Origin of the sequence: Acinetobacter rongchengensis (genome assembly GCF_003611475.1) — a bacterium.
Lineage (GTDB): Bacteria > Pseudomonadota > Gammaproteobacteria > Pseudomonadales > Moraxellaceae > Acinetobacter > Acinetobacter rongchengensis.
Map to the genome: position 1 here is coordinate 1 of NZ_RAXT01000011.1, position 57671 is coordinate 57671.

General features: G+C 37.8%; 58 protein-coding genes and 4 tRNA genes (1 of these 62 running past the window's edge). 24 read left to right on the plus strand and 38 right to left on the minus strand.

Annotated elements, in window-relative coordinates:
* The first annotated feature begins 266 nt into the window (after positions 1-266).
* From D7V20_RS07535 to D7V20_RS07545, 3 genes are read left to right on the plus strand one after another with little or no spacing between them, the layout of a single operon-like run.
* Entirely contained in the window at positions 267-677 is a 411-nt protein-coding gene (locus D7V20_RS07535) for a YfiR family protein (RefSeq protein WP_235831607.1), read from the plus strand.
* Between the two features lie 4 nt (positions 678-681).
* Positions 682-1899 carry a sensor domain-containing diguanylate cyclase gene (locus D7V20_RS07540; protein ID WP_120383701.1) on the plus strand — a complete coding sequence of 406 codons (1218 nt, stop codon included), beginning with the start codon at positions 682-684 and terminating at the stop codon, positions 1897-1899.
* A gap of 26 nt (positions 1900-1925) precedes the next feature.
* Entirely contained in the window at positions 1926-2405 is a 480-nt protein-coding gene (locus D7V20_RS07545) for an OmpA family protein (RefSeq protein ID WP_120383702.1), read from the plus strand.
* A 170-nt stretch (positions 2406-2575) separates the two neighbouring features.
* On the opposite strand, the gene D7V20_RS07550 is transcribed toward D7V20_RS07545, so the two are convergent.
* The 8 genes from D7V20_RS07550 to secA form a co-directional block, all read right to left on the minus strand.
* Positions 2576-2652: transfer RNA gene (locus D7V20_RS07550), tRNA-Pro, on the minus strand.
* 16 nt (positions 2653-2668) lie between these two features.
* Positions 2669-2744 (minus strand) — tRNA-His (locus D7V20_RS07555).
* Positions 2745-2787: 43 nt separating this feature from the next.
* Positions 2788-2864: transfer RNA gene (locus D7V20_RS07560), tRNA-Arg, on the minus strand.
* Between the two features lie 48 nt (positions 2865-2912).
* A tRNA-Pro gene (locus tag D7V20_RS07565) sits at positions 2913-2989 on the minus strand.
* Positions 2990-3140: 151 nt separating this feature from the next.
* On the minus strand, positions 3141-4208 hold the full coding sequence (gene nadA, locus D7V20_RS07570) for a quinolinate synthase NadA (RefSeq protein WP_120383703.1): 1068 nt from the start codon (positions 4206-4208) through the stop codon (positions 3141-3143).
* Positions 4209-4357: 149 nt separating this feature from the next.
* On the minus strand, positions 4358-5578 hold the full coding sequence (gene argJ, locus D7V20_RS07575; protein ID WP_120383704.1) for a bifunctional glutamate N-acetyltransferase/amino-acid acetyltransferase ArgJ: 1221 nt from the start codon (positions 5576-5578) through the stop codon (positions 4358-4360).
* Positions 5579-5795: 217 nt separating this feature from the next.
* Complete coding sequence (locus D7V20_RS07580; protein ID WP_120383705.1) at positions 5796-6170, minus strand: hypothetical protein; 375 nt, start codon at positions 6168-6170, stop codon at positions 5796-5798.
* Between the two features lie 145 nt (positions 6171-6315).
* On the minus strand, positions 6316-9033 hold the full coding sequence (gene secA, locus D7V20_RS07585; protein ID WP_120383706.1) for a preprotein translocase subunit SecA: 2718 nt from the start codon (positions 9031-9033) through the stop codon (positions 6316-6318).
* A gap of 333 nt (positions 9034-9366) precedes the next feature.
* On the opposite strand from secA, the gene D7V20_RS07590 reads away from it, so the two are divergent.
* Both D7V20_RS07590 and D7V20_RS07595 read left to right on the plus strand, forming a co-directional pair.
* Positions 9367-10008 carry a peroxiredoxin gene (locus tag D7V20_RS07590; protein ID WP_120383707.1) on the plus strand — a complete coding sequence of 214 codons (642 nt, stop codon included), beginning with the start codon at positions 9367-9369 and terminating at the stop codon, positions 10006-10008.
* Between the two features lie 262 nt (positions 10009-10270).
* Positions 10271-10876, plus strand: a complete 606-nt coding sequence (locus tag D7V20_RS07595) for a DUF805 domain-containing protein (protein ID WP_120383708.1) — start codon at positions 10271-10273, stop codon at positions 10874-10876.
* A gap of 66 nt (positions 10877-10942) precedes the next feature.
* Here D7V20_RS07595 and D7V20_RS07600 read toward each other — a convergent pair whose 3' ends face one another.
* From D7V20_RS07600 to D7V20_RS07630, 7 genes are all read right to left on the minus strand, one after another.
* Entirely contained in the window at positions 10943-11356 is a 414-nt protein-coding gene (locus D7V20_RS07600) for a TM2 domain-containing protein (RefSeq protein ID WP_120383709.1), read from the minus strand.
* Positions 11357-11504: 148 nt separating this feature from the next.
* On the minus strand, positions 11505-11978 hold the full coding sequence (gene lysM / locus D7V20_RS07605) for a peptidoglycan-binding protein LysM (RefSeq protein WP_120383710.1): 474 nt from the start codon (positions 11976-11978) through the stop codon (positions 11505-11507).
* A gap of 236 nt (positions 11979-12214) precedes the next feature.
* The gene (gene acpP / locus D7V20_RS07610) at positions 12215-12451 is read right to left on the minus strand and encodes an acyl carrier protein (RefSeq protein ID WP_004723957.1); all 237 of its coding nucleotides are present in this window, start codon (positions 12449-12451) and stop codon (positions 12215-12217) included.
* A gap of 87 nt (positions 12452-12538) precedes the next feature.
* Positions 12539-13273 carry a 3-oxoacyl-ACP reductase FabG gene (gene fabG / locus D7V20_RS07615; protein ID WP_120383711.1) on the minus strand — a complete coding sequence of 245 codons (735 nt, stop codon included), beginning with the start codon at positions 13271-13273 and terminating at the stop codon, positions 12539-12541.
* Positions 13270-14256, minus strand: a complete 987-nt coding sequence (fabD, locus tag D7V20_RS07620; protein WP_120383712.1) for an ACP S-malonyltransferase — start codon at positions 14254-14256, stop codon at positions 13270-13272. The genes fabG and fabD overlap by 4 nt, the downstream gene beginning before the upstream one ends.
* 164 nt (positions 14257-14420) lie before the next feature.
* Entirely contained in the window at positions 14421-14606 is a 186-nt protein-coding gene (rpmF, locus tag D7V20_RS07625) for a 50S ribosomal protein L32 (protein ID WP_004922151.1), read from the minus strand.
* A gap of 74 nt (positions 14607-14680) precedes the next feature.
* Positions 14681-15244: a YceD family protein gene (locus tag D7V20_RS07630; protein WP_120383713.1), complete on the minus strand. Its 564-nt coding sequence runs from the start codon at positions 15242-15244 to the stop codon at positions 14681-14683.
* A 97-nt stretch (positions 15245-15341) separates the two neighbouring features.
* Here D7V20_RS07630 and D7V20_RS07635 point away from each other — a divergent pair, with 97 nt between their 5' ends.
* From D7V20_RS07635 to D7V20_RS07645, 3 genes are all read left to right on the plus strand, one after another.
* Positions 15342-16004, plus strand: a complete 663-nt coding sequence (locus D7V20_RS07635) for an elongation factor P hydroxylase (protein WP_120383714.1) — start codon at positions 15342-15344, stop codon at positions 16002-16004.
* 262 nt (positions 16005-16266) lie between these two features.
* Entirely contained in the window at positions 16267-16884 is a 618-nt protein-coding gene (locus D7V20_RS07640) for an L-threonylcarbamoyladenylate synthase (RefSeq protein WP_120383715.1), read from the plus strand.
* Between the two features lie 99 nt (positions 16885-16983).
* Positions 16984-17250 (plus strand): hypothetical protein, encoded by a 267-nt coding sequence (locus tag D7V20_RS07645; RefSeq protein WP_120383716.1) that lies wholly within the window; start codon positions 16984-16986, stop codon positions 17248-17250.
* Positions 17251-17381: 131 nt separating this feature from the next.
* Here the strand turns inward: D7V20_RS07645 and D7V20_RS07650 are convergent, their stop codons facing one another.
* Entirely contained in the window at positions 17382-18191 is an 810-nt protein-coding gene (locus tag D7V20_RS07650; RefSeq protein WP_120383717.1) for a DUF695 domain-containing protein, read from the minus strand.
* Between the two features lie 200 nt (positions 18192-18391).
* Between D7V20_RS07650 and D7V20_RS07655 the strand changes: the two genes are divergently transcribed.
* Positions 18392-19201, plus strand: coding sequence for an MBL fold metallo-hydrolase (locus D7V20_RS07655; protein WP_120383718.1), 810 nt, complete (start codon positions 18392-18394; stop codon positions 19199-19201).
* A gap of 2 nt (positions 19202-19203) precedes the next feature.
* Positions 19204-19794 carry a dual specificity protein phosphatase family protein gene (locus D7V20_RS07660; protein ID WP_120383719.1) on the plus strand — a complete coding sequence of 197 codons (591 nt, stop codon included), beginning with the start codon at positions 19204-19206 and terminating at the stop codon, positions 19792-19794.
* Between the two features lie 23 nt (positions 19795-19817).
* Here the strand turns inward: D7V20_RS07660 and D7V20_RS07665 are convergent, their stop codons facing one another.
* Genes D7V20_RS07665 through trpA form a run of 4 tightly spaced genes read right to left on the minus strand, consistent with a single transcriptional unit; the run spans position 19818 to position 23828 of the window.
* Positions 19818-20855, minus strand: coding sequence for an SPOR domain-containing protein (locus D7V20_RS07665; RefSeq protein ID WP_120383720.1), 1038 nt, complete (start codon positions 20853-20855; stop codon positions 19818-19820).
* Positions 20846-22135, minus strand: a complete 1290-nt coding sequence (gene folC, locus D7V20_RS07670; protein WP_120383721.1) for a bifunctional tetrahydrofolate synthase/dihydrofolate synthase — start codon at positions 22133-22135, stop codon at positions 20846-20848. The genes D7V20_RS07665 and folC overlap by 10 nt, the downstream gene beginning before the upstream one ends.
* Positions 22132-23028: an acetyl-CoA carboxylase, carboxyltransferase subunit beta gene (gene accD / locus D7V20_RS07675; protein WP_120383722.1), complete on the minus strand. Its 897-nt coding sequence runs from the start codon at positions 23026-23028 to the stop codon at positions 22132-22134. The genes folC and accD overlap by 4 nt, the downstream gene beginning before the upstream one ends.
* Entirely contained in the window at positions 23025-23828 is an 804-nt protein-coding gene (gene trpA / locus D7V20_RS07680; protein ID WP_120383723.1) for a tryptophan synthase subunit alpha, read from the minus strand. The genes accD and trpA overlap by 4 nt, the downstream gene beginning before the upstream one ends.
* Positions 23829-24188: 360 nt before the next feature.
* Between trpA and D7V20_RS07685 the strand changes: the two genes are divergently transcribed.
* Positions 24189-25532, plus strand: a complete 1344-nt coding sequence (locus tag D7V20_RS07685) for a Na+/H+ antiporter NhaC family protein (RefSeq protein ID WP_120383724.1) — start codon at positions 24189-24191, stop codon at positions 25530-25532.
* Positions 25533-25628: 96 nt separating this feature from the next.
* On the opposite strand, the gene D7V20_RS07690 is transcribed toward D7V20_RS07685, so the two are convergent.
* Positions 25629-26663: an AraC family transcriptional regulator gene (locus tag D7V20_RS07690; RefSeq protein ID WP_120383725.1), complete on the minus strand. Its 1035-nt coding sequence runs from the start codon at positions 26661-26663 to the stop codon at positions 25629-25631.
* Between the two features lie 159 nt (positions 26664-26822).
* Between D7V20_RS07690 and D7V20_RS07695 the strand changes: the two genes are divergently transcribed.
* The 3 genes from D7V20_RS07695 (at position 26823) to D7V20_RS07705 (ending at position 29733) form a co-directional block, all read left to right on the plus strand.
* On the plus strand, positions 26823-27698 hold the full coding sequence (locus D7V20_RS07695; RefSeq protein WP_120383726.1) for a metal-dependent hydrolase: 876 nt from the start codon (positions 26823-26825) through the stop codon (positions 27696-27698).
* Between the two features lie 78 nt (positions 27699-27776).
* Positions 27777-28652: a metal-dependent hydrolase gene (locus D7V20_RS07700; RefSeq protein ID WP_120383727.1), complete on the plus strand. Its 876-nt coding sequence runs from the start codon at positions 27777-27779 to the stop codon at positions 28650-28652.
* A gap of 205 nt (positions 28653-28857) precedes the next feature.
* Positions 28858-29733, plus strand: coding sequence for a metal-dependent hydrolase (locus tag D7V20_RS07705; protein ID WP_120383728.1), 876 nt, complete (start codon positions 28858-28860; stop codon positions 29731-29733).
* Between the two features lie 77 nt (positions 29734-29810).
* Here D7V20_RS07705 and D7V20_RS07710 read toward each other — a convergent pair whose 3' ends face one another.
* The 6 genes from D7V20_RS07710 to D7V20_RS07735 form a co-directional block, all read right to left on the minus strand.
* Positions 29811-30806 (minus strand): DUF2804 domain-containing protein, encoded by a 996-nt coding sequence (locus D7V20_RS07710; protein ID WP_120383729.1) that lies wholly within the window; start codon positions 30804-30806, stop codon positions 29811-29813.
* Between the two features lie 512 nt (positions 30807-31318).
* A complete protein-coding gene (locus tag D7V20_RS07715; protein WP_120383730.1) occupies positions 31319-33451 on the minus strand; it encodes a 3-hydroxyacyl-CoA dehydrogenase NAD-binding domain-containing protein in 2133 nt (710 codons plus the stop codon).
* Positions 33452-33462: 11 nt separating this feature from the next.
* Positions 33463-34668 (minus strand): acetyl-CoA C-acetyltransferase, encoded by a 1206-nt coding sequence (locus D7V20_RS07720; protein WP_120383731.1) that lies wholly within the window; start codon positions 34666-34668, stop codon positions 33463-33465.
* Positions 34669-34985: 317 nt separating this feature from the next.
* Entirely contained in the window at positions 34986-35504 is a 519-nt protein-coding gene (locus D7V20_RS07725; protein WP_120383732.1) for a GNAT family N-acetyltransferase, read from the minus strand.
* A 21-nt stretch (positions 35505-35525) separates the two neighbouring features.
* On the minus strand, positions 35526-35990 hold the full coding sequence (locus D7V20_RS07730) for a GNAT family N-acetyltransferase (RefSeq protein WP_120383733.1): 465 nt from the start codon (positions 35988-35990) through the stop codon (positions 35526-35528).
* A 173-nt stretch (positions 35991-36163) separates the two neighbouring features.
* The gene (locus tag D7V20_RS07735) at positions 36164-37174 is read right to left on the minus strand and encodes an AraC family transcriptional regulator (RefSeq protein ID WP_089606468.1); all 1011 of its coding nucleotides are present in this window, start codon (positions 37172-37174) and stop codon (positions 36164-36166) included.
* 210 nt (positions 37175-37384) lie between these two features.
* Here D7V20_RS07735 and D7V20_RS07740 point away from each other — a divergent pair, with 210 nt between their 5' ends.
* From D7V20_RS07740 to D7V20_RS07750, 3 genes are all read left to right on the plus strand, one after another.
* Entirely contained in the window at positions 37385-38503 is a 1119-nt protein-coding gene (locus tag D7V20_RS07740; protein WP_120383734.1) for a CaiB/BaiF CoA transferase family protein, read from the plus strand.
* Between the two features lie 438 nt (positions 38504-38941).
* Complete coding sequence (locus tag D7V20_RS07745) at positions 38942-40192, plus strand: carbohydrate porin (protein ID WP_120383735.1); 1251 nt, start codon at positions 38942-38944, stop codon at positions 40190-40192.
* Positions 40193-40348: 156 nt separating this feature from the next.
* Positions 40349-42733: a glucose/quinate/shikimate family membrane-bound PQQ-dependent dehydrogenase gene (locus D7V20_RS07750; protein ID WP_120383736.1), complete on the plus strand. Its 2385-nt coding sequence runs from the start codon at positions 40349-40351 to the stop codon at positions 42731-42733.
* A gap of 81 nt (positions 42734-42814) precedes the next feature.
* Here D7V20_RS07750 and D7V20_RS07755 read toward each other — a convergent pair whose 3' ends face one another.
* The 9 genes from D7V20_RS07755 to D7V20_RS07795 form a co-directional block, all read right to left on the minus strand.
* Complete coding sequence (locus tag D7V20_RS07755) at positions 42815-43219, minus strand: NUDIX hydrolase (protein ID WP_120383737.1); 405 nt, start codon at positions 43217-43219, stop codon at positions 42815-42817.
* Positions 43220-43223: 4 nt separating this feature from the next.
* On the minus strand, positions 43224-44393 hold the full coding sequence (locus D7V20_RS07760) for a low temperature requirement protein A (RefSeq protein ID WP_120383738.1): 1170 nt from the start codon (positions 44391-44393) through the stop codon (positions 43224-43226).
* A gap of 192 nt (positions 44394-44585) precedes the next feature.
* A complete protein-coding gene (locus D7V20_RS07765; RefSeq protein WP_120383739.1) occupies positions 44586-45050 on the minus strand; it encodes a YybH family protein in 465 nt (154 codons plus the stop codon).
* Between the two features lie 351 nt (positions 45051-45401).
* The gene (locus tag D7V20_RS07770; RefSeq protein ID WP_120383740.1) at positions 45402-45743 is read right to left on the minus strand and encodes a YegP family protein; all 342 of its coding nucleotides are present in this window, start codon (positions 45741-45743) and stop codon (positions 45402-45404) included.
* Positions 45744-46022: 279 nt separating this feature from the next.
* Positions 46023-46367 carry a zinc ribbon domain-containing protein YjdM gene (locus tag D7V20_RS07775; protein WP_120383741.1) on the minus strand — a complete coding sequence of 115 codons (345 nt, stop codon included), beginning with the start codon at positions 46365-46367 and terminating at the stop codon, positions 46023-46025.
* Positions 46368-46467: 100 nt separating this feature from the next.
* Positions 46468-46809, minus strand: coding sequence for a DUF488 domain-containing protein (locus D7V20_RS07780; RefSeq protein WP_120383742.1), 342 nt, complete (start codon positions 46807-46809; stop codon positions 46468-46470).
* A gap of 137 nt (positions 46810-46946) precedes the next feature.
* Entirely contained in the window at positions 46947-47393 is a 447-nt protein-coding gene (locus D7V20_RS07785) for an SRPBCC family protein (protein ID WP_120383743.1), read from the minus strand.
* A gap of 435 nt (positions 47394-47828) precedes the next feature.
* Positions 47829-48197 carry a ribonuclease E inhibitor RraB gene (locus tag D7V20_RS07790; protein WP_120383744.1) on the minus strand — a complete coding sequence of 123 codons (369 nt, stop codon included), beginning with the start codon at positions 48195-48197 and terminating at the stop codon, positions 47829-47831.
* A 362-nt stretch (positions 48198-48559) separates the two neighbouring features.
* The gene (locus D7V20_RS07795) at positions 48560-49570 is read right to left on the minus strand and encodes a metallophosphoesterase (protein ID WP_120383745.1); all 1011 of its coding nucleotides are present in this window, start codon (positions 49568-49570) and stop codon (positions 48560-48562) included.
* Between the two features lie 94 nt (positions 49571-49664).
* Here D7V20_RS07795 and D7V20_RS07800 point away from each other — a divergent pair, with 94 nt between their 5' ends.
* Entirely contained in the window at positions 49665-51296 is a 1632-nt protein-coding gene (locus D7V20_RS07800; protein ID WP_120383746.1) for a phospholipase D family protein, read from the plus strand.
* A gap of 25 nt (positions 51297-51321) precedes the next feature.
* On the opposite strand, the gene D7V20_RS07805 is transcribed toward D7V20_RS07800, so the two are convergent.
* Positions 51322-52134 (minus strand): lysophospholipid acyltransferase family protein, encoded by an 813-nt coding sequence (locus D7V20_RS07805; RefSeq protein WP_120383747.1) that lies wholly within the window; start codon positions 52132-52134, stop codon positions 51322-51324.
* Between the two features lie 491 nt (positions 52135-52625).
* On the opposite strand from D7V20_RS07805, the gene hflX reads away from it, so the two are divergent.
* From hflX to D7V20_RS07830, 5 genes are all read left to right on the plus strand, one after another.
* Positions 52626-53957, plus strand: a complete 1332-nt coding sequence (hflX, locus tag D7V20_RS07810) for a ribosome rescue GTPase HflX (protein WP_120383748.1) — start codon at positions 52626-52628, stop codon at positions 53955-53957.
* 43 nt (positions 53958-54000) lie between these two features.
* Complete coding sequence (locus D7V20_RS07815) at positions 54001-54372, plus strand: hypothetical protein (protein WP_120383749.1); 372 nt, start codon at positions 54001-54003, stop codon at positions 54370-54372.
* Between the two features lie 9 nt (positions 54373-54381).
* Positions 54382-55050 carry an LrgB family protein gene (locus D7V20_RS07820; RefSeq protein WP_120383750.1) on the plus strand — a complete coding sequence of 223 codons (669 nt, stop codon included), beginning with the start codon at positions 54382-54384 and terminating at the stop codon, positions 55048-55050.
* A 90-nt stretch (positions 55051-55140) separates the two neighbouring features.
* Positions 55141-55587 carry a DUF2147 domain-containing protein gene (locus D7V20_RS07825; RefSeq protein WP_120383751.1) on the plus strand — a complete coding sequence of 149 codons (447 nt, stop codon included), beginning with the start codon at positions 55141-55143 and terminating at the stop codon, positions 55585-55587.
* A 369-nt stretch (positions 55588-55956) separates the two neighbouring features.
* Positions 55957-56406: a DUF2147 domain-containing protein gene (locus D7V20_RS07830; protein ID WP_120383752.1), complete on the plus strand. Its 450-nt coding sequence runs from the start codon at positions 55957-55959 to the stop codon at positions 56404-56406.
* An 85-nt stretch (positions 56407-56491) separates the two neighbouring features.
* Here D7V20_RS07830 and D7V20_RS07835 read toward each other — a convergent pair whose 3' ends face one another.
* Entirely contained in the window at positions 56492-57346 is an 855-nt protein-coding gene (locus tag D7V20_RS07835; protein WP_120383753.1) for a hypothetical protein, read from the minus strand.
* Positions 57347-57568: 222 nt separating this feature from the next.
* On the opposite strand from D7V20_RS07835, the gene D7V20_RS07840 reads away from it, so the two are divergent.
* A protein-coding gene (locus tag D7V20_RS07840) for a DUF2147 domain-containing protein (protein ID WP_120383754.1) crosses the window boundary here: on the plus strand, positions 57569-57671 show its 5' end (the start). It continues 350 nt past the right edge of the window; only the first 103 of its 453 coding nucleotides appear in the window; it begins with the start codon at positions 57569-57571; the stop codon falls past the right edge of the window.

Here is a 57671-nt window from a genome sequence, read left to right on the forward strand (position 1 = left end):
CTCACCAACACAACCCCCTTCAGCAATTTTTTTTTGTTTTTATGATTGTTTGATTATTTATTACCCAAAAAAATCTAAATTAGCATGAATTTAACTAAATTTTGAGCTATTTATATTTGTTATTTTTCTTTAAACTGTGCCTGACGGTTTTCATCTTTAAAATTAATCCGAATATGGCCTATTTAATAAATAGAAAAATATTATGTTTAGGAATCTTGCTATTATTTTGCAACTATTCCCATGCCAATTCGCCACACAATTTTTTTATGATGACGTTATCCATATTAAGTTATGCGAAATGGAATACACCGAATCCTCAATTATGTGTTGTTGATAATCCCGATTATGCAACTCAGTTTAGTGCTTATATCAAAACAACCAAGTCTCCATTTTCTGCATTTGCCATTCATGCGTCAGAATTAAGAACACGTCACTGTGATGTCGCTTTTTTTTCAAATACCACTGCTCAAGCTGAGCAAACTTTTATCAATAAATCTTTTAATCCTTCAGTTCTAACTTTTAGTACAAGTAACGCTGAATGTGATATCGGTAGCACTTTTTGTTTATTCAATAATAAATCAGGAAATACCTTCTTTAAAGTAAATTTAGATAGTTTGGCGCAGTCTAAAATACATATTGACCCACGTGTTTTACTACTTGCTAAGAAATCGGATTAAAATAATGATCAATAGTTTTTTTAAATCGACTTCATTACAAACCTTATTTCGTAAGTCTCAATTTACGATTTTTGCGATCACTCTTCTGATTTGTACATCTACATTTGTCAGTATTTCAATCTTTACTGTTGAATCTTACGCTAAACAAAATTTACTCTTAATCAGTAGAACTGTTTCTGAACGTATTCAGCCAGCTTTAGTATTTTCAGATAAATATGCAATTTCTCAAATTATTAATGAATTTACACTTCAACATTCTGTTCGTTCGATTCAAGTTTATGATGCGCAAGGCAATGAAATTGCAAAGAGTTTAAAAACTGTCGAACATTATTCTTATATTCAGAATTTCTTTGATCATATTTTCTTAAAAGATGCGATTAAGTTGAATGTACAACATCAAGGTCAACATGTGGGTAATGTTGTTCTTTATGGTAGCTCCAACGAAATTCTAATGTTTATTTTTAAAATTTTCGTGGGTCTTGCTTTTGGGATGTTGTTTATGATTTTTGCCTTATGGTGGTCAGTCAATCTGACCTATCGCCATATTATGCATTCTTTTTCACCTCTCATTCAGATTGCACAATTATTAAAAAGCCAAAAAGCTTACAATTTACGATTCCCACAAAATGATATAAAAGAGTTTCAAGAACTAAACACTGTTTTTAACCAATTATTGGATGAAATACAGTCTTGGCACACGCACTTACAAAACGAGAACCATGAACTTTCCTATCAGGTTCAGCATGATCATTTAACTCAACTCCCAAATCGTAATTATTTTTTCCAAGTTCTATGTAATTTATTCGAAGATTCAAAACAGCGTAACAATCTCGCATTATTGTTTATCGACAATAATAATTTTAAAGCGATCAATGATCAGTATGGACATCTCGTTGGTGATGAAGTACTGAAAGAAATGTCAAATAGGCTTAAAAATAATATTCGCCAAAATGATTTCGTAGCGCGACTTGCCGGTGATGAGTTCGCAATTATCTTACAATCTGTTGCTAAAATTGAGCATTTAATCTCAATTGCAGAAAATTTGATAAAATGTTGCGAGGAACCTTTGATTTATAAAGGGCAATCTATTTCGTTTAGTTTCAGTCTAGGTATTGCACTGTCTAAACATGCAACCACCCCAGAGGATTTAATTTCTCAAGCTGATCAAGCAATGTATAAAGCAAAATCTTTGCAACATCATTGGTTTATTTATCATTCGTAATTTATTTTAAATGTAGAGTATTTAATATGTCACTTAGAAATTTACAGCTCACCATTCTGGCTGTGTTTTGTTTAGCGCTTTCTGGATGTATGAATCTAGGCGGTCTAAGCTACAAACAAGCTCGTGTTGTAAAACAGGAAGGCTTTACTCTTACAGATGAAGGTTGGAGCTTAGGGTTACCTGAACGTTTACTTTTTGGTTTTAACGAATCTACCATTAAACCTGAAAATCAAAAAGATATCTCTCGCTTAGCCACACAGCTCAATAAATATAACTTAAATAAACTCAGAATCGTTGGGCATACGGATAATGTTGGAAATCCTGATTATAATCTAAAGCTTTCTGAAGAACGTGCGCAAAGCGTTGCCAACGTGTTTATTACACAGAAATTTGATCCGCAAAATTTAAAAGTAGTAGGTAAGGGGTCAACTCAACCTATTCACGATAATGAAACAGAAGAACATCGTGCCGAAAACCGTCGTGTCACTGTGATTATTATTCCTTAATTTGCAGTTTCTTATCATGTAACTTGTCAAATAGATCTCTTCGGAGATCTTTTTTTATATGTACTGTTTTAATGGTGCTTAAAGCTCAATTTCTTTTTCAAACACCAAATTTCAGGCATAAAAAAACCGCTTGTTAGCGGATAATTTATATTTAAGCTTTTCACTTAAATTGGTCGGAGCAGTAGGATTCGAACCTACGACCCCCTGGTCCCAAACCAGGTGCACTACCAGGCTGTGCTATGCTCCGATTTCTCATAAGAGATTGGGGTGGATGAAGGGGCTCGAACCCTCGACAACCGGAATCACAATCCGGGGCTCTACCAACTGAGCTACAACCACCATAACAGCATTTTCAGGATCTACAATATCAAACTACCATAAATGGTGCGCCTGACAGGATTCGAACCTGTGACCATCCGCTTAGAAGGCGGATGCTCTATCCAACTGAGCTACAGGCGCATGACCAATGATACTAAAATATCACATGATTACCTTGCCTTGAAGAATTGGTCGGAGCAGTAGGATTCGAACCTACGACCCCCTGGTCCCAAACCAGGTGCACTACCAGGCTGTGCTATGCTCCGTTCATCTCAGCTTTTTGTATCACACATCGTGCGGTACGGTGTGCATTCTAGGCGTGACGCCCGAAGACGTCAACACCTATCTTGAAAAAAAATTAAAAAAACACTCCAAATGTATATTAATCAAGCATTTCAGATATTTTTTATACAATTTCTATCGTTTTAATTGAGCACTGAAGTTCAACATACGATCTAAAGGTAATTTCGCACGCTCTGCAAGCGCAGGATCTACAAAAATTTCCTGATCACCTTTTAGTAATACATCCAAAATACCATCTAATTCATTCATAGCCATCCACGGGCAATGCGCACATGAACGACATGTTGCCCCTTCACCTGCTGTTGGCGCTTCAATCAATGTTTTATGTGGGACAGCTTGTTGCATTTTATAAAAAATGCCACGATCCGTAGCCACGATTAAAGTATCTTGTGGAAGCGTCTGAGCGGCTTTGATTAATTGCGATGTACTGCCAACAGCATCCGCAATATCAATTACAGATTCAGGTGACTCAGGATGAACCAATACAGCTGCATTTGGATACAGCGCTTTCATATTACCAATACCGCGTGCACGGAACTCTTCATGCACAATACATGAACCATCCCATAACAACATCTCTGCACCAGTTTTCTTTTGAATGTAACGTCCTAAATGCTGATCAGGTGCCCAAATGATCTTTTCACCCAAACTATCCAAATGCTCAATAATTTCAACGGCACAACTTGATGTTACAACCCAATCTGCACGTGCTTTCACTGCTGCTGATGTATTTGCATAAACCACCACAGTATAGTCAGGATGTGCATCACAGAATGCTGTGAACTCATCAACTGGACAGCCCAAGTCTAACGAACAAGTCGCTTCAAGCGTTGGCATGAGAATGGTTTTTTCAGGGGATAAAATTTTGGCTGTTTCCCCCATAAATTTCACACCAGCAACCACCAATGTAGACGCTTCATGATCACGTCCAAAGCGTGCCATCTCTAATGAATCAGAAACACAGCCACCTGTCGCTTCTGCGAGCTCTTGCACCTCAGGATCACAATAGTAATGAGCCACCAATACTGCATTACGCTTTTGCAACTCTGCTTTAATTTGCTCAAACTTTTGTTGCTTTAACTCAGGACTTAAACTGTTGTCCTTCGGTTCACCTAAACGATCTAAATGCGCTTGCACAATCGATTTTGCTTCGTTGGCAATTAAATTATTCGCATCATTCATAAGAGGTCTTCTCTTTCCTTGTCGCTGGCGTCATGCTAGCGTTTACACATTTGTGAATTGATTGTACGTTCTACCGCACATAAATTCACCACGAAAAATGTTTTTATTATAAAAAAGCCTCATAAATGAGGCTTTATTTAAATTTTTAATTAAGAACGATAATCAGCATTAATCTTGACGTAATCATAAGATAAATCACAGGTATAAACCGTATCTTTTGCCTGCCCTCGCCCTAAATCAACACGAATCATCATTTCAGTTTGTGACATCACGCGTGCGCCAGCTTCTTCTGTATAATCTGCCGCAGCACCACCATCTTTACAGATTTGCACATCATCCAACCACACTTGGATTTTTTCCACATCTAAATCTTTTACCCCTGCATAGCCAATCGCAGCAAGGATTCGCCCCCAGTTTGGATCTGATGCAAAAATGGCTGTTTTTACCAATGGTGAATGTGCAATGCTGTAAGCAATATCACAACATTCTTGCGTGTCATTTCCACCTTCCACAGTTACTGTAATGAATTTTGTTGCCCCTTCACCATCACGGATGATTAACTGTGCCAAGCGTTTCATTACACGGGATAAAACATCTAAAACCATAGCATAGCGTGGATCTTCAACTGAACTAATTTCTATGCCACCTGCTAAACCTGTTGCAGCAAAAATACAAGAGTCATTTGTCGAAGTATCACCATCGACTGTAATACGGTTAAATGATTGATCAGCACTGATTTTTAACATTTGCTGAACAAGGTTACGAGCAATAGGAACATCTGTTGCGACAAAGCTTAACATCGTCGCCATATTAGGGCGAATCATGCCTGCACCCTTGGATATACCTGTCATTGAATAGGTCACACCATCAAGTTCAAACTGTTCAGAAGCACCTTTAGGCGTAGTATCCGTGGTCATAATGCCTGTAGCAGCATCTACCCATGAGTTTTCATCTAGCGTATCTAATGCAGGTGGTAGACCTTGCACCAAACGATCAATCGGAAGTTGCTCACCAATCACACCTGTTGAAAAAGGTAAAACTTCATACTGTTCAACTTCAGCAAGTTCTGCGAGCTTCAAACAAGTCAATTGCGCATTTTCCATGCCTAATTTACCTGTTCCAGCATTAGCATTACCCGTATTAATCACTAAGTAACGTGGATTGGCTTGTTCTAAATGTAATTTAGAAACATGTACTGGAGCTGCGCAGAAAGCATTTTGTGTAAATACACCAGCAACATTCGTCCCTTGTGCAAACTCAAAAATAACTAAATCCCGTCGATTAGGATAACGTACATACGCCTCAGCAGAGCCAATTTTTACCCCTTGCACCACATGCATATGCGGCATAGACACGTCACCAACAGCCATTTTTAAATGTCCACATGAAATATAATAAGAACACAGCTTATTAGAAATTTTAATAAAAATCGAGTCTATTAAAATGCTTATCTATTTTTACTATAAAATTAAAATTTATTACTGATTCAGCTATGTCTTATTTTATCTAAACATTCAAATCATAAAATTGAAAAAGCCAGTAAAATTACTGGCTTTCGTCATCTGAAACATCAGCTATTGTCTATTCTTACTGAGCTGGCGCTGTTGTATTAGTATGAGTTGTATCAACAGCCAATAAAGCCTGTTTTACTTTCTCTTGACTGCTTGCAGATAAAGCAGGATTTGAAGCCAGAACACGGTTAATCGTTGCTGGCGTAACCGCTGCAATCGCTGCAGTTTTAAGAATAATCGGGCGCCCGCCAGTATTTCCCAAGGTATAGCGAATACCTGTACGTGGGCTAATCACTGTCGTCGTTTCATTTTTCACTACAGTTTGCGCAGTGCTTACACCTGTTGCGGCTTGAACTTTTTCAACCGTGGTTGTTTGCGGTGCTGTATCTGCAAATGCCAATACTGGAATTGCTAAACTTACAAAAAATAAAGGTTGTAATAATTTTTTCATTGTCTTTCCACAGAACGATCCAATCCTGCAAGTTAATAGCATTTAATTGGCATTCCTGCAATCAAAATTAACTTTTGATAATAACTTGTAAAAAAAGCAGAACAATTGTTCTGCTTTTTCCGTTAATTTCAAAAATCAGCGCAAATTAAAGTTTGCCATGACATTGTTTATATTTAAGACCAGAACCACATGGACAAGGTGCATTACGGCTTTCTGGTGCTACAATTTTCTGTTCTTCAGTAAATTGTGCATCCACGACCACATTATTTAATTCACCTGTTAAACCATCCACTTCGTCATGCGCAAAGTTTAAACGCATAGAATCAGCTTGAGCTTGTTGCTGTGCTTCCATTTCAGCCAATTCTTCAGCTGTAGGAATATGTACACGAGAAAGATCCATCACCACATCAGATTTGATCACACCCAACATGTTTACAAATAAGTTAAATGCTTCTTTTTTGTATTCTTGCTCAGGATTTTTCTGTGCATAACCACGTAAATGAATGCCTTGACGTAAATAATCCATCGCAGCCAAATGGTCTTTCCAATGGCGATCTAAAGCACCCAGCATAAAATGACGCTCTAAGGTTGCAGCAGAGTCATCACCCATTTGTTCACGGCGGCTTCTATACCGCGCAACAACCTCATCTGAGATCCGTTCAACCAAAGCTTCTTCATCTAAGCGGCGATCTTCTTCCAACCATTGATTTACTGCAAGATCGATACCTAAATCATCTCTTAAGGCAACTTCTAAACCATTGATATCCCATTGATCATGGATAGACTCTGGTGGAATATAATTCTCAATTAAGCCCTTAACCACTTCACGATGCATTTCTTCAATATAATCTTGCAATGTACTTTCTTGAAGAATTTCATCACGTTGAGAGTAAATAATTTTACGTTGTTCATTATTTACATCATCGTATTTCAATAGATTTTTACGAATGTCGAAGTTACGTGCTTCTACTTTACGTTGTGCATTTTCAATCGAACGAGACACCATTTTATGTTCAATGGCTTCATTTTCTTGTAAGCCCATTGCTCGCATCATGCCAACAACACGATCACCTGCGAAAATACGCATCAAATCATCTTCTAAAGATAAGAAGAAACGAGAAACACCTGGATCGCCTTGACGACCTGAACGACCACGCAACTGGTTATCGATACGACGAGACTCATGACGTTCCGAACCGATGATATGTAAGCCACCAGAGCTGATCACCATTTCATTGTTACGATCCCACTCTTCTTTTAAGCGCGCTTCATCTTCAGCTGTTGGGTTTTCAATTTTGGCAAGTTTAGCTTTCCAGTTACCACCCAGTAAAATATCTGTACCACGACCCGCCATGTTAGTCGCAATCGTTACTGCACGTGGCGAACCCGCTTGAGCAATAATGTCCGCTTCACGCTCATGTTGTTTTGCATTCAAAACTTCGTGAGCAATTCCTGCTTCTTTCAACTTATCAGACAAAATTTCAGATGCTTCAATGGTTGCTGTACCAATCAAAATTGGCGCAACACCAGCTTCGTGAATTTTTTGGATTTCCTCAATGATCGCATTGTATTTACCATTACGATTTAAATAGATTAAATCATTCTGATCATTACGAATCATTGGACGATGGGTTGGAATAAGCACAACATCCAAACCATAAATTTCTTTCATTTCCGCAGCTTCTGTATCCGCAGTACCTGTCATACCTGAAAGCTTTTTGTATAAACGGAAATAGTTTTGGAATGTTGTGGTTGCTAAAGTTTGGTTTTCAGGTTGAACTTCTAAACCTTCTTTAGCTTCAACGGCTTGATGTAAACCTTCAGACCAACGACGGCCTGGCATAGTACGACCCGTATTTTCATCAACAATCACCACTTCATTTTCATGAACAATATAGTGAACATTACGTTGATAGAGAAAACGTGCACGAATCGCGGCAGTCACATGATGCACAAGGTTTAAGTTTGATGGAGAATATAAACTTTCACCCTCAGCCAACAAACCCATTTCAATCAGTTCATTTTCAACCTTTTCAAAACCAACTTCAGTCATTTCTACAGAACGTTGCTTTTCATCAATCCAAAAATGACCACCATCAGCAACTTTTTCTTCTTTTTGAGCTTTTAACTTTGGAGGAATACTGTTAATTGCAACATAAAGCTGAGAAGAATCATCACTTTGACCAGAAATAATCAACGGTGTACGTGCTTCATCAATCAAGATCGAATCGACCTCATCGATAATGGCATAAGTGAGACCACGTTGTTTTTTCTCTGCCATAGAGAAAACCATATTGTCACGTAAGTAGTCAAAACCAAACTCGTTGTTTGTACCGTAAGTAATATCGGCACGATAAGCTTCCGCTTTTTCAACAGGTGATTGCATTGAATAAATCACGCCTACTGTTAGGCCTAAGAATTCATACAATGGACGGTTAAGTTCAGCATCACGTTGTGCCAAATAGTCGTTTACGGTAATGACATGCACGCCTTGCCCACTAATCGCATTCAGGTATACAGCCAAAGTACCCATCAGGGTTTTACCTTCACCTGTACGCATTTCAGCAATTTTACCTTCATGCAAAGTAATACCACCGATTAACTGAACATCGTAATGGCGCATCCCCATGACACGTTTACCCGCTTCACGACAAACCGCAAAAGCTTCTGGTAACAACTGATCTAGACTTTCGCCTTTGTTATATCGCTGTTTGAATTCTTCAGTTTTTGCAGATAAGTCCGCATCGCTTAAAGCTGATATCGTCGGCTCGAGCGCATTGATCTTATCGACAATTTTACGCATCCGCTTGAGTTCACGCTCATTTTTTGTACCGAAGATACCTCCGATCAGACTTGCCAACATATAAACTCTCTAAATCTTTGTGAAATAATTTTTTCTCAAACGATATTATGGTGCTAGAAATTTGAAGTACAAGGGTTTTGCACAAAACCAATAAAAAAAATCTGACAACCAGTTCTAGCGTATATGAGCTAAAGCGCATTAATGTAGCAAATTTGACCGATATTTACAGCGAAGAACAGATCAATTACACGATTTTTTTGTGCTTTGATTTTACAATATGCATTTTCCTGATAAAGAAATATAAAAACACTATTTTTAATTATAAAAAATCTAGGCAATAGTATTTATGACGAGCAAATAACCAACTACTTTTCTAAATATTGAGGTTTTAACATGACTTTACGATTAGGCGATCTCGCCCCTGACTTTAAACAAGAGTCAAGCCAAGGCACAATTCAATTTTATGATTATTTAGGTGACCATTGGGGAATCTTATTTTCACATCCTGCCGATTACACCCCTGTGTGTACAACGGAACTCGGTTACACTGCAAAATTAAAAGATGAGTTTGAAAAACGAGGCGTAAAAGCCATCGCATTGTCTGTAGACGATGTTGAATCACATCAAGGTTGGATTGACGATATTAATGAAACACAAGCAACTCAAGTTAATTTCCCGATCATTGCAGATAAAGATCGTAAAGTATCAACACTCTATGACTTTATTCATCCTAATTCCAGTGAAACACTGACTGTACGTTCTTTAGTGATTATTGACCCAAATAAAAAAGTTCGATTAATCATTACCTATCCTGCATCTACTGGACGAAACTTTAAAGAAATTTTACGTGTCGTAGATTCACTACAACTGACAGACACATTTAAAGTCGCCACACCTGCCAACTGGCAAGATGGTGAAGATGTCGTGATTGTACCTTCACTCAAAGATGAAGCTGAGTTAAAACAACGCTTTCCTAAAGGTTATACAGTGGTTAAGCCATATTTACGTTTAACACCGCAACCCAATAAAGACTAAAAGTGTTTTGTACTCAGCCATCTCCGTTTATATTGAAATAGCTTATCGCAGTGATTATTGGATCAAACGAAGGATTCCGTCATTGTCATAAGCTTTTGATTTGAAATTTTCATACATTTTTCATGAAAATTAGAATAAAGATTAGAGTTAAATCACTATTTACAAAAAAGTTTCTGACCTATAGAACAAAATACATACAACTCTGTTAATATCTTTTTCAATAACAAATGTTCTTTTATTGACAACAAACATTGAGAAAAATATGAAAGGTACGATTTTAGATTACAGTATACAAAGTAACATGGGTGTAATTAGTGGTGATGATCAAATCCGCTATCCTTTTTCAGGGGCAGAATGGAAAGGTGACGCTCCACCTAATCGTGGCATGCGTGTTGATTTTGATGTAGACAGTATGGGCAATGCCTTACAAGTTTACATCGAACTTAAATCAAACAATACGCTACACAATATCAGTAAACAACTAGATCAAATTTCGAATCTTAATCAAGATGAAGAGCAATACAGCCCGATTGATTGGTTTGTAAAATGTATCAAACAATATGTAACTTTTGATGGTCGTGCACGTCGTAAAGAGTTTTGGTTCTTTTGTTTGGTCTCTTTAGGCTTAGGGATTATTGTTCAAATCATAGATAGAATTATTGGCACTGCCCCCCTACTGAATGGCTTATTAAATCTAGCATTATTTCTACCAAGCCTTGCCGTCGGCGCACGACGTTTACATGATGTTGGTCGTTCTGGTTGGTGGCAACTGATTGGATTGACAGGGATTGGACTTATTCTGCTTATCGTATGGTGGGCTACAGACACGAAACAAGAACAGAATGAATATGGGCCACCTGCACGCTAATTCATCTTGACATAAAATAAAGGGCTCATTAGCCCTTTGTTTTTGAATCTAAGAAATCAATTTTACTCACCCATATTTACGGGCAAAGTCTTGATCTGAAGTACACAAGTAAATAATAAACTCAATAAAAGCAACAATTGAAGGAATAAACGTCCAGCAGAAAATAAGGTAAACAATCCCCCAACCAATTTGACCTAAATAGAATTTATGTGCACCAAAACCACCTAGGAAAAATGCCAATAACGCTGCAACAATTCGATTCTTTTCACCCACTTGGTTGGGTAACTGAATCGACTTATTCATCAAATAAATGTCGATCGCTTGGCCTGCCCCATCAATTGCGAAATCAACACGTTGACCACGACTTGGCGCATACTGATCACGCCACTGTACCCCAGAAAACTGATATCTATTTTGATCATCCCCCGTGATCACACCTGAATTCGTTTGTACTGAATAATCAAGTATTTGACCTTTCATGTTTATCCTTATTTTTCTTAATCATCTAAAATATCAGTATAAAAATTATCCTTTAAATTTTCAAATAATTTCTTATATTTTGAGAGTCTAAAACAGAATTTAAAAATAAAAAAAGACACTTTCGTGTCTTTTTTATCACAAAACAGTCTTAAGCAGGAATACGCAAAACTTGTCCTGGGAAAATCTCATCAGGGTCTTTAAGCATTGGTTTATTTGCTTCAAAAATTTTAGGATATTTATTGGCATCACCATAAACTTCTTTGGCAATTTTAGACAAATTATCACCAGATTTAACAGTATAGAATTTACTCTCAGGTTCTGGGGTGACAACCGTCATTTGATCATCAACTTGAGCAACGTGATCAATATTTCCTACAGCAAGAATGATTTTTTCTTTATCTGCCTGTGTCTGTACTTGCCCCTGAATAATTGCAAGATCAGTTGCGCCATTATAGCTCACCGAAAGGCCAGCAACAGGTAAACCAAGTGCTTTAATATGACCTAATAATTTATTTGCAATTTCCTGAGCAGATGGCTCAGAAGGTGTAGCTGGTGCAGCTTGAGGTTCAGCAGGTGCTGTATTCTTTTTACCAATTCCTTTAATAAAATCAAAAAGACCCATGTGATTACTCCATATAACTTGTTTTACTGTGAATGATTTCTATTGTGTTATAAAAATTTATAAACTTTATTCTTATATCTAAAAAACGTACTAAATAACGTTGTCATTGGTGACATAAACGTAACGTTATGTAACTCACATTTTTTCAAGAAAACAAATCCATTTTCTCAAATATAAAAAAGCCACCATAACGGTGGCTTTTAGGCGTAACAACAGTCTGTTACACAGTCAACTCATTAACCAAGTTTCTTGGTTACATAGTCGATCGCTGATTGAACAGTCGTGATTTCGTTAGAATCTTCATCAGGAATAGTGATGTCAAAATCATTTTCGAAAGACATCACAAGTTCTACTAAGTCTAAAGAATCAGCACCTAAGTCATCCATGAAAGATGCTTCGTTTTTGATTTCTTCAGCCTTGATACCTAATTGTTCTGCAACAGCTTGTTTAATGCGTTGTTCGATATCGCTCACAGGAATTCTCCTCATTGCTTGTGGCGGCGTTTTAATTGCCTGATAGTTTAATTGAATATTGAGTTTTTTCAAAGTTTATACATCGCATTAAGCCATGTATAAACCACCATTTACGTGTATTACTGTACCAGTGATGTAACTGGCTTTATCTGAAGCCAAAAAACTCACTGCATTTGCAATATCTTGCGGCTCACCAAAACGGTTTAGCGCAACTTGATCGCTCATTTTTTTACGAATATCTTCGCTTAATTGTTCTGTCATTTCAGTTGCAATAAAGCCTGGTGCAATCGCATTTACAGTAATCTGACGGCTTCCCATCTCTTTTGCAAGACTGCGACCAAATGCTTCCATTCCCGCTTTAGCAGCAGAATAGTTGGCTTGCCCCGGGTTGGCAAAATGGGCAACCACTGAACTGATATTGATAATGCGACCAAAGCGAGCTTTTGTCATGCCTTTCAATACACGCTTAGACAGACGGAATACCGCTTTAAGATGAATATTTAAGATATCATCCCAGTCATCTTCCGACATACGCAATAAAAGATTGTCTTTGGTAATGCCTGCATTATTGACAAGTACCATCACTGAACCATATTTTTGTTCAATATCTGAAACCAATGTATCAATTGCCGTAGCATCACGTACATCGAGAACAGCACCCGTACCATTTTCAGCAAAATGAGCAGAAAGTTTTTCTGCGCCTGCTTCTGAAGTTGCTGTACCGACTACAAAAAAACCGTCTTGAATGAGTTGTTGAGCGATGGCTGCACCAATCCCTCTACTTGCACCTGTTACTAGTGCAACTTTTCTTTCTTGTGTCATGCAATTTTCCCTTCAGCCACTAATATAGCATTCAGTGCATCTTCCATACGGCTTTGCGTATCGAGTGGAAATGCTTTTTCAATATTGGGTAAGCGTTTTGCTAAGTTTGCCAATACATTACCTGGACCACACTCTGCAACATATTGAATTCCTTGGTCTTGAAGGAATTGCATTGTTTTAGTCCATTGTACTGATTGATACAACTGCGCAGTTAACGCTTGACGTAATTGCACTGTATCCACTGCAACTTCTGCGTTGACATTTTGTATTACAGGAATACTAGGTAACTCAATGGCAGTATCTTCCAAAGCTTGCGCAAACTGTTCTGCTGCTGGTTTCATCAATGAACAATGTGATGGCACAGAAACAGGTAATGCAATGGCTTTACCACCATTTTCTTTTGCAGATGCCATAACAACTTCGACCAATGCCTTAGTACCCGCAATAACCACTTGACCTTGTGCATTGTAATTTGCTGCTTCAACTGCGCCGCCACCTTGGGCATTGGCTTGGTTGCACAGCTCAATTACTTTAGCATCATCTAAACCAAGGATAGCAGCCATACCACCTTGACCTTGTGGGACAGCAGATTGCATAAGTTTGCCACGCAAATGAACCAGTTTTACAGCATCAGCCAATGTCATTGAATTCGCTGCGACCAATACGCTGTACTCACCCAATGAATGTCCTGCAAGATACTTAGGTGCAACACCACCCAAATCCAACCACACACGCCACAATGCAATACTTGCAGTGAGAAGAACGGGTTGAGTATTTTCAGTTTGATCTAAACCTTCGCCACTTTGTGCGATGTGCCATAAATCGAAACCGATTGCGTCCGAAGCTTCGGCAAAAGTTTCTTGCACACCACTAAACTGTTCAGCAAGTTCGGCGAGCATACCTACTTTTTGTGATCCTTGACCAGGAAACAAAAATGCAGTTTTCGTCGCTTGAGCTGCTTGTTCGAGTCGTCTAGCAGACATATAAAAGTCCCTTATTTAATCTTGATCGTTTCCGATGTGGCAATTTTACAGAAAAAAAAAATTATTTTAATTGCGAAATACAACAAAAAACGCAGATGCTAAAACAAAAAAAGGGAGCTTTCGCTCCCATTTTTTCATTAAGCTCACGCTTAACACTGTCTCAATTATTCAGCATCAGCTGCTTTAGCGAATAATTGGCGACCACGGTAGATACCATCTTTAGTCACGTGGTGACGACGATGAGTTTCACCAGTAGTTTGGTCTACAGTTAATGCATTCTCGGTTAAAGCGTCATGTGAACGGCGCATGTCACGGCGAGAGCGACTTTTACGGTTTTGCTGAACGGCCATGATGGCTCCTTACAAATCGAAAAAATGGATCAGAACAAATTCGGTTGTCTTAACTTAACAGTATAACACAAAATTTAGTTAAGTTTACCCTTCAAACTTGCCAAAACATCAAACGGATTATCCCGTTTTTCTTCGACAATGTCCTGAACGGCAGGTTGATGCTTATGCTCACAAGCATCATGCTTAGGAGATAAAGGCATCAACAATAACAATTCATCTTCTAAAAGTGCAAGTAAATCAACAGTTGCAGGGGTATTGGTTACATAATCCCCTTTTGTTGTTGCTTCACTTTCACCTAGTACGATGAAATCAGCATCCTCATCCAAGCGCTCTATCAGTGACTCATCATCCACTAAAGCTATATGCACGTCAGAAACTAAAGGAATTTCAACAGATTCCAAACAACGTTGGCACTCCATTGGAACACTCGTTTCTACACGACCATCTAGCCATACGATACGATGATACGCATCCATTGATAGCTTACAGTCTATGGTGATCAATTGATCATCAATTGGTCCAACAGCTTCACGGGAAATACGAACAAAGCGAGATAATGGCAGTGTACCTGACCATTTAAAGCCTTGTTCAGCCCATTTAAACGGCTCTATCTGTGCCGGAAAGGTATTTGCTGACATAATTAAGGCGGCAATTCTACAAATTCATCGGTACTCTGTCAAAGATTAAGATACAATTTTGTACTTATTTAGACAGATCATTTGGGTAATACAAGTTATGCATCAGTTGCAGCCGCAACCTGAAGTCACCACTTCATCACAATTCAACACACATTTATCTTCAAATTCTGCTGAAAACTTAGCCCAAGTGCAACGTTTACAGTGGGTGGATTTGCAGAGTGAAGCTCAACAGGTTGACTGGCTTATCTTACACTTTAATCAATGGTTTTCCCACCTAAATGTTGAACTGGTTCGCGGAGACTTCGAACCTGAGTATTTTCCTGCATTCGATCAAACGCCTGCACGTATTCAATTTGCACATGGTTTTTTCAATAGTGCCTTACATGAAATCAGCCATTGGACGATTGCAGGAGAACAGCGCCGTCTATTGCCTGATTTAGGTTATTGGTATGCACCTGATGGTCGCACAGCAGAACAACAAACTTTATTTGAACAAGTAGAAATTAAACCTCAAGCGATTGAGTGGCTATTCTCAAAAGCCTTTGGTCGGAAATTCCGTGTTTCTTTGGATAATCTCACGGGTGAAGGTGGCAATGGCGCAACATTTAAGGACAATGTCTTTGCTCAAGTACAACGTTATTTTTCAGGAGAAGCTCAACTTCCTCGTGATGCAAAACATTTTATTGAATGTATCTGCGCATCAACAAGAAGTGGCAAAACATTACACAGTTCTGAATTTAACCGAAAAGATTTAGATTAATTATTCTAATCATTTCAAAAGCAGGCTTCTTTGATTTTTGATTGATTTTTTAAGCATCTTTAAAAAACAAAGGTTAAATTAGTCTAGATGATGATGAAAATATTGCGTTGATTCCAAATGAGGCTCATTTGATCATTAATGAATCATCTATCCACATTTTCGATATGCATTATTTTTTAATATTAATTACAAATAATAGTGTTTTATTTCATCTATTTTCAATACCATATCACTATAGATAATTTGAATCAGGAGAAAAATAATGCTGCATTTAAGAGTACATCCTGACAATCCTCAAACTAGATTAATTGACCAAGCTGTTGAACGGATTCGTGCGGGTGATGTGATTGTCTATCCGACTGATGCGGCTTATGCCATCGGCTGCCAAATTGGAAATAAAAATGCCATGGAACGTATTGCCCAAATACGTGGTTTAGGTGCAAAGCACCAATATGCCATCATTTGTGCGGATTTATCTGATATTGCAACCTATGCAAAAGTCGATAATGCGATGTATAGATTACTAAAGGCAAATACGCCTTCGGTCACGACTTTTATTCTGCCTGCGACCAGTGAAGTCCCTCGCCGTTTGATGCATCCTAAGAAAAAAACCATCGGCTTACGTGTTCCGAGCAATCCTGTATGTCAAATGTTACTTCGAGCTTTAGGTGAACCTTTACTGACCAGTACTTTGATTCTTCCTGGACAAGATACACCTATGGATGATCCTTACGATATTGAACAACAGCTTGAAAAACGTATTGATGTTTTTATTGACAGTGGTTTAGGCACTTTAACCACAACCAGTATTGTGGATTTATCAGGTGTCAATCCTGAAATTATCCGTCGAGGTGTCGGTGATGTTAGCGCTTTTGAATAAGCGCTTATTTCGCCAAATAGACATTGGATTCAAGTTTTAAAGCTTTCTATTTTGATTGCTTAGATTTTAAAATAACTTTGTCTTTTAAGTTTTAACACTATGGATTTATTCACAACACTCCTAAACATCGGCAATCTACAAGACAATCAAATTTTATTTGTAGAACAACCGTGGACGCCTGAATCAGAAACTGAGCTCAGAACGACAACTCACACCCAAAATAATGAGCGAGAGAATTTCAAATATTTTATCAAAGTCTCTGAACTTAAACTACTGCTCCTACGTTTCGAAATGCGCAATGTATGCTTAAGAGATCGTTGTTATTTGATTATTGAATATATTATTGATCATCAAATCACGATATAAGCTTTTAATTTTAAATAATTTATTACTAATAAAAGCTGATCAATATTTCATCTTGATAATAATTTAGATTTAATCTTTTCTTTTAGCAATAAATTTCATGCAATTGAATAGAAATTTATCTCTAAAATTGCTTAATTACGAATGATGGGTGTTTCCCAACCATCATATTCCCCACCATTTTCAGTACATAACTCTACCAATTCCCAAGTCACTTCATTAATACTCTTCAATTCAACACTATCAATTCGTACCAGTTGCACACAATATGGATTTACACTTTCATCATTCAATGACTCATCAATAATTTCATAGCCTCTTTTTTGTATAGCAGTAAGAAACAGATCTTTTCCTTCATTTGTTTGAAAATAACACCAATGCTCAACAGGACGTTTGACTGTCAAAACATCACCATGCTTTTCGAGACTCATAATTACTCTGTTATTTTGAATACTCTGCATTGCATAAATATTTGGATAAATACTTTCACGGTAAACCGCCCAATTTGGATCATCCTTTAGACCAAAACTAATTTTGTAGTTAGCAAATTTATCAACAATTTGTTGAATACCCTGCTTTTCATAGTTATCTTCTTTAAAATAGAAGTAGAACTCACAAACTCCATCATGTATCAGTCTTCCAACATAAATAGCATTAAGCTTTTTTGTAATTTGGACTATAAACTCATCCTCAAATGACATCAAAGCGTTGTACTCTTGATCTGTCGTCATGCCATCATCATTAGGATCATTTAATATCAACTCAACCCATAGCAAAACACTTTTTTCAGCTATAGGAATAATGTTAATTAAAGCAAGATTCAGAAAATAACTTCCCACCTTTCCATCTATATCACATAAATAAAAGTCCCAATCTTGAGGTAATTGAATAGTTTGTTCTTTATCTTGAGTATTTTTCTTGAAAAACCTATCTAAAAGTCCCATTTCCCACCATTTTATAAGATATTACTAATTTCAAATTTTTAAATTACTTTCAAAATATGCGTTATCCGACAACTTTAAACAAGAAATATTTGCTGTTTTAATATTGTTATCGACTAACACATTACATCATTTTTAGATTGGTATTTCTTTCATTTCAGTTTATAAACGAAACAACAATCCTAAAAACAAATGCTTAAATTATGATTTACAACGTACATCATCTTCATTGTGGAACCATGTGCCCGATTTGTGCACCGTTGTATGGGCAAAAAGGTTTATATGCCAAAATGGTTTGCCATTGTTTACTGGTTGAAACTGATCAAGGTTTAGTATTAATCGATACTGGATTTGGTATGCAAGACTACCTACATCCACAAACTCGTTTAGGTACAGCTTTTTCAAAAATAAGTGCCATTCAATCTGATTTTAATCTCACGGCCATTTCTCAAATTCAACAACTGGGTTTTAAACCATCCGATGTTCAACATATTTTAGTCAGTCATTTGGACTTGGATCATGCAGGTGGTATTTCAGATTTTCCAAATGCAACAGTGCATATCTTATCCACTGAATTTAATGCAGCACAAAAACTCTCTGTAATGAATAAATTACGATACCGACCGCAACAGTTTAAAAATCATCGTTATTGGAATTTTCTTGAGCCTAAAAATGGTGAAGCATGGTTTAACTTCCATAAAGTACAAGGCTTTAGCATTTTTAATGATGAAATTCTGCTGATTCCTTTAATAGGACATACTGTAGGACACTGTGGTATCGCAATCAAACAACAAGAAGGATGGTTATTATTCTGTGGTGATGCATATTTCAATCACCTAGAGCTCAATCCCAACAACAAATTACGAGCGCTTGATAAAATTGAATATCTGCTAGCAGCAGATAATACCTTACGATTAAAAACCTTATCACAACTACAACATCTTGCGCAAAATGAACCTAAAGTTGAAATTATTTGTGCACATGATCCTGTTGAATTAGAACGGTATATTTGAGCATGTTAAAATCTAGAAGTTTAAAATATTCAGTTGTATTGGCGATCAGTTTACAACTGACTGCTTGTATGACCACACCAACAATTGCTGAAAATGAACGTCCTCAACAATGGGGAAAGCTTGTGAATAAGCAACATAACTTCTATCAAATTAGCCAAACCGTATACCGTAGTGAACAACCCAGTGTTGAAGCCATAACAGAGCTTGAAAAAAATCGTATCAATATCGTAGTCAATCTAAGAAGTCGTGATAAAGATAAATTTGTACTGGCGAATCAGCCTTTTAAGTTAATACATATCCCGATCAATACATGGGCAATCAATCGCAATGATTTATTAGCAATCATGCAAATTATTCAAACAGCAGAACGGCAAAATCAAAAAGTTCTGATTCATTGCTATCACGGATCAGACCGTACAGGTGCAAGTGTCGCAATGTACCGAATCATTTTTGAAAACTGGTCGATTGATGATGCTTTGAAAGAAATGAAGCATGGTGGTTATGGTTTTCACCCGATTTGGGTAAATATTGAAAAATTATTTACCCCTGAAAATATAAAATGGATTCGTGAGCAACTCGCGAATCCATCTTAAAAGAGTACAGGATTATCGGGTCATTAACGACGATCCAAAGGCACCCACTCGATGACCCAGGCAGACTTCATCCCCAAGCTTGGATCTGAATTTATTTTCTTGCGAGCAGAATCTGCTGCTTCACGATCCTTTGCAGGTCCAACCATGATACGAATACCTTTAGAGGTTGGACTTTTGGTCACCTTATAACCTTTGGCACGTAGCTTGGCTGCAACTGCATCGGCATTGGCATCATTAGCAGCAAGTGCCACTTGTACCATCCATTGCTTATCGCCATTTTCCAACAAATCTCGTGCTTTATCAGCTTCTGCTTTTTTCTTAGCATCTTCTTGCGCTTTACGTTTTTTCTCTGCTTCCGCTTTTTGCTCCGCTTCTGCTTTTTTAGCAGCAGCTTTTTTGTCAGCTTCAGCCTTTTGTTGTTCCTCTAACTTGCGTTGCTCTTCTTGTTTACGTTTTTTCTCATCAGCCGCTTTTTTCTCTGCATCTAATAGACGCTTTTTGTCTTCTGCAGCCTTCTTCTCTGCTTCTGCGGTAGCTTGACGCTTCTGCTCAGCTAACTTTTTTTCAGCATCTGCTTTTTGTTTTAATTGTGCATTTTGCTGTTCCAATTGCTTTTGATCAGCCGCTTTTTGCTGAGCTTTGGCTTTTTCATCTTGCACTAACTCTGGAGGAATATCTGCGCCTTCTTGAGCAGCACCACGTCTTGCATTCATTGCAGCATACTCTTCTGCTGCTTTCCGTGCAGCATCAGCCTCGGCTTGTTGTTGCATACGTAAGAATTCTGCAGCTTTAGCTTCTTGTTCTGCAACTGCTTTTTCACGTGCACGTTTTTGTTCTTCCAGCAAACGTTTTTCAGTTGCTACATCGACCGTTAAAGGTTGTAGTTGAACAGCTTCACCTACAGAAGTATTTTTATTTTGTTGAATTTGCTCGACAGGCTGGGTTTCAACCTGTTTTTGATGAATCTCTTCTTTGCCTTTTAGAAGTAATGCCGCTAATAAAACACCACCACTTAATAATACAACGCCACCCATCCAGCGTTGCTTGTTATTCATTGACATTCTTCTAAATACTCCCAGACCGCTTCTAAGGTATGAAACGAACCGCACACCAAAATCAGCTGATTATTTTTTGTATCTGCAAGCGCTGATTGAAATGCTGCTTGTACACAATTGAATTGTTCGACTGTTTCACCCTGCAATGCAGCTTGTAATTGTTCCATTGATGCTGCACGAGGCACAGTTAATGGTGCAATTTTCCACTTTAATACAGTATTTTTCAATGACTTGACCACAGAATTTATATCTTTGTCAGACAGCATTGAAAAAATTGAGACAACTTCTGTGTACTGTTTATTGTATTCTAAGAATTTTCGCAATTGCTTTAACAAAAAATCAACACCATGCGGATTGTGTCCTGCATCAAAAATGACTGTTTTATTGTTTATTTGCCTTATTTCAAAACGACCTGCTAACTGAGCATTTTCAATTCCACGTGCCATCGCCTCTTGTGAAATGTTTAATCCACTCACTAAAATTGCTGCAACTGCGGTCGAAATATTTTCGAGTGCCAAAGTCCCCAGTGGAAGTTTTAACGTCGTACCTGAACTGGCAAAATTCCATGATTGCTGATCTTGATCAGAAAGCGCATAGAAATAATCACGATTCACCGCATACAGTTGGGCTTGGCATTGCTCTACTTTATTTTGAATAGCAAGTGGTAAGTCTTGCTGACCTGCAAAGATCACTGGAATATTTGGACGAATAATTCCTGCTTTTTCAAAAGCAATCTTTTCAATGCTATCACCAAGCCAATCGGTATGATCTAAACCAATATTGGTAATCACAGCAACATCTGGATCAATCACATTGACCACATCCAAACGACCACCTAAACCAACTTCAAGCACCCATACATCACATTGTTTTTGCTTAAAAATAACAAATGCAGCCAAGGTTGTTGCTTCAAAAAAAGACAAACTTAAATCGCATTCACGGCGAGCTTGATCAACTTGTACAAAAGCATCGATCAATGTTTGGTCATCAACTTCTTGCCCAGCAAGTTTGACACGTTCATTAAAACGATAAATATGAGGCGACTGATACAACCCAACATTTAAACCCTGTGCATTTAAAATTGCAGCAAGTGTCGTTGTCGTCGAACCTTTACCGTTGGTTCCTGCGACAGTCAAAACTTTAGCATTTGGTTTGACTACACCAAGTGCTTCCGCGACAGGAATGACCCGTTCTAAGCCTAAATCAATTCCCGTAACGTGAACATGGCTCCAATAATCGAGCCATGTTTGTAAATCATCAGTATTTAAAGGTGCTGTATTGTTCAAGACAAATTCATCAGTTTCGCCACTATTCTATATACAGTATCACGTAATGCATGACGATGAACAATTTGATCGATTACACCATGATCAAGCAAGAATTCTGCACGTTGGAACGGTTCTTCCAATTTCTCACGAACAGTTTGTTCAATAACACGTTTACCCGCAAAACCAATCATGGCTTTCGGTTCAGCAATATGTATATCACCTAACATTGCCAATGAAGCAGTCACACCACCATATACAGGATGTGTTAATACAACGATATAAGGTAAATGCGCATCTTTCATTTTTTGAATCGCCGCAGATGTACGAGCCATTTGCATCAATGACAACATACCTTCTTGCATACGTGCACCACCCGAAGCTGCAAAACAGATCAAAGGTTGTTTCGTCGCAATGGCTTGTTCAGCAGCTTGAACAAAACGATCTCCGACGACTGTGCCCATTGAACCGCCCATAAAGTCAAATTCAAATGCACAAGCCACCAAGGAAATATTTTTCAACTGACCTTGCATCACAACCAATGCTTCGGTCTCGCCTGTTTTATCCTGTGCTTCTTTCATACGCTCAGGATAAGGCTTACTGTCTACAAATCGTAATGGATCTTTTGCAGCAAACTCTTGACCGAGCTCCGCTGTCACAGTGTCAAAAAACCAATTTAAACGATCTCGTGCCTTCATTTTCAAATGTTCGTCGCACGATGGACAAACATAAGCATTAAAAGACATCGCTGTACGAGTCACCAAAGCATGACACTCAGGGCACTCAATGGTCGGTTCTGTAAATGTCGCTTTGAGTGTTTGTTGTTGATTTGGCATATCAATGCCAGGAATCGAACGATCTGTCCACGGGGTAATAGGACTAAGAATTTTCCCTGATTTCACTTCTTGATTCATACTAACTCATCGAGCGCTGCTCGAAGCTCCTTGACTTTATTCACCGCTGCCTCTACGGCTTGTTCTGGTGCTAAGTTTGCAAAAGGTTTCACAAATGCACTTCCGACAATCACAGCGTCTGCAACCTGCCCGACAGCTTTGGCAGAACTTGCATCACTAATACCAAAACCTACACCTACAGGAACCTCTGTAAATGATTTGATTTTTTGAATACGTGTTGCAACCTCAGTCGTATCTAAAGTTGCCGCACCAGTCACACCTTTCAGTGACACATAGTAAATAAAGCCACTTGCTTGCTTCACTACATGTTGAATGCGTTCATCTGTAGATGTTGGCGCCAATAAGAAAATTTGATCCATATCATATTTCTTAAGCACCTCATCAAGTTTGTTTGCTTCTTCTGGTGGTAAATCCACTAAAAGCAAACCATCGACACCACACTCATTCGCATAAGCCACGAATTTTTCATAACCAATCACTTCTACAGGGTTTAAATACCCCATTAAAACAACAGGTGTAGTCGTGTCTTTTTGACGAAATTCTTTGACCATATTCAAAGCATCTAAGGTATTGGTACCTGCTGCTAAAGCACGTTCAGCAGCCAATGCAATCACTGGACCATCTGCCATTGGATCTGAAAATGGCAATCCAAGCTCAAGTACGTCTACGCCCGCTTCAACCATTTGATGTAACAAAGGAACCGTTACATGTGGTTGAGGATCACCCGCCATAACATAAGAAACCAATGCTTTACGCTGTTGAGATTTAAGCTGTGCAAATCGAGTGGCTAAACGTGACATAGGGTTGTACATTCCTTGGATTGTTAAACTTGAGGAGTTTGTTTTGTAAAAATACAAGACATTACATTGTAACGCTATTTTTTACTCATTGAACAGAGTAACTCAGTAGCACAATGTTATCTCATATTGATACAAAATAACGAACAACCTATGTGCTACATTTAGCGCTATTTTAAAATTTTGGACAATGATCAAAGCTACCTAATTTTTGCTTTTTTCAAATTTATAAATAAATGAATAAACATAAATTAAATCATTCAAATATCACAATAATGAGATACAAAATCGTCTGATTTTAATTTTAATGAAATAGCAAAAGCTGTTTATACTATACGGGCTTATCTCTTTTATTCATATGTTATGACCATTCTCCCTCACAGTAAAGTGCAAGCTCGTGGGCTTGCGCTATTACCACTTATTGTATTTCTAGCGATCTTTTTAGGCAGTGGTATCTATCACACAATCATTGGAACTGAATTTGCATTTTATCAAGTCAAAGCGCCTGTTGCAGCTTTACCTGCCATTATTTTGGCTATTTTATTCTACCGAGGCAAATTAAATACTGCAATTGAAGAATTCCTTCAAGGTGCAAGCCATCCCAACTTGATTCTTATGTTTATGGTGTTCATGTTAGCTGGTGCTTTTGCTAGCGTATCCAACACCATTGGCAGTGTCGATGCAACAGTACAATTTGGTTTATCTATCATTGCACCAGAATTCGTGCTTCCTATGCTATTTGTCATTTCTGCATTTGTTGCAACTGCAATGGGGACTTCGATGGGAACCATCGCTGCTTGTGCACCAATCGCTTTTGGTTTTTCTCAAGCGACAGATATCCAAGCGGTTTATGCAGTAGGTGCAGTGGTCAGTGGTGCCATGTTTGGTGATAACTTATCGATGATTTCGGACACCACCATTGCAGCAACACGCAGTCTAAATGTGGAATTAAGAGATAAATTTCGAGTCAATGTCTGGATTGCGCTGCCTGCTGCAATCGTAACGATCCTCATCTATATATTCAGCAATCATGATTCACAATCTATTCAATATAAAGACTATAATTTTTGGCTGATTTTACCGTATCTTGCTGTATTTTTTCTCGCCTTTAGCCGACTGCATGTCTTGGCTGTACTGAGCATAGGTGTGGTATTTTCGAGTGTTATGGGTTTACTTGAAACACCTCACTTTGATCTATTAAAACTGAATAGCTCAATTTATACAGGCTTTGAAGGCATGTTTGAAGTTGCTTTATTGTCTATGCTATTGGGTGGCCTTTCTGCGATCATGCAAAAAGAAGGTGGCTTAGAATGGTTAATTCAACGTATTTATAGCATTACACGCTTATTCAAAGTAGGCAAACAACGTGCAGGTGAAATTGGAATCAGCTTCTTGGTGGTATTTTCTAATATCTTTGTTGCCAATAATACCGTTGCGATTATTTTATCGGGTGATATGGCGAGAGAAGTTGCCAAAGAATATGAGGTAGACCCTAAACGAGCTGCTGCGTTTATGGATATTTTTTCATGTGTGGTACAAGGAATTATTCCTTACGGCGCTCAACTCCTCTTGGCTTGCTCAATTGCAAAATTATCCCCTGTAGAACTGGTTGGTTCTATTTATTACTGTTGGATATTGGCGATATTTGCAGTATTCGCAATTGTGTTTAGATACCCTAAATTAAACAACAATGAAAAAAATGAATAAAAAACAATCCTCTTAGTAGATAGGTCTAAACAGGGTGAGTATTTATACTGCCCTTTTTTACAAATTACCTTGAATGACTTATCTCTACGACTGACTTTATGACTTCCCGTTTAATTGTTGTTTCTTTTGTAATAAGGTCTGACCACTAAACGCTTTATAGGCCCTTGCCAATGCAGACTGATCTGAATACCCCAAACGCATTGCAATTTCAGTAAACTGAATATTATTGCTCAACAAAAACTCACAACGCTTCATACGCTCTATTTCAACAATCTTCTTAAACGATGTATCAAAATCATTCAACTGACGTTGTAAAGTTCTCGTTGAAATATTTAACTCAAGTGCAATATCTTCAATTTTAGGTGCTTGCTCCTTCAGCCTTAAATATTCCGCTACAATAAAATGTAAATGCTGTGGCAAAGTCTCATGCCTCGGTTTAGAAGCAATGGCATCCTCAGCTTGTTTAACCAACAATTGCATCAAAGAAGGATCAGCCTGTTGTATTTTTACATTCAATCCTTCTAAACCTAAAACAAAACTATATTCAGCTTTATTGAATGTGACCTGACAACCATAAAATTTTTGATAATGATAAATGGCCATTTGTGGTGGATGTGCGAAATTTACCCCCTGTAACAAGAACTGATTTGCAGGAACAATTTTACGTGCCAAATGCATCATCAATGCATTGGTAAGTTCATTAATTAAAATATATTTTTCATGATGAAATGGCCAAATCAAATGCACTTGTTGTCCTTTGAACTCCATTTGCATCGGGATAATATCGTCACCATCAATCACTAAACGACTGAAACGCAAAATATTTTGCAAAGCTTCTGCAACAGTCGTACTCCGTGAAGCCATATAACCTAAAACACCGAAATGCTCAGGACGCACATATTCTGCCATTTCAAAAATGATTTGAGGGCAATCCAAAGCTTGTTTGGTTTTTTCAATATTCTGCTGAAAGAAAAAGTAAGAAGATTGAGTATCAATCGGCGATGCCAAAATGACTTTTAACAAGGCACGTTCTTCTTTTAAAAAATCGGCAGTCAAAGCATCTATCCCTCGCTCAGACAAATACATCTGCCAGAGGTGGAAATATCCATTCGGTATTTGTAATTCCTGCATTGCGTTATGCCCTAATCCCATCAGTCATTTTGATATTGGCTTTGACATTTAAAATTTTCATTATGTCGTAAAATGTATAAAAAATGTCAACTTCTGTCAAAACAAAGTTGTAAAACACCGACATACTGAAAGCATCAAAGGCGATGCAAGTAAAATAAGATGAATGCATTAGTGAAATATCAAGTAGAACCTGTCGTTCGAACTAAACTTGATTTTAAATTAGGCGAAGTTCCTCGTTTCTGGTTCGGTGGCGACCCTTTCCGTACGCGCATCTTTGATGCGTTGAGCCTAACTTTCCCTGATGGTGAGCGTTACTTTATTGAAAGTGTTCGTTTATTCCGCGACAAAATCACAGACCCTGACTTACAGCAACGGGTTGCAGATTTTATTCGTCAGGAAGCGCAACACGGTATTGCGCATGACAAAATGAATCAAGTGATGAAACAGCAAGGCATGCCTGTTGATCAATTCATCACCTTTTTAAATAAGCTTTTTAAATTCGAACTTACACAACGTTCACCACAGTACAACATTGCCATGACTGCTGCTGCCGAACATTTAACTGCATTAATGGCTGAAACCTTCTATAGCAAAAAAGAGACTTTAGCAGAAGCACATCCCTACGTGCGCGCATTATTAGCTTGGCATGCGATTGAAGAAATGGAACATCGAGATGTCGCTTTTGATGTGATGCGTGACGTTGGTGAAGTTCCAGACAGTTTACGCCGTTTTTCTCTCGCCTTTATTACAGTGATGATGTTTAGCTTCACGTTGTATCGTGCCAATATCATGCTTAGACATGATGGATTCAGCCGTTTTGATCGCTTTAAAATGGCATATAAGGGCCTCCCTTGGTTTTTTGGTAGAAAAGGGATGCTCACAGCAATGAGACATGAATATTTAGATTGGTTTAAAAAAGATTTCCATCCAAGCCAACATCCCGTCATTCGCCAATATCAAGTTTGGGTCGACACCTTGGCTGAAACCAATGATCCGATCAAGGCCGGTGATGCCTTTTGGCAAGCTGCTTTATAAAAACTATCGTTGTTTAAGAGGATAATTCACCCATTATCCTCTTAAATTTTCAAGTTTGAATTGAGTGAGGAAGTAAGCATGGACTCACATATAAAATATCAGGTTAATCCTATTGTCCGCAGCAATTTAGATTTTAAACTCAATGAAATACCACGATTTTGGTTCGATAATGATCCTTTTCGCACGCGAATGTTTGATGCGCTGAGTCTCACGTTCCCTGTCGGTGAACGATATTTTATTGAAAGTGTTCGCGCGTTAAGAGACAAAATTACCGATCCTGAGCTACAACAACGTGTAACCGACTTTATCAAACAAGAAGCACAACATGGGATTGCACATGACAAAATGAATGAACAAATGAAGCATCAAGGTATGCCTATTGATCAATTTGTTCGCTTCTTAAATTCACGTTTTGACATGCTCCAAAAGAAGCGCTCTAAACAATATAATATTGCCATGACAGCAGCGGCAGAACACCTGACAGCGCTCATGGCTGAAACGTTTTATCGCAAAAAAGAGACTTTAGCAGCGATGCACCCTTATGTACGTGCGCTGTTTGCATGGCATGCGATTGAGGAAATGGAACATCGTGATGTTGCTTATGATGTGATGCAGCAAGTCGGTGAGGTGCCTGAAAGTTTACGTAAATTTTCATTGCTATATATCACCCTACTCATGTTTGGTTTCTCACTCTATCGCACCAATGTCATGTTAAAACATGATGGTTTTACAGGTTTCGAACGTACAAAAATGATGATTCAAGGCATCCCTTGGTTCTTTGGTAAACAAGGTAAATTATCAGTGATGCATAGACAATATATGAACTGGTTTAATCAAGACTTTCACCCAAGCCAGCAGCCAATCATTCGTCAATACCAAACGTGGCTAGATGCTCTAGCTACAACACATGATCCTATTCAGGCAGGTGAGGCATTTTGGCAAGCTGCCTTATAATCTAATTCATCTTTTTCTGATCTCGAAGTGAGAACATCACTGCTCAACTCAAATTTCTAACGGTGATTAATTAAATTAAGCTGTTGATGAATTGATTCTGTAAAACTGACATCTTTAAACTCAAAATTGGCATCACATGACGTCCTACATCGGCGCTATATTTGCCATAATCGCAATCGAATTAGAATATGTGAAACAAAATAAAATGAATACATTCCCCCAATATCAAGTTGATCCTATTGTTCGAAGCAATCTAGACTTTAAGCTTGAGCAAATTCCCCGCTTTTGGTTTGGAGGTGATCCATTTAAAACACGCATGTTTGATGCATTAAGCCTGACTTTTCCAGATGGAGAGCGCTATTTTATTCAATGTGTACGGTTATATAGAGAGCAAATTACAAATCTTGATTTACAGCAAAAAGTTGCTGATTTCATCAAACAAGAAGCTCAACATGGCATCGCTCATGACAAAATGAACCAAATCCTCATTGATCAAGGCATGCCAGTGCAGAAATTTACTCAAAATGTCAATCAAAGACTTGGGCATGCACTTAAACGCTATCCCGAACAATTTAATATTGCGATTACAGCAGCTTGTGAACATTTAACCGCACTGATGGCCGATGCTTTTTTTAGTGAAAAAACCACAATGCAGGATGCTCACCCTTTTATACGTGCCTTATTTGCTTGGCATTCAATTGAAGAAATGGAGCATCGTGATGTCGCTTATGACGTGATGACTCATGTTGCTCAGACTTCAAATAGATTGCGTTATACAGCATTGGCGTTAGTCACTGTATTAATGTTCGGCTTTACCATACAACGTGCCAATGGATTACTTAAAGCAGATGGGTTTAGTATTTTTGAGCGTATAAAAATGGCTCGTCAAGGATTACCATGGTTCTTAGGACAACAGGGTATTCTCAGCCGTTTGAAATCTGAATATCTAGACTGGTATTCAGCAGACTTCCATCCAAGTCAGCATACAATTATTCAGCAATACCAAACCTTTGTAGATGTATTAGAACAAACAAATGACCCCATTCTAGCAGGTGAGGCATTTTGGCAAGCGGCTTTATAATTTGTACCTTAATGTCAGCTGAAATAGTTTTTTAACTCTAGCCGTTTACTGACCAATTTACCCAATTAACAATAGCATTACCATTTGGCATAATGCTGTTCTAATAATGCATACTCATATTCTAATTCAATCATTTCACCTGATTCTGTTTCTATCGTACCACTGACTTTAGACTGCCATTGGCTAAACTGACTTCCAACAAGACGAAGATTTAAATTCTCAAAACGTCGCCAGCCTGTTTCTACGACCAACTGTAGCTTTTGATTTAATGAACGAATTGACCAAACATTCTCATCCAACTTCTCAAAAAGAACATCTGAAAGCGGATAAAGCACACCATTCACCCATAGGCAATTTTCATTGCCAAAACTTTCGTTGACACCTGATGCCAAATTTACCCCAATGCGTTGTCCTTTTTTATCCCAAAAATTGGTCGACAACCAAAACCATGCCGTTTCAGGTCTTAAAAATCCACAGGTATCGTCTAAAGAAGCTAATGTTTTTTCATTGAAGTGAATGGTTTCTTTATTTTTATTGATAAAAAAACCTTCTACGGCCAATGTTGTTTTCTTCTGCGTATACGTCCAACCATTGATTCCATTTGGACTACATAAACTTAAAGGTTCAGTGCCTGCACAAAAAATACGTGCTTTTAATTGTTGTTCTCCATGTCGTGTTACTTGAATATAACGCACCCCATTTGCATGTTGCATTTCAAATTCAAAAGGTGATTTTGTAAAATAACTTTGGCTATAAAGTGGTTGTTCATCTACTACTGTGCCGCGCCCTAAAATCGTATTGGCATTCCATTCTAAAGCCTCCTGACTTACATGATTGTACAGGTAAATAAATCCATGCCCTGCCCAACCGATATCAGCAATCGCAATGCCAATGGTATATTGCTCGTGCTGTATAGAACAAAATTTAAATTTCTTATATTTTAATTGTTTGCGCCATCCGGTTAAGGTCTTTCCATAAGGCGTTTTATACAAATATTGATTCACATTAATTGTAGTTGGTAAATCTTTAAAACGTCCATAACGTGGTTGACCATTACTTTGTATTAAATCCATTGTATATTTCCCAATCCTTTCCTTAAGGGATGTTATAAGACTTTAGTCTAATATTTAATTATTACTATTTTTACAGATTTAGCAATATGACCCATGTCCAAAAACAATCTGCACTCAGGTTTTAGATCGACAATCTCAAACAAAAACTTAAAGTAATGTCACTTGAGATTTCCCATTGATATTGCTTAGCTTTTACTCATTTTAATCAAAAGATTAAAAAGTTACCAATATAAAAAACTAAAATTGTTGATACAGAGCCTCCATCTCAATAAACAACTCAATAATTTTTGATGTTTCTATTCTCAAAATGTATATGAAACATTCAAATCACGATGCGGAATAAACTTGCAACTGGTTTATTTTTATAGCGTTAAGTCGTATTTTAGACGTTTAGATGAAATAAAAACCCTGAGCTCATAGAATTCAGGGTTTCTTTAAATCAGATGTTTAAATTATATAAGCGTCAGAATGATTAAGCTCAATGCTCCATCATACAAAACTAACCATTGAATTTAGTCAATTTTATCCGTAGCAACTTTATCTTTAAGTAATTGCGGTGCTTTAAAACGCTCACCATAGTTTGCTTCAAGTTGATTGGCACGTTGTACAGCTTGCTCTAAACCATATTGATTGAGGAATTGAATTGCACCACCTGTCCACGGCGCAAAACCAATACCAAAAATCGAACCGATATTGGCATCAATCACCGACTCAAGGACATTCTCTTCATAACAACGTAAGGTATCCAAGGCTTGTACAAACAGGAAACGATCAATCATTTCTTGTTCAGAAATATCGACATCTTTTTTCCAGTGACTTAAACCCTCCCAAAGATGTTTTTTACCCCCTTCTGGATAATCATAGAACCCTGCACCTGCGGCTTTACCCTTACGGTTAAACGTATGAATCATGGTTTGAATCACATCATCTGCGCCAGAACGAGGTAAATCTTTACCTTCAGCTTGCAGTGCTTTCCGTGTTTCATTGGCAACATGTTCAGAGAGTGTCAATGCAACTTCGTCCTGAATGGCCAATGGGCCAACTGGCATACCTGCTTTAAGTGCTGCCATTTCAATACGCGCTGGGTGTACACCTTCATGCAGTAAACGTAAACCTTCTTGAACAAAAGTACCAAACACACGACTGGTGAAGAAGCCTCGACTGTCATTCACAACAATTGGAATTTTACCAATTTGCTGTACATAGTCATACGCCTTCGCCAAAGTTTCAGCAGAAGTGTTTTTGCCTTTAATGATTTCAACCAATTGCATTTTATCGACAGGACTAAAGAAATGTAGGCCAATAAAGTTCGCTTGATTTTTCGATGCATTTGCCAAACCTGTAATCGGCAATGTCGAGGTGTTTGAAGCCATCACCCCACCATCGACAAGGAATGCTTCAGCTTCTTGAGTGACTTTCGCTTTCAGCTCTTGATTTTCAAATACCGCTTCGATGATTAAATCACAACCTTTCAGATCTTCCGCAGATGCTGTTGTAGTAATCAAGCTTAAAATCTGATCGCGCTTTTCAGCGGTCATACGACCTTGCGATACCTTTTTATCCAGTAATTTTTGGCTATAGGCTTTGCCTTTTCCTGCATTTTCTACAGAAACATCTTTCAGTACAACTGGAATGCCTTTAATTGCTGTGGAATATGCAATACCTGCACCCATCATGCCTGCGCCTAACACACCAACTTTACTTGCTTGCCATTTTGCAACATCTTTAGGACGGCTTGCACCTGCTTTAATGGCATTCATCCCATGCCAAAACGTACCAATCATATTTTTTGAAATTTGGCCTGTCGCAAGATAGGTAAAATAACGAGATTCAATGGTCAATGCCGTATCTACATCGACTTGCGCCCCTTCAACCGCAGCCGCCATGATCGCTTCAGGTGCAGGATAACAACCTTTGGTTTTATCACGTAACATCGCTGGAGCAATCGCCAACATTTGCGCAACAGCAGGTGTTTTAGGATCTCCACCTGGAATTTTATAACCTTTTACATCAAATGGTTGTTGTGATTTTGGATGCGCTTTTACCCAAGCAATCGCCTTATTCATCAACTCTTCAGCTGTTTCCGCAGTATCTTGAATTAAACCAAGAGATTTTGCTTTATCCACACCAAACTGCTTACCTTCCATCAGGAATGGAAAAGCATTTTGCAGACCTAAAAGGCGTACCATACGCACAATACCACCACCACCCGGCAGCAGACCTAAAGTCACTTCAGGAAGTCCAAACTTCGTTTTCGGATCATTCAATGCAATACGTGCATGACAACCTAAAGCAATTTCCCAACCACCACCTAAAGCCGTACCATTCAATGCTGCAACCACAGGAACACCTAAAGTTTCGATATAACGAAACTCTGCTTTCATTTTCTGAATCATTTCAAAAAATGGTGTGGCATCTTCCAAACGTGCTTGGATCAACTCATCCAAATCACCGCCTGCAAAAAAGGTTTTTTTCGCTGAACGGAAAATAATCCCCGTAATCGATGTTTCAGATTTCAGTTTAGAAACAATATTTTCCAAAGCCACACGGAAATCTGCATTCATAGTATTTGCAGATTGGTTTGGAGAATCTAAGGTCAGAATAATAATGCCATCGTCATTTTTTAGATATTGAATTGCGCTCATTATTATTCTCCTTATACCAACTCAATAATGGTCGCAATACCCATGCCACCACCCACACATAATGTTGCCAAACCACGCTTTTTGCCTTGGCGTTCTAACTCATCCAGTAATGTTCCAAGAATCATCGCACCCGTCGCGCCCAATGGATGCCCCATTGCAATTGCACCACCATTGACATTGACTTTTTCAGCAGGCACTTTTAATTCCGTCATAAAGCGCATCACCACAGATGCAAAGGCTTCATTGACTTCAAATAGATCAATATCGTCAATACTTAGACCAGCTTTTGCCAATGCTTTACGCGCAGCAGGTGCAGGCCCAGTCAGCATAATCGTCGGATCAGACCCAACTAAAGCCGTTGCCAACACTTTGGCACGTGGTTTTAAACCTTGTTCTTTGACCGCTTTCTCAGAAGCCAATAAGACTAATGCAGCACCATCGACAATACCCGATGAATTACCTGCATGATGCACATGATTAATTTTTTGCGCTTCTGGATATTGTTGTAATGCAATCGCATCAAAACCCATTGCACCCATCATTTCAAAACTAGGATTCAGTTTTGCCAAGCCTTCCGTTGTTGTTGAGGGTTTGATAAATTCATCTTGATCTAAAATGGTTACGCCTGCTTTATCTTTGATGGCAACTACAGATTGATTAAAATAACCCGCAGCTTGCGCAGCAGCAGCTTTGCGTTGAGAATTTGCTGCAAAGGCATCAACATCGGCACGACTATAGCCATCCAGTGTTGCGATTAAATCCGCCCCAATCCCTTGCGGAACAAAATGTGATTTTAAATTCGTTTCAGGATCAAGCGCCCACGGCCCTCCATCCGAACCCATTGCAATACGTGACATCGACTCGACACCACCTGCAACAACAATGTCTTCCCAACCTGAACGTACTTTTTGCGCTCCCATATTCACAGCTTCTAAGCCTGATGCACAGAAACGGTTAATTTGTACACCTGCAACGTCATTGTCCCAACCCGCAGCAATCGCTGCAGTTTTGGCAATATCACCCCCTTGGTCTGCAATAGGTGTGACGCAACCCAAGACAATATCGTCCACTTTCGAAGTATCTAAATGATGACGATTTTTCAATTCATTCAACAATGTGGTCAATAGCGTAATCGGTTTCACCTCATGCAGTGAACCATCTTTCTTTCCTTTTCCGCGTGGTGTGCGAATAGCGTCAATAATATAAGCCTCGCTCATAGCTGTTCCTTTTTATGACTTCTAGATTGTTATGTGTTTCGAGTGTACTTTATAACGTTGAGAGTGCAATGACGAGAATGGAAAAGTCCGTTGATATTTTTTGTCAATTACACATTTCCAAATATTGATATTTTATATAACAAATCAATAATTTATAAATTTTTATTAGAAAAATAATGTGTAGAATAAGTGAAGGACGAATATTGAATAGGATATTGATTTAAACTTTTAGAACACACGAACTCAAAACAAAAGGTCATAGATCAATATCCCTAAAAGAATAGTATTAAATCGAAATCCCCTTCAAATGACTGATTTTATTGAATGGTCAATCGCATTGCACATCGACTTTCTCGAGAAAAACCAAAAGCAACTTCGTTGTTTAATGCATTTTGAAGATATAGTGGTAAATCGCATTGATTGATCATTTGGAAACCCAGCTTTTCATAAAAAGGACGATTCCAAGCCACATTGACAAATGTCGTCAAACTCACTGATACAAAGCCATACTGTTGAGCATAATCAATTGCATATTCAATCAATTGACGACCAATGCCCTGCTTCTGAAAATCCAGATGGACATCCATTTCGATGATATAAAAATCCTGACCTTGTTTCTGTGCATATAAGAACCCAACAGGTTGATCTTGTGCATTCACGATCACAAATGAGTATACATTCGCAATCAATTCAAGATGAGTATCCGCTGATAAAACTGGACTTTTAGCAATCCATGCTAATTCAGGTATGTATAGAAATGCTTGAGCAGCAGACTTCTCAATTTCAACGAGTTTTTCAATATCTAAAGGGTTTATCGCTCGAACAGAATAAGTCATGTTTTAGGTCTATTCCCTTTATTATTGTGCAACCAAATTTAAATGAAAAAATTGATTAAACTCAGAGGCTTGATAATCTGAAAATGCCTCACCTTTCTGAAAACCAAACTTTTTATACAGTGTAATGGCTGGCTCAAAAGATGCATGCGTTCCTGTTTCCAAACTCACTGTTTGATAATGATTCTGCTGTGCGATCTCTAATAAATGTTGCAAAATTTGGGTTGCTGCGCCTTTACGTAAATGATCAGGATGGGTTCGCATAGACTTTAATTCGGCATGTGTGGGAGAAAGTTGCTGAATCGCACCACAAGCCAACAGTACTTGATCTTGCCAAAGGGTATAAAAATTAATATTCGGTTTTTGCAAACCTGTTAAATCCAATGCAAAACTATTTTCAATCGGTGATGTTTCATGCATACCTTGTAGGTGAATACGCAGTAAATTTTGCACCTGTAAATCATCAAAATCGCCCAATTGGATTCTCATCGACTCCCCTTCCTTTACTTTCTGATTTTTAATATTAAGTACATCATGTTTTATATCAATATCACACTTCTGCTCTTGTTATACAACAAAAAATTGGCGTAAAAAAGCCCAAGTGGCCTTGGGCAGAAAACTGAAAACTATTCTAAAACTAAACTCAAAATTTCAAGCAAAACTTAATGATAACCATGCAACTGACGATACAGACCTGGTGTCACGCCTGTCCATTTCTTAAATGCACGGTGGAATGTACTGGTTTCACTAAAGCCAACTTGTTGAGCGACATCTTCCAAAGTTAAATCAGGATTGAGCAATAAATGAATGGCAGCATCACGGCGTAAAGCATCTTTCACCCCCTGATAACTCTTCCCTTCCGCAGCCAAACGACGACGTAAAGTTTGAGGAGATAAATACAACATTGAAGCGACATCATTCAAGGTTGGCATTTCTTCACCAATTTGGCTCTTTAAAACATCACGAATGCGTGAGGTCAATGAATTGGTATTTTTAAATTTCACCAACAATTGAGCTGGCGCAGCTTTCAAAAACTCTTCCAAACTTGCTTCGTTTTGACGAATCGGTAAATCTAGATAATCCGCAGCAAAAGTGATTTCTGTACGTGGCATATCAAATTGCATCACTGGTGCAAAAAACAACGCATCATATTCATCTGCATGACTTGGACGTGGATAACCAAAGTGCACACGCTCTAAAGGAATACGACGCTCAATCAACCAAGAGGCTAAACCATGCCAAATCATCAACATACTTTCTGTAATGAAATGATCAGGATCCATGGTTTTTGGAATCAATGGAACCAAACGCGCTTCATGTTTATCGCGTTCAACAGCAACCGACCATTCATCGCCAAATAATTTATAAAATTGAGATGAAAGCTCCAAAGCTTCACCCAATGTCTTGGCATGAATGATCAATTGACACATGATTGCAAAAGAACCCAAGCGTCGTGGTTGAATATCAAAACCAACATGCTCGTCTTGGGTGACAAGCCATAACATTTTAACAAAGCGTGTATATTGCTCTGGAGAAATACGTGCTTTAGGTTGACGAAGTAATTCTGCCTCTATGCCCACATGTGAAAGTAAGGTGTCAACATCCATTCCTAGACGCTTTACGCCTGTTAGGGCTGCATTCACAAAATGGATACTGATCGTATCACGGCTCATGTTAAATCCTTCAGTTTCTTTGATGTTCACTAGAGTTGACCTAAATGACGCTAAAAAATGTTTAATTGGCGATTTACAACACTGCTTATCACCTTTTTACATCTTAAATTGCCGAAATGATCAAGGTAAATGGCTGAACATGACATTGTTATATAAGTTTTATATTTCTAATATAAGGTAAAAATCAATCTAAATTTGGTAAAAATCATTATGACAACAGCTTTAAAGGGATTGAAAATACTCGATTTTTCAACATTATTACCTGGCCCCTTTGCGACGATGTACCTTGCAGACATGGGGGCAGAAGTGATCCATGTTGAATCACCGACACGCCCAGATTTAGTCCGCTTATTCCCCCCTTATGCCAATGGACAAGCCACATCTCACAGTTATTTAAACCGTAATAAACAATCTGTCGCCTTAGATTTAAAAGATCCAAAGAATATTGAACGGATTAAACAAAGAATTTCCGAGTTTGACATTGTGGTTGAACAATTTAGACCAGGTGTCATGCAACGTCTTGGTTTGGACTACCACACACTTGCAGAAATAAATCCTAAATTGATTTATTGTTCCATCACGGGGTATGGACAAACGGGCTTATATAAAGACAAAGCTGGGCACGATATTAACTATATTGCATTATCAGGTATTGCAGGTCATAGCGGTCGCCAAGACAGTGGCCCACCGCCAATGGGTATCCAAATTGCAGATGTTGCAGGCGGTTCATTACACGCTGTGATTGGAATCCTAGCTGCGGTTACAGAACGTCAAAACAGTGGAATGGGGCAATACATTGATATTTCAATGACGGATTGTGTTGTAAGTATGAATAATATGGCAGCAGCAGCAAATCTTGCAGGTGGACAGCATCAAAAAGTAGAAGCTGAACAGCTCAATGGCGGTACCTTTTATGATTATTATCAAACACAAGATGGTCGTTATATCTCAATTGGTAGCTTAGAGCCACAATTTATGAATGGTTTAGCCACGACCTTAGATTTACCATTACTCCTTGCAAAAGGTGCTTCTTTTGATTCTGATGATCGCAAGGAAGTTAAACAAGCAATTCAGAATAAGATTGCAAGCAAAACATGGGCTGAATGGAATCAAATTTTTAGTCAGCTCGATTATTGTGTAGAGCCTGTTTTAACCCTAGATGAAGCTTTAACATCCCCTCTCGCCACTGAACGTAATTGGATTGTAGAGGTTCCATTGAAAGCTTACTCGGATCAAAAAGAACCACAATTGGCATGTCCTATTAAGTTTTCTCGCTCACAAATGCGTTATGACTATATTGGACAAGAGCTAGACGAAGGTAAATGGTAAACCGATTGTATAATCAATGAATGTTTCGATTTGAAATGACTGAAACTTAATCCATTCAAATAATTCACCTCATTTTTTAAGCAAATGATATGTGTAATCAATTCAAGCTGTGATTACACATATGCTTTAGAACATACAAATTGTCTATTTTTATATTAAACCGCTATTTTCACTTAGATCTTTTTCCAATAATAAAAAGCCTTGAGATTACAAATCTAAAGCAAGAAACATTCTGTCGATAAGATGATCTAAGTTTATAAAAAAGCACAGAAGAAGAATAACTTAAGGCCTTCAACTACTCTTAAAATAAGTATAATTTTATCAATATGTGATAAAATATATACAAAAGTTACATAAAAAATCTAAAAATAATGAATCCTTATACAAAACAAGAGTATCATACATAATTAGTTACAAATGTTATCGAGCTCACTCAATATGAATAAAACTAAAGGTTATTATTGGGCATTCGGCCTTTTATCATTAAGTTGTTCATTGTCTAATGCACATGCAGCCGAAGCATTTGATGCAAATAGCGCATGGATGTTTGGTGACTGGAATGGTAAACGAACTGAATTGCAACAAAAGGGTTATGACTTTAGCTTAGGATATACAGGTGAACTGGCAACATTACTTGATTCAGATCAGCATTCAAGTCACGGCACTGAATATGCAGACCAATTTGCTATTGGTGCGCATTTAGATTTAGAAAAAGTTCTAGGCTGGCAAGACACTGAAGCTCAAATCACCATCACTGAACGTAATGGCCGCTCGCTCTCTCAAACTTCAGACGCTTTAGCAGGTCATCTTAGCTCAACTCAAGAGGTTTGGGGACGCGGTCAAACCTGGCGTTTAACTGATTTTTGGATCAAGAAAAAATTCTTAGATCAAAAGTTAGATATTAAAGTCGGTCGTTTTGGTGAAGGCGAAGACTTCAATAGTTTTGACTGTGATTTCCAAAACCTTGCCCTATGTGGTTCTCAAGTCGGTAACTGGGTTGGTGACCAATGGTACAACTGGCCCGTCAGTCAATGGGCTGCTCGCGTTAAGTACAACATCCAACCTGATTTATATGCACAGGTTGGGGTTTATGAATACAACCCAGAAAATTTAGAACGTGGTAAAGGCTGGAACCTCAGCACAGATGGTTCACATGGCGCCATTATTCCTGCTGAAATGGTATGGCAACCTAGCGTCGGTATTGCCAAACTACCTGGTGAATATCGTCTAGGTTATTACTACAGTACTGCGGATGCACCTGAAATTCTACACGCAGGCAAAACCTCACATAAACAAGGGGTTTGGGTTGTTGCTAAACAGCAATTCACCACACATAACAACGACAAAAACCGTGGTTTAACAGGTTTTGTCAATGTCACAGTGCATGACTCAGATACCAACCACGTTGCTAATATGCAAAATATTGGACTTGTCTATAAAGGTGCTTTCGACGCTCGACCTCAAGATGAAATTGCATTGGGTGTGGCTCGTATTCGTATCAATGATGACGTCAATGACACTCAAGTCCTTCAACAAAATGAAGAATACAATGCTGAACTCTATTACGGTGTTCATGCGACAAATTGGCTAACCATTCGCCCAAATATTCAATATGTACATCATGTTGGAGCATATAAAAATGGTGAAAATGCATGGGTTGGTGGTATCAAACTCCAAACCGCATTTTAGTTTATAGATAATAAATATTTCCGTTGCCTGTCTTTTTAATGTTTCCGATTCCTGCGACTGAGATATTTAAAATCTAGAAATTTAAGCAAAGTTCCTCATCAAACTTGTGAAAGATCGATGAGGATTTTTAGAATTAAGAAATTATAGGTGGTCATTATGCAAACTCCATCTTCAGGACTCAGAACTTTGACGATTGTGATCGCAATTGTCATGGGTTTGGTCTTATTGATTGGCGGGATATGGCTTGCAGTTTTAGGTGGGTCTTGGTACTACATCATTGCAGGTTTATTCTTTATTGCGACAGCAATTTTATTGCGTAAATTAAACAGTTCAGCATTAATCGTTTATGCAGCATTAGTACTCGGAACAGTTGTTTGGGGACTCTGGGAAGTTGGTTCAGACTTCTTTGCCCTTGCACCTCGTTTAGACATTTTAGGTGTATTTGGTTTATGGTTGCTCATTCCAGCAGTCACTCGTGGTTTCGATGCAAAAAATGCCAAAATTGCCTTATCAGGTACATTGGCAATAACCATTGCTGTTATGGTGTATTCGATTTTTAATGATCCGCAAGAAATCCGTGGGACACTGACAAGTAACCAACCAACACCTGCAGCCATTGAGGGTATCGCCGATGGTGACTGGCCTGCTTATGGTCGTACGCAATCTGGTCTACGTTACTCTCCATTAACTCAAATTAATGAAAAGAACGTAAAAGACTTAAAAGTGGCTTGGGAATATCACACCAAAGATTTTAAAACAGACAAAGATTCTGGTGAAACAACCAATCAGGTCACACCGATTAAAATTGGTAATAGTATGTACATTTGTACAACTCACCAAAAATTGGTTTCACTTGACCCATCAACAGGCAAAGAAAAATGGGTATTTGATCCTCAATTAAAAGCGGATCATACATTCCAGCATTTAACTTGCCGTGGTGTTTCATATTACGATGCTGCCAATACCACTGGTTTTGCAGCCAGCTTACAAAGCAAAAAATCAGCATCAGCAGAATGCCCTCGCAAAGTCATTTTACCTGTGAACGATGGTCGTATCGTGGCAGTCAATGCCGATACAGGTAAAGCATGTAGTGACTTTGGTCGCAATGGCGAAGTTGATTTACAGAAAGATATGCCTTTCCCTTATCCAGGTGGTTATATCCCTACTTCTCCTCCTGTTGTGACAGGTACAACCATTATCATCGCAGGTTCAACGACTGATAACTATTCAACAGAAGAACCCTCAGGTGTAATTCGTGGTTATGATGTAAATACGGGGGCGTTGTTATGGGTATTTGATACAGGCGCAGAAGATCCAAATAAGATTCCTGGACCTGGTCAAACTTATGTACAAAACTCACCAAATGCATGGGCACCATTGGCTTATGATGCAAAATTGGACATCGTTTATGTACCAACAGGCGTAGGAACACCTGATATTTGGGGAGGTAACCGTACTGAATTGCATGAGCGTTATGCAAACTCTATGCTTGCCATCAATGCAACCACGGGTAAATTGGTTTGGCATTTCCAAACAACCCATCATGATTTGTGGGATATGGATGTACCATCGCAACCTACACTTGCAGATATTCAAGATAAAAATGGGCAAACCGTTCCTGCGATTTACGTTTTAACCAAAACAGGAAATGCCTTTGTTTTAGACCGTCGGAATGGTCAAGCAATTGTTCCAATTACAGAAAAACCTGTGCCGCAAACCATAAAACGTGGTCCGCAAACCAAAGGTGAACGTTATTCACCAACTCAACCTTTCTCAGATTTTGATTTAGCACCGAAAGAAAAATTGACAGACAAACAAATGTGGGGCGCAACCATGTTTGACCAGTTAATCTGTCGTGTATCATTCCACAAGCTAAACTATGATGGTATTTATACCCCACCTTCTGAAAATGGTACGTTGGTTTTCCCAGGCAACTTAGGTGTCTTTGAATGGGGTGGTATGTCGGTCAATCCTGATCGTCAAATTGCGGTAATGAATCCAATTGGCTTGCCTTTTGTTTCCAGATTAATCCCAGAAGATCCAAATCGCCCTAAAACAGCGAAAGGTGCTGGTACCGAAGCCGGTGTACAACCTATGTATGGCGTACCTTATGGTGTAGAAATCAGCGCGTTCTTATCTCCATTCGGCTTACCATGTAAACAACCTGCTTGGGGCTATGTCGCTGGTGTAGACTTAAAAACACATAACGTGGCTTGGAAACGTCGTATTGGAACAATCCGTGACAGTTTACCGGGTATTCCATTACCACCATTTAAAATGGGCGTACCAATGTTGGGTGGCTCTATCTCAACAGCAGGAAACGTTATGTTCCTTGGTGGTACACAAGATAACTACATTCGTGCAATTAACGTCAGCAATGGTGATGAACTTTGGAAAGGTCGCTTACCTGCGGGTGGTCAAGCAACACCAATGACTTATGAAAGTAATGGCAAGCAATATGTTGTCATCATGGCGGGTGGTCATGGTTCATTTGGTACTAAAATGGGTGACTCTTTAGTTGCTTATGCATTGCCAAATTAAGCATTAAACGGATCATAAAAATAAAAAACAGGTCTTTATGACCTGTTTTTTATTGCTTTATTTTTTTATCGTTTATGCTGACTAAAATGACCGACTCTGCACCTGACCATCAAAAGCCATACAATCTTCAACTCGAACCCTTTGCACAGTTGATAATTCTGCCACATCAAACCATCGGTACTCAGAATGCTCATCACTCAATTGAATGGTTTGCCCTTCTGCAATCTGACAACGAAAAATAAAAGCGTGCGAATTCACCGCTGAATGAAAATAAACACCTGATAGATATTCAATGGAAATATCACAGCCTAATTCTTCAAAGCACTCACGAACTAAAGCTTGGTGAATCGTTTCTCCTTGATCCAAACCACCACCAGGTAATCCCCATGCGCAACCCGCATAAGTCGCTTTCAATAGTAAAACTTGATGACATGTATTCACAATAACAGCATGTGAACTTAAACGATAAAAATCGTGAAACCCCATTGGCTTATTTCGCTAAAAAACACTTGGAAAACATTAAACGCAATGCATAGACAACAGCAATTGCAAAAACACAATAACCTAAACTAGGAATAAACATCGGAATGCTCAATACGATGGCAGCCGATACTGGATAAATCCATTTTCTAAATCCAGAAAGGTGATAAATATCCTGCAAAAACCACAAGCATCCACTATAAACAACGAGAGAAATCGCAATAAAATAGGCGACCAATTCTGATGAAACTTCTGCTTTATGTGCGATGACATCTACAGCTGCTGCTAGACCTGCGCCTAAAGCAGCAATACTCACAAAAATAAAAAAATGACCGTAGCCCCAAATAAATGTGCGTTTTTTACTGGTTAAATGGTCTGCAACACTATGGTCGAAATAAGCCCACCACATGGTAAACATGATCAATAAGCCCCCTATTGTAAGAAACCAGAGCTCTTTACTGAATAATGCATTATTCATTGCATCTGAAATTGCAGCAAAACAACCAATAATCGATTCGCCCAAGACAATAATCGTCAATAAGCCATAACGTTCTACAATATGATGCCGATGCCATGGCGTCATATCATTGGTTTCAGCAAAAAATGGAATACTTAATTCCACCAATGCAAGCAAGACAAATAAATAGATCGTGAAATGAATTGGGCTAAATTGAAAAAATAACCACAGAATTTGAACAGCAATAATACCAAAAGCATATTTTAATGCGATCTGCTTTCGCTCAGGATCATGCTTGGCGGCTCGCAGCCATTGTGTGACTAAAGCCAATCGCATAATCACGTAACCAATAAAAATCATGTCAAAATTTTGATGCTGGAAAACGCGTGGAATACCTGCGGCAACCACTAAAGAACCAGTAATTTGGACAAAGGTCATCACCCGATAAAGCGCATCATCATTATCGTAAGCAGAGGCGAACCAAGTAAAGTTCATCCAAGCCCACCACAACGCAAAAAATACTACAATATAAAGTGTTAGACCCTGCGCTAGGTGGTTTTCAATAATACTGTGGTGTAATTGTTGCCCTGCTGTAGCAATGGCCACAACAAAGATTAAATCGAACAATAATTCGAGTGGTGTCGCAGCACGATGAGATTCGTGCGGATTTCTTGCACTTAATGGCCTAAGCCATCCTAGTTTAGATAACTGTGAATTTGGCATTTTGTTTTCTTTATGAGATTATTATCATGATTTTTTCAAATCTTAGCGCGACATACAAGCCCCCAATCACGTTTAAATAATCTCATCTATAAATTTTATTGTATTTATTTTAAATTCTCGTGAATAATACCAAATCATCTAGCTTAAAGTTTTTTAGATTCTATCCCTCAAAACAGCCAAAGCTGTGAGAGATTAAACCACCAATCTCAATTTTGGATTATCTTTCAAAACAATCGCTTTTCCTGTCATCATATCGACTGGCATTGAAATGTGCTGATGCACCACCAACCAATGTCCTTGCTGTTTTTTTAGACAAAGTGTAGTACGACACCAAGGCATTTTTATTGTTTCTTTCAATAAATTATTTTCAATTTTAGAGTGACAATGCAAAACCGCTAACCCTTCTGAAGCATAAATTTTAATGTCACGGCGTACAATTTGCACATCAGTATTAAAATACGGACTGAACTTTTCCCATTCTTGTTTATATGCATTTATACCATCTAACTGAGTGCCCACATCAAATAAACTAATATCATCTGCACATTGGCCCAATAAACACTCAACTTTTAGACCTATAATAGCGTCATCCCATAACTTTATTTGCAACAATACTTCATCCGCAATTTCTCGATCGCCATCAATTCTAATTTTCATTCCAAAGACTCCGTTATTGTTATTTGTGACACATTTATCATTATATTAACATTATGAGAACAAATTTGTACATTACTTTAGTAGGATTTTAAAAATTTTTTTTATTATTTGGAAAATCATTTTTTGTATTTTTTCATAAACTTATATTACTTTAAATTCTAGTTTAACAATATGCTTATGTTATATCAGCTTTTTAAGTCAATCTTTACTCATCCAATGAGTAGAACCTGGTTTTATATACTAATCATGAAAAAATAAAACCAAATGAATTTTCCATATATTCAAGTAAAACTAAAAAAGCATGCCTTTTGGCATGCTTTCCGTTCACTCAATAACAACTATGTGTGCTCATTAAGCATCTAAAGTTAAGTCTTTAATTTTTTCTGACGGCCCATTTTTCTTTACAGATTCTATGCCATTATCTCGAGCAGCATCACCTGAATAAAACTGACTAGTTCCAATAATCTGATGATTTGCAGCTTTTAAATTGAAATAAGGTTTGCCATTCTTCGCCTCTAAACGGTCATATCGTGCATCATCAACACTATTTTTCTGTACAGATGCGATCCCGTTTGAAGCAGAAGCTTTTGCCTTATACAGTTCACTCGTCAGGATCACTTCCCCATTTCCAGCTTTCAATACAAAACGGTATTGACCGTCTTTTGCTTGACTAATTTCATACCATCCCGACATGCTCGTTACCTCTTGATTATTTTCAGTTCTTGTATTTCACAGCGTTGTATTGAATATAAATGACGCCACTTAGCTAAAATATAAATGATTTACTTAGCTTCTAAAGCATATTTTATTGTTTATAAATGTAATTTCGTTAGGCCAATATAATGCATATTCTTTAACTCATAGTTTGAACATACAACCTCATAAAACATTCAAGTATCTGATTATCTTATATTTAAAAATCAAAGCTCTATGTGGCGACACATTGAGCTTTGATACGAAAACAGTTAAGCATTATGCTTTTTTAACAAATTCGGATTTCAACTTCATAGGCCCGATCCCCTCAATTTTACAATCGATATCATGTCCATCGCTTGAATCTACAAGCAATCGAATATTTTTTACTTTGGTACCTACCTTGACAACAGAAGAGGAGCCTTTGATTTTTAAGTCTTTAATCACAGTTACCGTATCGCCATCCTGTAAAGTATTCCCAACGGCATCTTTGATAATTGTGGTTTCCTCAATTGCCGTTGAATCTGCCTCTTTCCATTCATGCGCACATTCAGGGCAAATCAATACAGCATGATCTTCATAAGTATATTCAGAGTTGCATTTAGGACAGTGAGGTAAAGACATAAAAATCTCAAAAATAGTTAAAGTTAGCATTATAACATTGTTATGTTTTTCACAGTGTTAAATCACCTATATTTTCTATGGGATTTTACTTCTCAAGCTGCTATAAAATATCAATCAATACTGTGACATGGCTGTGGTCTATATTTTTCACAGCGGATATTAAGGTCACACTTTCTTTTTGAATCATATCTCTTAAGGTATTTAATACTGTAGTGGCATCGGAGAGTTCAGCTCGATATTTTTGTTCAAACTCTTCCCAACGATTTTCCATGTCTTCGTGATACCATTTTCGTAGCTCATTTGAAGGGGTAATTTCTTTCGGCCACCAATCAATTTGAGCAAGCTCTTTTTTAATCCCACGGGGCCAAAGTCGATCGACCAATACTCGCTTGCCATCCGACGCGGATACTGCATCATACACTCTCTTGGTTTGGATACTCATACTTGCCCCGCTATAAAATTGATAGTTTAAAGCTCAAAAAACTTCTCTTAAAAATCAGTTATTAACAATAAAAATCAAATCTATATAAATTTAATTTAAATTAGCTTTATATAAAATAGAGAGAGTTTCAGATCAATTTACTGATCTGGAATGGTTGGATTGACCAATAAACCGAATAATTGTAATGACTCTTGCCATCCTAAATAACATGCTTCAACTGGAATCACATCTGGAATACCTGATTGGGTAATATTCACTTCTGTACCAACTAAAACTGATTTTAATTCAATGACAACCTCAATTCTCCCTGCTAATTCAGGGTTATCAAATTCATCAAAATAACGGATAAGTTGATTAGGAATCAATTCTTCATACATCCCCCCAAATGAATGGGTTGAACCTGTAGAAAAATTGGTGAAAGACATCTTATAGGAACCATCCACTTTAACATCACTATGATGTACTTTTGCCGTAAACCCATGTGGAGGCATCCATTTAACCCATGCATCTGGATCTAGAAATGCACGATAAACACGTTCAGCAGGCGCACTAAATACACGATGTAATTTTACAGTATTACTCATATTCGAATCCTTGAATTTTATTTTTTGATGGACATTCAGTGTACTGCTAGCTCAAATTTTATATGTATATTTTTTATTTCCTATGATGTTCTTGATTAGAATATTGGGTGCTTAAATCTCACCGAACAAACCGTGTATTTTTAAAAACAAAATCAGCGAATTAAAAATATAATGATTTATTTCAAATCATTACAATCATTGAAGCATCTATTGATTGAAAGATAAAGCGATCGCCACTAAACACATCAATACATGTTTAATACTTATTTTATTTTTTTAGAGTGCACTGAAATTAATATATTGATCAATCTAATGCAACGATTCTTAGTTCATCATATAAAATAAATCATTTATTTTAGCGTGATATCGACGAGCAACATCACGCTTAAAGCTTTGAATGTTCAGCGATCAGCTCATGATTATTTTGGTAAAGTCCTATTCTTCTTCATCTAAATCCTCAAAAACATATGCTGTACATCCCCATCCATCATACTCACCTTCAAATTGCTCAGCAATTTTGGTAAACCATTGTTCTAAATAAACAATATCTTCATACTCAGGGAGTAGATTGACATAAACGGTAATCACCCATTCATTGGGTTCCACATCTTCATCTAGATAAAGAGAAATTTTTTGCTCTTCATGTAAAAGATAGATTGCACAGGTTTCTGCTGCCTGTCTTGTTTTAAAATACATAGAGAATTCAACTTCATGTATTTCTTCTAGATCATCACCATCTTCTTGCATTTGCCAAAGTAAATTACCGTTATCGTCTTCAGGAAATTTTGCATAATCGCGAGTCATGGTTTCACCCTCTCTAGGTTTTGATCGTTTGTTTTAGCTGTACTTCGTTGAGATTAACAATGTTTTATGACAATTTATGAATATTCATGATTCACAGACAAATTACTACTTTTATTTAGCCTAATTTTGTAATTATTCTTGATCCCAACTCAATTTCAAAAACACCAATTTACAGAATATTTAGTGCACAATCTAACCTAGATTTTATGCCACTACATTCTGAAAGCTAAAGCACCATCTTGTTATACTCGGAAGATCCCGGCGAGATCAAAGTTCCTTACTATAATGATCTATACTTACTATACGATCCTATAAATGTTGTCATGATTTATCAAATGAAAGATTTCTAATATCTAAACGCATTAATTTAATTCAATAATATCAATCGTTGGTGGCACTCTAAAACGGAAAGGCACACCCACCATTCCCGTACCGACACTCACAAAAACATCTGCATTTTCATGCTGATACAATCCTCTTTTATGTCCCAAAATAGATACTTTCTTCATGATATAGCTGGTTAGCCAAGGCAGTTCCACTTGTCCACCGTGGGTATGACCCGACAACATTAACGGGCGTGTAGGCAGTTTCGGAACCATATCTACAGTATCTGGATTATGTGACAAAATCAGCCAAGGTTTATCTTGCGGAAGTTGAGGCATGTAGCGCATATCCGCTTTGCCTGCCCACAAATCACCAATGCCTATAAGGCGAAATTCATCAAACTCGACAATTTGACCTTCAATATCCATCACATCATTGATCTCTAAAGCATGCGCTAATAAGGTCTGAATAGGTGGCCCTGGATACTGTTCATCATGGTTACCATTGACTGAATATACAGGTGCTTGAATCTCTTTTAATATGGCCAGTTCTTCTGCTAATTTATTTTCAGGTTCATAGGTCCAATCCCCTGCAACTACAACAAAATCAGGTTGTTCCAAATTCACTTTTTTAACAATTGTTCTGAGTTGGCGCTCATGTCCTGAAAAAAGTCCGATATGCAAATCTGCAAGTAATGCGACTTTTATCGGTTTTTGAAAAGGCTTACGTTCATCAAACTGATACTGTAAGCGCTTAACGTGCACAGTATGAGGCTCAATAAATCGTGCGTAAATCAATAAACTACTAAGTAAAAAAATAAAAATACTTTCATGGATCGAAAAAATTCCGATCCAACCTGCATAAATGTTAAAAAAGAACAACGGAATTAATAAATAAGAAAGGTAAAATGCCAATAAATGAACAAAAGACTTGAAAGGATGAATCGTTTCAGTTCTTGACTGGCTTAACCATGCTTGAGAAACACCCCAAATTGCAAGCAAGATAAAGCTCATATAAAACATTGAAGTAACATTAAAAGTCATGAACATATTCAATCTCTCAGGTATTTAACACCTGTTAACGCTTATTTATCTTTTCAGCTAAGATAATTATACTCTAGCTCTGAGAGTCGCAGAAAAAATTATGGAACGAATGCTCAATCACAATACGCAAATACAGCAAAAGTATTACACAGGTTCTTCTCGTTCCAAAGGTTTATTGGTGCTGAGTACTTGTTTAGCCCTCAGTTTGTCTGCTTGTACAACGCTGCCCAAACAACAAAATATACAGCCTGAATATGCTTACGATATCAATACCAACGATACGTCTCTAGCTCGAATTATTAGCCCTTTAAAAGAACAAAACCCTGAACTAACGGGTTATCACGTTTTATACGACCCTTTAGAAGCCATTGCAGCACGTATTCATTTAATTGAAAAAGCCGAAAAAACCTTAGATTTACAATATTATATTTGGGATAACGACAAAATTGGTTCATTGGCGCTCTATAAAATGATAGAAGCTGCTGACCGTGGTGTAAAAATTCGTTTATTAATCGATGATAATAATGCAGGCAAAATGGAAGGTGTCTATTTAGCACTTGATCAACATGCCAATATCGAGGTTAAACTGTTTAACCCCTATCGTTTTAGAGGGATGCGCCCTTTAGACATGCTCATCGATTTAAAACGAATTAACCGTCGTATGCACAATAAAACCTTTACTGCCGACAATCAAATTTCTTTGATTGGTGGGCGTAATATGAGTAATCAATACTACAATGTTAGTGATAGTTATCAGTTTTCCGATGTTGATGTAATGCTGGCAGGACAAGCTGTAGATGATATTACCCATTCTTTTGATGAGTATTGGAATCATAGCTATGCATATCCAGTTAGAAATATCGTCAATCACAATGCGTACACACTGCGTTATGAAGGTTTAAAAGATCAATTAACCAAACATTATCAAGAAATTACAACACAAAACTATTTAAATTTAAGTAACCGAACCCATGATTTTGACCAGTGGCTCAATCATAATATTCAATTAGATTGGGTCAAAGCGGAAGTCGTGAAAGACTCTCCTGATAAAATTCAGGCTAAAGCAAAAAAGGAACAGCACCTCAATTTCCAAATGGTTAAACGTTTGGAAACGCCAACCGAAAGTGTTGACTTGATTTCCGCCTATTTTGTACCGCAGAAAAAAGGCGAGAATAAACTGATCGAACTCGCCAAAGATGATGTAAAGGTTCGGGTATTAACCAACTCATTTAAAGCCAATGATGTCGCACTGGTACATGCTTTTTATGCAAAATACCGTGAAAACTTACTGAAAAATGGCGTAGAGCTCTATGAATTTTTACCCGCAGTATCAGAAGAAAATTTATACGCCAATAGCAAAGAAATTTCTAAGAAAACCAAGGTCAGTTTAAAAGGGTTGAGTCGTTCAAGTTTACATGCCAAGCTCATGGCGATTGATAATAAACAAGTCTTTATTGGTTCTTTTAATTTTGATCCTCGCTCTGCCAATTTAAATACAGAAATCGGGGTCATTATTAACAGTCCACCTTTGGCCAATGCTGTGCATAAAACCATGGATGAGAATTTGAAAAAATACGCGTATAAATTGGTTTTAGATTCACAAGATAATATCAACTGGTTGCGTACTACACCGCAAGGGATCACGACCTTTAGCAAAGAGCCTAAAATGAAATGGTGGCAAAAAGCTGGGATTAAAGTGATTTCATGGCTACCAATAGAAGGCTTTATGTAAAAGCCTTCTTGTAAAAATGAAATGTTTAGCCCACTAAAACGTCTCTTTGCAAATCTTCCAGACCTGTTTGCATGGTTTCCTGAACCAATTTGGTAAGACTTTCTACGCTATGTCCTTCTGTAGAAATCCGAGGGAAAGCCTTCAGATGTGCAGTGACTTTTGGCATTTCTAAAACCGCTTGAATATGCGCAACAAAAGTCGTATCTCCAATAAATGGTGCAACGGTATCTAATTGACCATTTTTATTGACATAGCAAATCACACAAACTTGTACGGGTTTATTGGCTTCTATTGCTGCACCTAAAATGCGACCATGTACCTTTTTAACTTTTGTCCCATCAGTCGTTGTCGCTTCGGGAAAAAATAAGACAGGAATATCTTTACTTAAAAATTCAGCGATTTGCTCACGAATACGAACCGAATCTCCAGAACCACGTTTGATGAATAAGGTTCCCCCTCCTTTTGCAAGTTTTCCAAAAACTGGCCATTTTTCAATCTCTGCTTTCGCTAGAAAGAAAACACGTGCACCTGAACCTAAAACAGCAATATCTAGCCAAGAAACATGATTACTGACCCACAATGCTGGCTCGCGAGGAATGTCTCCATGCACCCGAACATCAATATTGAAAACCTCACAAAGACGTCGACAAAAATATTGTACATAACGTGTATTATTCGGATTATTGGGGTCTTTATAGAGCTGATGGCGATAAACCAAATAAAAGCCTTCAGATATAGCCACTGTACCCGTGACTATTTTTTTACTATATAAAAAAAGTTTAGATAACACACTTAAGTTCGATGAATTTGACTTTTTGCTTACTTGTTGTTGAGTCATAGAAGCTCACTAAACTGACTATATTTCATACTTGGGTCTGTTGACAGCCCCTAAACCGACAGTATTGTATACGTATATACATAAAGTTGCATTGATCATAAAAACATAGCAAAAACTTACGCAACACACATTTTATGAATCTGATGCCGTTAATAAAATTAAAAATAATCCTTAAACATCAGCATAGACAATGTATTTAATGCATTCACCAACGTGTTTCATGACCAATATTTTCAATAAAGTATCCAACAATTCAACATAGGAGAAAATAGCATGATCGACTTAAAAAAGCGTTAAAATCGTGGCATCGGTTAAACCCTCAAATTCAGCAGATCCAATTCAAAACTGTTCTCGGCTATGTAATTTTATACTGCGGTGCTTTGGTTATCTTTTCAAAGCTATTTATTGCAATTCTTTAACAGCCCATGAGGATTTCACAGTCAATTTACTTTAGAATGGTTATTCGCTAATGCTTCTGAGTTTTAATATCTGTGGAATACTTTGATCAGCATCAAGGTGGTGAAAAAACCATTTTAATCAGTGTAAATGTACAAATATTAGAAAATTTGGACGCTGAGGAATTTCGATTACTGGCAAAGTCTGCAGGTGCTGAAATTTTTGAACACTTAACGGTTCAACGCATTAAACCTGATGCTAAATTTTTTATTGGCACAGGTAAGGCCGAAGAAATTGCTGAACGTGTTGAAAATGAAGAAATTGAGCTGGTTATATTTGATCAGGCCCTCTCTCCTGCGCAAGAGCGTAACTTAGAAAGAATTTTAAAATGTCGTGTGATCGATCGTACAGGATTAATTCTTGACATCTTTGCACAACGTGCCCGTACCCATGAAGGGAAACTTCAAGTTGAGCTTGCTCAATTAGATCACCTATCGTCTCGTTTGGTTCGTAGCCGTAGCAATTTGGATAGCCAAAAAGGGGGCATCGGCTTACGTGGACCAGGTGAAACACTATTAGAAACAGATCGTCGCTTATTACGCATTCGTATGGAGCAACTGAAAGAACGTCTTGAAAAAGTGCGGAAAACACGCATGCAAGGACGTGCTGCACGCCAAAAGGCCAATATTCCGACTGTATCCTTAGTCGGTTATACCAATGCTGGAAAATCAACCCTATTCAATATTTTAGCAAAAAGTGATGTCTATGCTGCGGATCAACTTTTTGCCACACTTGACCCGACCCTCAGACGTTTGGACTGGGAAGGTATTGGAACACTGGTTCTAGCAGATACTGTTGGTTTTGTGCGCAATCTCGCTCATTCTTTAGTCGAATCCTTTAAAGCAACTTTGGAAGAGACATTAGAGGCAACCTTACTACTGCATGTAATTGATTCAAGTAGTCCTGAAATCATGGAACAGATCGAAGCAGTAGAAACGGTATTAAAAGAAATTGGTGCAGATATTCCAACCTTAAGGGTCTATAACAAAATTGATCAGTCTGGTGAAGACGCTAAAATCATTTATGCCAAACCACACCAACCTGATCGTGTTTATGTATCAGCCCATACAGGACAAGGCTTAGACCTGCTTCGTAAAGCAGTCCATGAATGTTTAATGGGACAAATCCAAAATTTTGAGCTGCTGTTAAAACCTGCTTATGGCAAGTTACGTAACCAACTTTATGCTTTAAATGTTATTCAATCTGAACACTATGATGATCAAGGTCATTTACATTTAAGGGTTGCAATGGCACCTCAAAAATTGGAACAACTCATCAAACAAGCACATTTACCTATTGACGAAATTCTTGGGAGTAAAGCACAACAGTTTAAACGGCCTTTAGAAGAGTTTGAAATCAAACGCTAAATCGGTTAAAACGTGAAAGGGCAAATTTTATATATCAAGACGCATGGATCAGTTAAAACGCATAGATTGGCAAGCTTGGGGATTCACCATAGGACTGATCGTCTTCTTTCGTGAAGCTTCGGTTTGGGTCATGACACAATTTGATCATCCTGAATTGGGGAACTTAACTGGCCTTTTAAGCCTGCTATTGGTATTGGTCATTTGGCGTAAATTTAAAAAACTTCCACCTCGTTTAGTCGATACCAATAATAAATTAATGAAAGAAAGTGGTTTTGCTTTCCTTCCCATCTGTGCAGGCTCACTGATCATGCTGGTAAGCATGGGAAAAGAAATTCCCTTATTTCTCGTGGTCATGTTTATTAGCACACTCATCCCTTTGTGGATTTATGCCAAAATGGCAAAAAAGTGGCTCTAGGAGATTGATATGTTCAGCGTTCTGATCGGTTTCCTCATCACTTTAGCTGCATATCTCGCAGCAAAACCGGTAAATAGAAGATTTCCACAAGTGCCATTGTTAGTGATTGCAATGTTTTTTGTGATTGGACTTTTAATGATTTTAAAAATCCCATATGAAAAATATAATAGCGCGATGAATGGTTTATTTAGCCATCTTCTTGGCTATGTCACTGTTGCCTTAGCCATCCCTCTAGCTGCGATGCGCTATGATGATTTACCACTTAAATCGGTAATAGGCATTCTCGTCTTTGCCAGTATCAGCGCTGTAGCCTTGCCCATGAGCTTAGCTTATCTGTTACATATGTCTGAACCGACCATCATGGCGTTTGCAACTCGTGCTGTAACAACCCCTATTGCGATTAATATTGCAACTTTATTGCACTCACCAGTCACTTTAGTGATTTTGATCGTCATTTTATCAGGGGTCATTGGGGCAGCTTTTTCATCCATTATTTTACGCAATATTAATGACGAACGCGCGTCAGGCTTAGCTTTGGGACTTGCTGCCCATGCGATTGGTACAGCACAAGCATGGCAACGTGGAGCAGTTGCAGGACGCTATGCGGCCTTTGGCATGGCGGTCAATGCGGTCTTCACCGCCATATGGTTGCCAACCTTTATTCTTTTTATAAAATAACTGTGATTTACTATACATTTCAAGTGATTGCATAGAATTGCTATTCAAATTAAGATAAATCTTACCCCCATTTTGATAAGGAATGAATAAATGTGGTCGAATAGATTTATTTTAGGTGTTCTATTTTCAGTGCTCAGTTGTGGCAGCATGGCAAAGGATATTACTGGCATTTGGAAAAATATTGATGATAAAACTGGTTCATCTAAAGCTGTTCTTGAGGTTCGCAAAGAAGCAAATGGAACATATACAGGGAAAATCATCAAAATCACACCACTGCCAGGCTATACACCAAAAGAGACCTGTGTAAACTGCCCAGCACCCTATACAAATAAACCTATTTTAGGTATGGATGTTCTTAAAAACCTAGTACAAACCAGTGAAGAAAATTATTCTGGTGGGAAAATTATTGACCCACTTTCTGGTAAAATTTACTCGATGAAAGCAAAGTTAAGTGCTAATGGAAATCGCTTATCTTTACGAGGTTATATCGGTGTCTCAGCACTTGGACGTAGCCAAATTTGGATTCGAGAAAACTGATTGACTTATTTTGACTAAATAAACGATTTAGTTGATTCTAAAAGCTCATAATTGAATTTATGGGCTTTATATGATTTTAGAACCGCACAAATGCTTTGATTCTAGATTCACTCTTATTTAAATATGCATTTGCTATGTGAATAGTTTGTTATTTTCCAACAGCAGCTTACAGATTGAATAGATCCATCTTTTATAAATATACAACAATTTTTGAACTATCATTTCAAATCAAAATACTGTAAAAATATTCAAAACACATAACAAGAGCAATTCTCATGTTAATGATTTCAGTCTTTTCTACATACAAACGGCTGAAGCAACAATAGAAATAAAAATGACCAGTAAACACTTCAAAGTTAGGGGAATAAAATGTGGACTAAATTTAAATTTTCACTGTCAATTGTCATGCTTTCTCTGAGTCAATTTGCATTTGCAGAAGATATTTCTGGCTTATGGCAAAGTATTGATGATCAAACTGGAGCACCCAAAGGCATTGTTAGGATTAGTAAAGATGCAAATGGGACTTATATTGGAACAATTACTAAAATCACACCTCGAGTTGGCTATAAACCTAAAGAGTTTTGTGTAAACTGCCCTGCCCCATATACCAACAAACCGATTATAGGGCTGAATGTTATTCAGGGTCTAAAACAAAAAGATGCAGAAAACTATGAAGGTGGTAAGATTCTAGATCCTAACACAGGCAAGATTTATAGCTTAAAAGCAAAACTTTCCTCAAATGGAAAGAAATTGGTTCTCCGCGGTTATATTGGCATCGCGGCATTAGGTCGCAGTCAAACTTGGATTCGAGCCTATTAAACCAGATTTATGTTAAATTCATCGCTTCAAAAAGCTGTCACCTCTAGAGGTACAGCTTTTGTTCTTTTTACGCTAAGCCAACGTATTATTCGTGGTCTTGGGTTAAATTATTCAAGCCCGTTAGTCTCATTGTGATACCTTCTTTAACTGGTATCGCTCGACTTAAATTGGTTTGTAAACTTTCAGCGAAGTTCCCCTGATATATTTTCATACCTTGGTGAGTTAAATTTGAAGTTGCATCAATATAAATCTTACCCCCCAGTTTTTCCCATAAGCGACAAAAACCATAATCCTCAGATAAATAACGCCCTGTTTCAGGATCAACCATTACATCAAATAAGCGATAATGCAGACCTTTATTTTCGATACCCACCGAATCAGGGGTATATTTTAGCTCTGGATAAGCCTGCATCATTTTTTCAAAGACAGCACGTTTAATCACCATGAAACCTGTCGGCGCCTCACTCATCTCGATAAAACCATTCTCTAAAATCGTAAGGTCTATATGATCTGCGTCACCTGCTACCCGTGCATTAACCGTATACCTTTGATAATTCGAAATAAATTCACTCAAAGTCATTCCCTTTGGTAATCCCTCAACAGGCCATTCTTCCCTTTTAAGTGGATAAACCCCAGCAGCAATATCATAATCTGATTTTAATAAGCGAAAAGCAGCTTCAGGTGTAAAACCAATATCAGAATCAATCCAAAATAAATGTGTCCACTCAGTATTTTCTAAAAAAGTGGCTACACAATTATTTCTTGCACGAGTAATTAAACTTTCACCCTGCATCAATAAATATTGTGTAGGCATACCGATTCGATTGGATTCATGAAAGAAATTTAATAATGAAAGCACATAATTATGAAAAAACTTGCCATCATGACTAGGCGTTACAATTAATGGATAAATTGTTTTTAATTGTTCTGTAGATAACATCTTTTCCTTTGTCCATGATTTTTATACCACACTGAATTTAATCTAAATCCCTCAATGATTCAATCATCAAGACTCCGCGTACCTTTAGTTATAAAGTCGAATAAATCACTTAATAAAAATGATATTCAATTAAATATCACAAATATGCATTTTATCGTGATTTATTTTGCATTTTAAAATAAATGTGCTAATTTTTATACAATAAACACAAGAGGTATTTAGATGAATAATTATGTAAAAATTGCTGTTGCTAATCTATTATTTGGCTTATCTATACAAAATAGTTTTGCTCAAGACATTGTTGGTATTTGGCAAAGTATTGACG

Bases quoted from the DNA above. Each gene is read 5' to 3' on its own strand.
- D7V20_RS07690 (WP_120383725.1), bottom strand. From the start codon at position 26,663: ATGCAGGAATTACAAATACCGAATGGATATTTCCACCTCTGGCAGATG.
- D7V20_RS07595 (WP_120383708.1), top strand. From the start codon at position 10,271: ATGAAAGGTACGATTTTAGATTACAGTATACAAAGTAACATGGGTGTA.
- D7V20_RS07660 (WP_120383719.1), top strand. From the start codon at position 19,204: ATGTTAAAATCTAGAAGTTTAAAATATTCAGTTGTATTGGCGATCAGT.
- D7V20_RS07710 (WP_120383729.1), bottom strand. From the start codon at position 30,806: ATGGATTTAATACAAAGTAATGGTCAACCACGTTATGGACGTTTTAAA.
- D7V20_RS07720 (WP_120383731.1), bottom strand. From the start codon at position 34,668: ATGAGCGAGGCTTATATTATTGACGCTATTCGCACACCACGCGGAAAA.
- D7V20_RS07630 (WP_120383713.1), bottom strand. From the start codon at position 15,244: ATGTCAGCAAATACCTTTCCGGCACAGATAGAGCCGTTTAAATGGGCT.
- D7V20_RS07815 (WP_120383749.1), top strand. From the start codon at position 54,001: ATGGATCAGTTAAAACGCATAGATTGGCAAGCTTGGGGATTCACCATA.
- argJ (WP_120383704.1), bottom strand. From the start codon at position 5,578: ATGGCTGTTGGTGACGTGTCTATGCCGCATATGCATGTGGTGCAAGGG.
- D7V20_RS07750 (WP_120383736.1), top strand. From the start codon at position 40,349: ATGCAAACTCCATCTTCAGGACTCAGAACTTTGACGATTGTGATCGCA.
- D7V20_RS07730 (WP_120383733.1), bottom strand. From the start codon at position 35,990: ATGAGAATCCAATTGGGCGATTTTGATGATTTACAGGTGCAAAATTTA.
- D7V20_RS07725 (WP_120383732.1), bottom strand. From the start codon at position 35,504: ATGACTTATTCTGTTCGAGCGATAAACCCTTTAGATATTGAAAAACTC.
- D7V20_RS07785 (WP_120383743.1), bottom strand. From the start codon at position 47,393: ATGAGTAATACTGTAAAATTACATCGTGTATTTAGTGCGCCTGCTGAA.
- D7V20_RS07740 (WP_120383734.1), top strand. From the start codon at position 37,385: ATGACAACAGCTTTAAAGGGATTGAAAATACTCGATTTTTCAACATTA.
- fabG (WP_120383711.1), bottom strand. From the start codon at position 13,273: ATGACACAAGAAAGAAAAGTTGCACTAGTAACAGGTGCAAGTAGAGGG.
- D7V20_RS07795 (WP_120383745.1), bottom strand. From the start codon at position 49,570: ATGTTCATGACTTTTAATGTTACTTCAATGTTTTATATGAGCTTTATC.
- trpA (WP_120383723.1), bottom strand. From the start codon at position 23,828: ATGTCACGTTTAGCCACTCGATTTGCACAGCTTAAATCTCAACAGCGT.
- lysM (WP_120383710.1), bottom strand. From the start codon at position 11,978: ATGGGTCTTTTTGATTTTATTAAAGGAATTGGTAAAAAGAATACAGCA.
- D7V20_RS07755 (WP_120383737.1), bottom strand. From the start codon at position 43,219: ATGGGGTTTCACGATTTTTATCGTTTAAGTTCACATGCTGTTATTGTG.
- secA (WP_120383706.1), bottom strand. From the start codon at position 9,033: ATGTTGGCAAGTCTGATCGGAGGTATCTTCGGTACAAAAAATGAGCGT.
- D7V20_RS07590 (WP_120383707.1), top strand. From the start codon at position 9,367: ATGACTTTACGATTAGGCGATCTCGCCCCTGACTTTAAACAAGAGTCA.
- D7V20_RS07685 (WP_120383724.1), top strand. From the start codon at position 24,189: ATGACCATTCTCCCTCACAGTAAAGTGCAAGCTCGTGGGCTTGCGCTA.
- D7V20_RS07775 (WP_120383741.1), bottom strand. From the start codon at position 46,367: ATGTCTTTACCTCACTGTCCTAAATGCAACTCTGAATATACTTATGAA.
- D7V20_RS07800 (WP_120383746.1), top strand. From the start codon at position 49,665: ATGGAACGAATGCTCAATCACAATACGCAAATACAGCAAAAGTATTAC.
- D7V20_RS07765 (WP_120383739.1), bottom strand. From the start codon at position 45,050: ATGAAAATTAGAATTGATGGCGATCGAGAAATTGCGGATGAAGTATTG.
- fabD (WP_120383712.1), bottom strand. From the start codon at position 14,256: ATGTCTGCTAGACGACTCGAACAAGCAGCTCAAGCGACGAAAACTGCA.
- D7V20_RS07665 (WP_120383720.1), bottom strand. From the start codon at position 20,855: ATGTCAATGAATAACAAGCAACGCTGGATGGGTGGCGTTGTATTATTA.
- D7V20_RS07640 (WP_120383715.1), top strand. From the start codon at position 16,267: ATGCTGCATTTAAGAGTACATCCTGACAATCCTCAAACTAGATTAATT.
- D7V20_RS07695 (WP_120383726.1), top strand. From the start codon at position 26,823: ATGAATGCATTAGTGAAATATCAAGTAGAACCTGTCGTTCGAACTAAA.
- D7V20_RS07825 (WP_120383751.1), top strand. From the start codon at position 55,141: ATGTGGTCGAATAGATTTATTTTAGGTGTTCTATTTTCAGTGCTCAGT.
- D7V20_RS07715 (WP_120383730.1), bottom strand. From the start codon at position 33,451: ATGAGCGCAATTCAATATCTAAAAAATGACGATGGCATTATTATTCTG.
- D7V20_RS07540 (WP_120383701.1), top strand. From the start codon at position 682: ATGATCAATAGTTTTTTTAAATCGACTTCATTACAAACCTTATTTCGT.
- D7V20_RS07760 (WP_120383738.1), bottom strand. From the start codon at position 44,393: ATGCCAAATTCACAGTTATCTAAACTAGGATGGCTTAGGCCATTAAGT.
- D7V20_RS07820 (WP_120383750.1), top strand. From the start codon at position 54,382: ATGTTCAGCGTTCTGATCGGTTTCCTCATCACTTTAGCTGCATATCTC.
- D7V20_RS07580 (WP_120383705.1), bottom strand. From the start codon at position 6,170: ATGAAAAAATTATTACAACCTTTATTTTTTGTAAGTTTAGCAATTCCA.
- D7V20_RS07780 (WP_120383742.1), bottom strand. From the start codon at position 46,809: ATGAGTATCCAAACCAAGAGAGTGTATGATGCAGTATCCGCGTCGGAT.
- D7V20_RS07790 (WP_120383744.1), bottom strand. From the start codon at position 48,197: ATGACTCGCGATTATGCAAAATTTCCTGAAGACGATAACGGTAATTTA.
- D7V20_RS07600 (WP_120383709.1), bottom strand. From the start codon at position 11,356: ATGAAAGGTCAAATACTTGATTATTCAGTACAAACGAATTCAGGTGTG.
- D7V20_RS07770 (WP_120383740.1), bottom strand. From the start codon at position 45,743: ATGTCGGGATGGTATGAAATTAGTCAAGCAAAAGACGGTCAATACCGT.
- D7V20_RS07805 (WP_120383747.1), bottom strand. From the start codon at position 52,134: ATGACTCAACAACAAGTAAGCAAAAAGTCAAATTCATCGAACTTAAGT.
- D7V20_RS07745 (WP_120383735.1), top strand. From the start codon at position 38,942: ATGAATAAAACTAAAGGTTATTATTGGGCATTCGGCCTTTTATCATTA.
- D7V20_RS07835 (WP_120383753.1), bottom strand. From the start codon at position 57,346: ATGTTATCTACAGAACAATTAAAAACAATTTATCCATTAATTGTAACG.
- nadA (WP_120383703.1), bottom strand. From the start codon at position 4,208: ATGAATGATGCGAATAATTTAATTGCCAACGAAGCAAAATCGATTGTG.
- D7V20_RS07705 (WP_120383728.1), top strand. From the start codon at position 28,858: ATGAATACATTCCCCCAATATCAAGTTGATCCTATTGTTCGAAGCAAT.
- accD (WP_120383722.1), bottom strand. From the start codon at position 23,028: ATGAATCAAGAAGTGAAATCAGGGAAAATTCTTAGTCCTATTACCCCG.
- D7V20_RS07830 (WP_120383752.1), top strand. From the start codon at position 55,957: ATGTGGACTAAATTTAAATTTTCACTGTCAATTGTCATGCTTTCTCTG.
- D7V20_RS07535 (WP_235831607.1), top strand. From the start codon at position 267: ATGATGACGTTATCCATATTAAGTTATGCGAAATGGAATACACCGAAT.
- D7V20_RS07655 (WP_120383718.1), top strand. From the start codon at position 18,392: ATGATTTACAACGTACATCATCTTCATTGTGGAACCATGTGCCCGATT.
- D7V20_RS07645 (WP_120383716.1), top strand. From the start codon at position 16,984: ATGGATTTATTCACAACACTCCTAAACATCGGCAATCTACAAGACAAT.
- D7V20_RS07545 (WP_120383702.1), top strand. From the start codon at position 1,926: ATGTCACTTAGAAATTTACAGCTCACCATTCTGGCTGTGTTTTGTTTA.
- D7V20_RS07635 (WP_120383714.1), top strand. From the start codon at position 15,342: ATGCATCAGTTGCAGCCGCAACCTGAAGTCACCACTTCATCACAATTC.
- D7V20_RS07700 (WP_120383727.1), top strand. From the start codon at position 27,777: ATGGACTCACATATAAAATATCAGGTTAATCCTATTGTCCGCAGCAAT.
- rpmF (WP_004922151.1), bottom strand. From the start codon at position 14,606: ATGGCCGTTCAGCAAAACCGTAAAAGTCGCTCTCGCCGTGACATGCGC.
- D7V20_RS07735 (WP_089606468.1), bottom strand. From the start codon at position 37,174: ATGAGCCGTGATACGATCAGTATCCATTTTGTGAATGCAGCCCTAACA.
- D7V20_RS07650 (WP_120383717.1), bottom strand. From the start codon at position 18,191: ATGGGACTTTTAGATAGGTTTTTCAAGAAAAATACTCAAGATAAAGAA.